The sequence below is a fragment of the Pauljensenia sp. UMB6358 genome (genome assembly GCF_030216865.1).
Classification (GTDB): Bacteria; Actinomycetota; Actinomycetes; order Actinomycetales; family Actinomycetaceae; genus Pauljensenia; species Pauljensenia turicensis_A.
Genome location: NZ_JASOMS010000003.1, coordinates 115,343 through 173,013, shown reverse-complemented (window position 1 = coordinate 173,013; position 57,671 = coordinate 115,343). Strand labels below are relative to the sequence as shown.

At 56.2% G+C, this 57,671-nt stretch carries 54 protein-coding genes (2 of these 54 running past the window's edge); 45 read left to right on the top strand and 9 right to left on the bottom strand.

The features are described from left to right. From dapB to miaB, 13 genes are all read left to right on the top strand, one after another. Positions 1 to 452, top strand: the 3' portion of a protein-coding gene (gene dapB / locus QP381_RS03650; protein ID WP_103633544.1) for a 4-hydroxy-tetrahydrodipicolinate reductase. It extends 301 nt beyond the left edge of the window; 452 of the gene's 753 nt are visible here — the last part of the coding sequence; its start codon lies off the left edge, out of view; it ends in the stop codon at positions 450 to 452. Beyond that, positions 449 to 1,024 (top strand): GNAT family N-acetyltransferase, encoded by a 576-nt coding sequence (locus tag QP381_RS03645; RefSeq protein ID WP_103633545.1) that lies wholly within the window; start codon positions 449 to 451, stop codon positions 1,022 to 1,024. Before dapB ends, QP381_RS03645 begins: the two co-directional genes overlap by 4 nt. Before the next feature lie 60 nt (positions 1,025 to 1,084). Continuing rightward, positions 1,085 to 1,981: a 4-hydroxy-tetrahydrodipicolinate synthase gene (gene dapA / locus QP381_RS03640; protein WP_103633546.1), complete on the top strand. Its 897-nt coding sequence runs from the start codon at positions 1,085 to 1,087 to the stop codon at positions 1,979 to 1,981. A 53-nt stretch (positions 1,982 to 2,034) separates the two neighbouring features. Next, the gene (locus tag QP381_RS03635) at positions 2,035 to 3,726 is read left to right on the top strand and encodes a ribonuclease J (RefSeq protein ID WP_103633547.1); all 1,692 of its coding nucleotides are present in this window, start codon (positions 2,035 to 2,037) and stop codon (positions 3,724 to 3,726) included. Positions 3,727 to 3,841: 115 nt separating this feature from the next. Beyond that, positions 3,842 to 4,792, top strand: coding sequence for a PfkB family carbohydrate kinase (locus QP381_RS03630; protein ID WP_006681717.1), 951 nt, complete (start codon positions 3,842 to 3,844; stop codon positions 4,790 to 4,792). A gap of 125 nt (positions 4,793 to 4,917) precedes the next feature. Then, positions 4,918 to 7,695, top strand: a complete 2,778-nt coding sequence (locus tag QP381_RS03625; protein ID WP_006681716.1) for an FtsK/SpoIIIE family DNA translocase — start codon at positions 4,918 to 4,920, stop codon at positions 7,693 to 7,695. Positions 7,696 to 7,713: 18 nt separating this feature from the next. Then, on the top strand, positions 7,714 to 8,352 hold the full coding sequence (gene pgsA, locus QP381_RS03620) for a CDP-diacylglycerol--glycerol-3-phosphate 3-phosphatidyltransferase (protein ID WP_006681715.1): 639 nt from the start codon (positions 7,714 to 7,716) through the stop codon (positions 8,350 to 8,352). 158 nt (positions 8,353 to 8,510) lie between these two features. Next, positions 8,511 to 8,825, top strand: coding sequence for a helix-turn-helix domain-containing protein (locus tag QP381_RS03615; protein ID WP_006681714.1), 315 nt, complete (start codon positions 8,511 to 8,513; stop codon positions 8,823 to 8,825). A gap of 3 nt (positions 8,826 to 8,828) precedes the next feature. Further along, the gene (locus QP381_RS03610; protein WP_103633548.1) at positions 8,829 to 9,065 is read left to right on the top strand and encodes a DUF3046 domain-containing protein; all 237 of its coding nucleotides are present in this window, start codon (positions 8,829 to 8,831) and stop codon (positions 9,063 to 9,065) included. A gap of 217 nt (positions 9,066 to 9,282) precedes the next feature. Further along, a complete protein-coding gene (gene recA, locus QP381_RS03605) occupies positions 9,283 to 10,377 on the top strand; it encodes a recombinase RecA (protein ID WP_006681712.1) in 1,095 nt (364 codons plus the stop codon). Positions 10,378 to 10,382: 5 nt separating this feature from the next. Continuing rightward, positions 10,383 to 10,985 carry a regulatory protein RecX gene (locus QP381_RS03600; RefSeq protein WP_006681711.1) on the top strand — a complete coding sequence of 201 codons (603 nt, stop codon included), beginning with the start codon at positions 10,383 to 10,385 and terminating at the stop codon, positions 10,983 to 10,985. Between the two features lie 41 nt (positions 10,986 to 11,026). Further along, positions 11,027 to 11,521: a CinA family protein gene (locus QP381_RS03595; RefSeq protein ID WP_006681710.1), complete on the top strand. Its 495-nt coding sequence runs from the start codon at positions 11,027 to 11,029 to the stop codon at positions 11,519 to 11,521. Between the two features lie 10 nt (positions 11,522 to 11,531). Further along, positions 11,532 to 13,076 (top strand): tRNA (N6-isopentenyl adenosine(37)-C2)-methylthiotransferase MiaB, encoded by a 1,545-nt coding sequence (gene miaB / locus QP381_RS03590; RefSeq protein WP_103633631.1) that lies wholly within the window; start codon positions 11,532 to 11,534, stop codon positions 13,074 to 13,076. A 113-nt stretch (positions 13,077 to 13,189) separates the two neighbouring features. On the opposite strand, the gene QP381_RS03585 is transcribed toward miaB, so the two are convergent. Both QP381_RS03585 and QP381_RS03580 read right to left on the bottom strand, forming a co-directional pair. Then, entirely contained in the window at positions 13,190 to 13,744 is a 555-nt protein-coding gene (locus QP381_RS03585; protein ID WP_103633549.1) for a histidine kinase, read from the bottom strand. Further along, the gene (locus QP381_RS03580; RefSeq protein WP_006681707.1) at positions 13,737 to 14,183 is read right to left on the bottom strand and encodes a YbjN domain-containing protein; all 447 of its coding nucleotides are present in this window, start codon (positions 14,181 to 14,183) and stop codon (positions 13,737 to 13,739) included. Before QP381_RS03580 ends, QP381_RS03585 begins: the two co-directional genes overlap by 8 nt. A gap of 149 nt (positions 14,184 to 14,332) precedes the next feature. On the opposite strand from QP381_RS03580, the gene miaA reads away from it, so the two are divergent. Continuing rightward, positions 14,333 to 15,319, top strand: coding sequence for a tRNA (adenosine(37)-N6)-dimethylallyltransferase MiaA (gene miaA / locus QP381_RS03575; RefSeq protein WP_285067868.1), 987 nt, complete (start codon positions 14,333 to 14,335; stop codon positions 15,317 to 15,319). Between the two features lie 10 nt (positions 15,320 to 15,329). After that, entirely contained in the window at positions 15,330 to 16,238 is a 909-nt protein-coding gene (gene dapF / locus QP381_RS03570) for a diaminopimelate epimerase (RefSeq protein WP_285067841.1), read from the top strand. Positions 16,239 to 16,293: 55 nt separating this feature from the next. On the opposite strand, the gene QP381_RS03565 is transcribed toward dapF, so the two are convergent. Continuing rightward, positions 16,294 to 16,911 carry a class I SAM-dependent methyltransferase gene (locus QP381_RS03565; protein ID WP_103633552.1) on the bottom strand — a complete coding sequence of 206 codons (618 nt, stop codon included), beginning with the start codon at positions 16,909 to 16,911 and terminating at the stop codon, positions 16,294 to 16,296. Positions 16,912 to 17,027: 116 nt separating this feature from the next. Between QP381_RS03565 and hflX the strand changes: the two genes are divergently transcribed. The 3 genes from hflX to QP381_RS03550 all read left to right on the top strand — a co-directional run bounded on the left by hflX (position 17,028) and on the right by QP381_RS03550 (position 21,621). Continuing rightward, positions 17,028 to 18,566: a GTPase HflX gene (hflX, locus tag QP381_RS03560; RefSeq protein WP_006681703.1), complete on the top strand. Its 1,539-nt coding sequence runs from the start codon at positions 17,028 to 17,030 to the stop codon at positions 18,564 to 18,566. Next, entirely contained in the window at positions 18,563 to 20,524 is a 1,962-nt protein-coding gene (locus tag QP381_RS03555; RefSeq protein WP_103633553.1) for an ATP-dependent DNA helicase, read from the top strand. The genes hflX and QP381_RS03555 overlap by 4 nt, the downstream gene beginning before the upstream one ends. A gap of 107 nt (positions 20,525 to 20,631) precedes the next feature. Continuing rightward, positions 20,632 to 21,621: an L-lactate dehydrogenase gene (locus tag QP381_RS03550; protein WP_006681701.1), complete on the top strand. Its 990-nt coding sequence runs from the start codon at positions 20,632 to 20,634 to the stop codon at positions 21,619 to 21,621. A gap of 101 nt (positions 21,622 to 21,722) precedes the next feature. Here the strand turns inward: QP381_RS03550 and lexA are convergent, their stop codons facing one another. Continuing rightward, a complete protein-coding gene (gene lexA / locus QP381_RS03545) occupies positions 21,723 to 22,421 on the bottom strand; it encodes a transcriptional repressor LexA (RefSeq protein ID WP_103633554.1) in 699 nt (232 codons plus the stop codon). Positions 22,422 to 22,610: 189 nt separating this feature from the next. Here lexA and QP381_RS03540 point away from each other — a divergent pair, with 189 nt between their 5' ends. Together QP381_RS03540 and nrdR are read left to right on the top strand one after the other, a co-directional pair. After that, a complete protein-coding gene (locus tag QP381_RS03540) occupies positions 22,611 to 23,081 on the top strand; it encodes a LysM peptidoglycan-binding domain-containing protein (RefSeq protein WP_006681699.1) in 471 nt (156 codons plus the stop codon). Positions 23,082 to 23,150: 69 nt separating this feature from the next. Further along, entirely contained in the window at positions 23,151 to 23,696 is a 546-nt protein-coding gene (gene nrdR, locus QP381_RS03535; protein WP_006681698.1) for a transcriptional regulator NrdR, read from the top strand. 27 nt (positions 23,697 to 23,723) lie between these two features. On the opposite strand, the gene QP381_RS03530 is transcribed toward nrdR, so the two are convergent. The 3 genes from QP381_RS03530 to QP381_RS03520 form a co-directional block, all read right to left on the bottom strand. Further along, positions 23,724 to 25,445, bottom strand: coding sequence for an AMP-binding protein (locus QP381_RS03530; protein ID WP_285067837.1), 1,722 nt, complete (start codon positions 25,443 to 25,445; stop codon positions 23,724 to 23,726). An 81-nt stretch (positions 25,446 to 25,526) separates the two neighbouring features. Next, positions 25,527 to 26,732 (bottom strand): phosphoglycerate dehydrogenase, encoded by a 1,206-nt coding sequence (gene serA, locus QP381_RS03525; RefSeq protein WP_040318683.1) that lies wholly within the window; start codon positions 26,730 to 26,732, stop codon positions 25,527 to 25,529. 65 nt (positions 26,733 to 26,797) lie between these two features. After that, positions 26,798 to 29,053 carry a HelD family protein gene (locus tag QP381_RS03520; protein ID WP_285067836.1) on the bottom strand — a complete coding sequence of 752 codons (2,256 nt, stop codon included), beginning with the start codon at positions 29,051 to 29,053 and terminating at the stop codon, positions 26,798 to 26,800. A 258-nt stretch (positions 29,054 to 29,311) separates the two neighbouring features. Between QP381_RS03520 and QP381_RS03515 the strand changes: the two genes are divergently transcribed. Next, positions 29,312 to 30,472, top strand: coding sequence for a PAC2 family protein (locus QP381_RS03515; RefSeq protein ID WP_285067866.1), 1,161 nt, complete (start codon positions 29,312 to 29,314; stop codon positions 30,470 to 30,472). 38 nt (positions 30,473 to 30,510) lie between these two features. Here QP381_RS03515 and QP381_RS03510 read toward each other — a convergent pair whose 3' ends face one another. Next, on the bottom strand, positions 30,511 to 31,338 hold the full coding sequence (locus QP381_RS03510; protein ID WP_103633558.1) for a spermidine synthase: 828 nt from the start codon (positions 31,336 to 31,338) through the stop codon (positions 30,511 to 30,513). 62 nt (positions 31,339 to 31,400) lie between these two features. Here QP381_RS03510 and dinB point away from each other — a divergent pair, with 62 nt between their 5' ends. The 22 genes from dinB (at position 31,401) to dnaE (ending at position 55,535) form a co-directional block, all read left to right on the top strand. After that, a complete protein-coding gene (dinB, locus tag QP381_RS03505) occupies positions 31,401 to 32,651 on the top strand; it encodes a DNA polymerase IV (protein WP_103633559.1) in 1,251 nt (416 codons plus the stop codon). Between the two features lie 35 nt (positions 32,652 to 32,686). Next, complete coding sequence (locus QP381_RS03500; protein WP_006681691.1) at positions 32,687 to 33,085, top strand: DUF3040 domain-containing protein; 399 nt, start codon at positions 32,687 to 32,689, stop codon at positions 33,083 to 33,085. A gap of 490 nt (positions 33,086 to 33,575) precedes the next feature. Beyond that, complete coding sequence (mraZ, locus tag QP381_RS03495; RefSeq protein WP_006681690.1) at positions 33,576 to 34,007, top strand: division/cell wall cluster transcriptional repressor MraZ; 432 nt, start codon at positions 33,576 to 33,578, stop codon at positions 34,005 to 34,007. 115 nt (positions 34,008 to 34,122) lie between these two features. Continuing rightward, complete coding sequence (gene rsmH / locus QP381_RS03490; protein WP_103633560.1) at positions 34,123 to 35,103, top strand: 16S rRNA (cytosine(1402)-N(4))-methyltransferase RsmH; 981 nt, start codon at positions 34,123 to 34,125, stop codon at positions 35,101 to 35,103. Next, positions 35,100 to 35,495, top strand: coding sequence for a hypothetical protein (locus QP381_RS03485; protein WP_006681688.1), 396 nt, complete (start codon positions 35,100 to 35,102; stop codon positions 35,493 to 35,495). Before rsmH ends, QP381_RS03485 begins: the two co-directional genes overlap by 4 nt. Positions 35,496 to 35,506: 11 nt before the next feature. Continuing rightward, the gene (locus QP381_RS03480; protein WP_006681687.1) at positions 35,507 to 37,267 is read left to right on the top strand and encodes a peptidoglycan D,D-transpeptidase FtsI family protein; all 1,761 of its coding nucleotides are present in this window, start codon (positions 35,507 to 35,509) and stop codon (positions 37,265 to 37,267) included. A 40-nt stretch (positions 37,268 to 37,307) separates the two neighbouring features. Then, positions 37,308 to 38,714 (top strand): UDP-N-acetylmuramoyl-tripeptide--D-alanyl-D-alanine ligase, encoded by a 1,407-nt coding sequence (locus QP381_RS03475; RefSeq protein WP_285067833.1) that lies wholly within the window; start codon positions 37,308 to 37,310, stop codon positions 38,712 to 38,714. Continuing rightward, positions 38,711 to 39,796: a phospho-N-acetylmuramoyl-pentapeptide-transferase gene (gene mraY / locus QP381_RS03470; RefSeq protein ID WP_103633561.1), complete on the top strand. Its 1,086-nt coding sequence runs from the start codon at positions 38,711 to 38,713 to the stop codon at positions 39,794 to 39,796. The genes QP381_RS03475 and mraY overlap by 4 nt, the downstream gene beginning before the upstream one ends. Further along, positions 39,793 to 41,217: a UDP-N-acetylmuramoyl-L-alanine--D-glutamate ligase gene (gene murD, locus QP381_RS03465; RefSeq protein WP_103633562.1), complete on the top strand. Its 1,425-nt coding sequence runs from the start codon at positions 39,793 to 39,795 to the stop codon at positions 41,215 to 41,217. Before mraY ends, murD begins: the two co-directional genes overlap by 4 nt. Then, a complete protein-coding gene (locus tag QP381_RS03460; protein WP_006681683.1) occupies positions 41,218 to 42,501 on the top strand; it encodes an FtsW/RodA/SpoVE family cell cycle protein in 1,284 nt (427 codons plus the stop codon). Between the two features lie 5 nt (positions 42,502 to 42,506). Continuing rightward, positions 42,507 to 43,622: a UDP-N-acetylglucosamine--N-acetylmuramyl-(pentapeptide) pyrophosphoryl-undecaprenol N-acetylglucosamine transferase gene (locus tag QP381_RS03455; RefSeq protein WP_285067829.1), complete on the top strand. Its 1,116-nt coding sequence runs from the start codon at positions 42,507 to 42,509 to the stop codon at positions 43,620 to 43,622. A gap of 60 nt (positions 43,623 to 43,682) precedes the next feature. Further along, positions 43,683 to 45,020, top strand: a complete 1,338-nt coding sequence (gene murC / locus QP381_RS03450; protein WP_050998829.1) for a UDP-N-acetylmuramate--L-alanine ligase — start codon at positions 43,683 to 43,685, stop codon at positions 45,018 to 45,020. Next, positions 44,992 to 45,132, top strand: coding sequence for a hypothetical protein (locus tag QP381_RS03445; protein ID WP_165544437.1), 141 nt, complete (start codon positions 44,992 to 44,994; stop codon positions 45,130 to 45,132). Before murC ends, QP381_RS03445 begins: the two co-directional genes overlap by 29 nt. 121 nt (positions 45,133 to 45,253) lie before the next feature. Continuing rightward, a complete protein-coding gene (locus QP381_RS03440) occupies positions 45,254 to 46,066 on the top strand; it encodes a cell division protein FtsQ/DivIB (protein WP_285067825.1) in 813 nt (270 codons plus the stop codon). Between the two features lie 127 nt (positions 46,067 to 46,193). Continuing rightward, positions 46,194 to 47,459: a cell division protein FtsZ gene (gene ftsZ, locus QP381_RS03435; RefSeq protein ID WP_006681679.1), complete on the top strand. Its 1,266-nt coding sequence runs from the start codon at positions 46,194 to 46,196 to the stop codon at positions 47,457 to 47,459. Between the two features lie 3 nt (positions 47,460 to 47,462). After that, positions 47,463 to 48,227: a polyphenol oxidase family protein gene (locus QP381_RS03430; protein ID WP_285067824.1), complete on the top strand. Its 765-nt coding sequence runs from the start codon at positions 47,463 to 47,465 to the stop codon at positions 48,225 to 48,227. A 180-nt stretch (positions 48,228 to 48,407) separates the two neighbouring features. Next, positions 48,408 to 48,878, top strand: a complete 471-nt coding sequence (locus QP381_RS03425) for a cell division protein SepF (protein WP_006681677.1) — start codon at positions 48,408 to 48,410, stop codon at positions 48,876 to 48,878. Positions 48,879 to 48,888: 10 nt separating this feature from the next. Beyond that, positions 48,889 to 49,197: a YggT family protein gene (locus QP381_RS03420; protein ID WP_006681676.1), complete on the top strand. Its 309-nt coding sequence runs from the start codon at positions 48,889 to 48,891 to the stop codon at positions 49,195 to 49,197. A 281-nt stretch (positions 49,198 to 49,478) separates the two neighbouring features. Continuing rightward, entirely contained in the window at positions 49,479 to 50,120 is a 642-nt protein-coding gene (locus QP381_RS03415) for a DivIVA domain-containing protein (protein WP_006681675.1), read from the top strand. Positions 50,121 to 50,293: 173 nt separating this feature from the next. After that, positions 50,294 to 50,842, top strand: a complete 549-nt coding sequence (lspA, locus tag QP381_RS03410; RefSeq protein WP_006681674.1) for a signal peptidase II — start codon at positions 50,294 to 50,296, stop codon at positions 50,840 to 50,842. Continuing rightward, positions 50,835 to 51,752 carry an RluA family pseudouridine synthase gene (locus tag QP381_RS03405; RefSeq protein ID WP_006681673.1) on the top strand — a complete coding sequence of 306 codons (918 nt, stop codon included), beginning with the start codon at positions 50,835 to 50,837 and terminating at the stop codon, positions 51,750 to 51,752. The genes lspA and QP381_RS03405 overlap by 8 nt, the downstream gene beginning before the upstream one ends. Before the next feature lie 231 nt (positions 51,753 to 51,983). Continuing rightward, the gene (dnaE, locus tag QP381_RS03400; protein WP_040318716.1) at positions 51,984 to 55,535 is read left to right on the top strand and encodes a DNA polymerase III subunit alpha; all 3,552 of its coding nucleotides are present in this window, start codon (positions 51,984 to 51,986) and stop codon (positions 55,533 to 55,535) included. A 115-nt stretch (positions 55,536 to 55,650) separates the two neighbouring features. Here the strand turns inward: dnaE and QP381_RS03395 are convergent, their stop codons facing one another. After that, on the bottom strand, positions 55,651 to 55,884 hold the full coding sequence (locus QP381_RS03395; protein ID WP_006681671.1) for an RNA-binding S4 domain-containing protein: 234 nt from the start codon (positions 55,882 to 55,884) through the stop codon (positions 55,651 to 55,653). Positions 55,885 to 56,000: 116 nt separating this feature from the next. On the opposite strand from QP381_RS03395, the gene hisD reads away from it, so the two are divergent. Continuing rightward, positions 56,001 to 57,338, top strand: a complete 1,338-nt coding sequence (hisD, locus tag QP381_RS03390) for a histidinol dehydrogenase (RefSeq protein ID WP_285067821.1) — start codon at positions 56,001 to 56,003, stop codon at positions 57,336 to 57,338. A 4-nt stretch (positions 57,339 to 57,342) separates the two neighbouring features. Next, positions 57,343 to 57,671, top strand: partial view of a histidinol-phosphate transaminase gene (locus tag QP381_RS03385; RefSeq protein ID WP_285067820.1) — the 5' portion only. Its footprint extends 787 nt past the window's final position; only the first 329 of its 1,116 coding nucleotides appear in the window; it begins with the start codon at positions 57,343 to 57,345; its stop codon lies off the right edge, out of view.

Here is a 57,671-nt window from a genome sequence, read left to right as displayed (position 1 = left end):
TCGCACCGAACTTCGCGATGTCTGCCGTGCTGGCGATGAAGTTCGCTGCGCTGGCCGCCCCGTATTTCGAGTCCGCTGAGGTTATTGAAATGCACCATCCGAACAAGGTGGATGCGCCTTCCGGTACTGCGGTTGCCACTGCGAAGGGGATCGCAGCGTCGCGCGGAAAGGCCGGATGTGGTCCCATGCCTGATGCCACCCAGTCGGATCCACTGGGTGCCCGCGGGGGAGCCGTAGACGGCGTGCCTGTCCATGCTGTCCGCCTGCGTGGCCTGACAGCCTCGGAAGAGATCCTGCTGGGCAACCCTGGTGAACAGCTGGTGATCCGCACGGATTCCTTCGACCGTTTCTCTTTCATGCCCGGCGTTTTGTTAGGCGTGCGTGAAGTGAGCAAGCATCCGGGTCTGTCGATCGGCTTGGATACTGTCCTTGACCTGCCGGGGCTTCTATGAGCATCGACCTTGGTATGCCGGGAGCAGGTGCACCTCAGTCTGTTTCGAAGGTGCCCGACCGATCGGTTCGCCCCGCATTGGCTCAGGATGCGCCACAGATTGCGCGTATTCAGGCAGCCTCGCTCAAGAGGCTCTTCGGCGCGAGCGCACAGGTGGGCGAACAGGTTCTTGTGCAACAGTGGGCAACAACATTGACTGCTCCTGCTCCCGCTGGGTGCTTCACTCTTGTTGCCCTCCACGCCAACGTGGTCGCCGGTTATGCTCTGGTTGTTCCCGCCGATGATTTCACCGCCGGTGATGGTAGCGCCATCACGGGCGCCTCGTTAATTGCCGAAATGGACGTGGACGAAAGTTTCCGTCGAAGCGGACATGCCTCTCGCTTGGTGCAGGCGTGCGTCGATGTTTCGCGTGCGACCGCCCTCAGTACGTGGATTGATTCAAGGGACGAGGCCCGGATCCGTTTCTTCACCTCATGCGGGTTTGGGCCGGCAGGGGTGAGGCGCACATTCCCCGACATGCCTGATGTTGTCCAACACCTGTGGTGGACTTCGACGCAGACACCTGACGAGTGATAGGCGTTCACCTAGTGAACTTTGGGCTGTTTCGATGCCTCCGCGTCATATGCTCAACCCATGAGCTACACCCCGCGCCGTCTTTTCGGCTCCCTCGCAACCGCAATGGTGACCCCGTTTCACGCTGACGGGTCAATCGATCTCGACTCCGCGGTCCGTTTGGCAAAGAAGCTCGTTGACGACGGGTCTGACACAGTTTTGCTGTCTGGAACGACTGGCGAATCTCCGACGACCCATCAGCCGGAGAAGGATGAACTGACGGTTGCTGTGAAGGAAGCTGTGGGTGACCGCGCGTTTATTCTCTGCGGTGCGTGCTCGAACGACACCGCGCACGCTGTGCGTATTGGTGAAGGGGCACAGGCGTCGGGGGCTGATGGTCTGCTGGTTGTCTCCCCGTATTACAACCGTCCCTCTCAGGTGGGTCTGCGTGCCCACGTTCGCGCTATTGTGGACGCAACTGATCTTCCCGTCATGCTCTACGACATTCCGGGACGTACCGGCTTGGCGTTCAGTGATGAGACACTGGATGACCTTGCCACCCACCCGCGTATCAAAGCTGTTAAAGATGCCACAGGCAACGTTGAACAGGGCGTCGAACGAATGCACCGAACTCAGCTCGAGTACTACTCGGGTGATGACGGCTTGAACTTCGCTTGGATGACCGGTGGAGCCTCCGGTTTCGTGTCGGTCGTGTCACATGTTGCCTCGTCGCACTACCGGAAGATGATCGACCTGCTGGATGCCGATAAGGTCTGGGAAGCCCGCGAACTTGCCTACTCGCTTCGCCCGCTGGTGGCTGCCATCATGGGCGGGGGACAGGGGGCTGTCATGGCAAAAGCAGCCCTGTACCTGCAGGGCGTCATTGAAACGCCGGTTCTGCGTCTGCCGTTGGTGGGAGCCTCGAATGACGAAATGGAATCCTTGAAGTCTGCGCTGAAAGTGGCCGAACTGCTCTGACTTGGGTCTGAGTGTTCACGGATTTCCCCTGAGGTCGTGGCACACTTAGACCTATGAAGTCCCTGTATGAGAACCTTTCCGAACCCGCACCCCTAGAAGAGGGCGCCATTCGCATCATCCCACTTGGTGGCTTGGGTGAAGTGGGCCGCAACATGAACGTGCTGGAGTTCGACTCCAAACTCCTCGTTGTCGACTGTGGCGTTCTTTTCCCTGAAGAAACCCAGCCGGGTGTTGACCTGATTCTCCCGGACTTCTCTTGGATTGAAGACCGCATGGACGACGTTGTCGGCATGGTCCTCACCCACGGTCACGAAGACCATATCGGCGGTGTTCCGTACCTGTTGAAACTCCGCGAAGACATCCCAATCTACGGTTCGGAACTGACGCTGGCATTTGTCGAACCGAAGCTTCGTGAGCACAAGCTGACCACCGACAACCTGCATGTCGTAGCAGAAGGTGACCGAATCACTATTGATGACTTCGATCTTGAATTCGTCTCCGTGACCCACTCGATCCCCGACGCTCTGGCTGTCTTTGTCCGCACCCCGGCAGGAAAACTGCTGATCACCGGTGATTTCAAGATGGATCAGCTTCCCCTTGACTCTCGCCTGACCGACCTTCGTGCCTTTGCTCGCTTCGGTGAAGAGGGCGTGGACCTGTTCATGGTTGACTCCACGAACGCTGAGGTTCCCGGCTTCATCACTCCCGAACGTGAAATCGGCCCTGTCCTCGATCGAGTATTCGGTGAAGCTCCGGGACAGATCGTCGTTGCATCCTTCGCCTCGCACGTCCACCGCGTCCAGCAGGTTATTCAGGCTGCGGCGCACCACGGGCGGCACGTTTGCCTGGTGGGGCGCTCAATGGAACGCAATATGCGCATCGCTCAGGAAAAGGGCTACCTGACTATTCCCGAGGGCGTTATTGTCGACGCGCGCACCATTGAAATGCTTGAACCCTCCAAGCGTGTCTACATGGCAACTGGCTCGCAGGGTGAACCAATGGCCGCGCTGTCCCGTATGAGCCTTGGAACTCACCGTAGCGTCTCCATTGAGCCCGGCGACATGGTGGTCCTAGCGTCCTCTCTGATTCCTGGAAACGAAAACTCCGTCTACCGCGTCATCAACGACCTCATGCGCCTGGGCGCACGCGTCGTGCACAAGGCGAACGCGAAGGTTCACGTATCCGGCCACGCCGCTGCAGGCGAGCTGATTTACTGCTACAACATCGTGCAACCCACCAACGTCATGCCGATTCACGGCGAGGTCCGCCACCTGGTCGCTAACGGGCAACTTGCCGTGAAGACCGGTATCTCACCCGACAACGTGGTGCTGGCAGAAGACGGCGTCTGCGTCGACTTAAAGGACGGCACGGCACGCGTCAGTGGAGCCGTTCCCTGCGAATACGTGTACGTCGACGGTCGCTCCATCGGCGAAATCTCTGAACACGAGCTTGAAACTAGGCGCACGCTCGGCTCCGAAGGCTTTATCTCCGTCTATGCCGTCGTTGAACACGATTCAGGTATGGTGCTTTCTGCGCCGATCATCCGCGCAATCGGTATGGCAGAAGATGATTCGGTCTTTGAAGAGATTCAGCCGGACGTCGAAGTAGCGCTCGCGGAAGCGGCGGCTCCCGGTGGAGTCGACCCCTACGTTCTCCAGCAGGCAATGCGTCGTGTGATCGGTCGTTGGGTGGCGCGCAAGCTCCGCCGTCGTCCGATGATCGTCCCAGTCGTTGTAGAACAGTAGAAGAGGCACACGTGGGGATCTCTTCACCGCACGAGCGTTTGAGGGTGTCCCTATCGCGTACTCTGGTGTCAGCAACCTCAACGAAGAGCCTCAAACTCAAAGAAGCGTGGAAGAAATGACAGGTCGTTTTATCTCAACCCACTCGGTGGTGCTTGTTCTTCCGATGCACATTTCACATTCACCGGTTCGTGGCGCTTCCATCCATGCCGATGCTTCTAGCTCGCGTCCCGGGGGTGGTTTTACAACCCTATCTGCGGTGGCAGCTCTCGGTATCCCGGCTGCGCTGGCTTCCCCGTTAGGCACTGGACCGAACTCGTTCACTGTTCGTCGTCAGCTTGTTGAAGCTGGAGTTGAGGTTCTTATTCCAGAACTGGTGGGTGACATCGGCGTCGCAATGCAGTTGATCGAACCCGATGGGTCGATGACCTCGATTGTGACGTCCGGTGTTGAGTCAGAGCCGTCGCGTACAGCGTTGGACTCTCTTGTTCTTACCCCTGGCGACTTGATCCATATTGCTGCCTCTGACTTGACGAATCCTCATTCTGCGAAGGTCCTTGCGGGATGGGCTGCAGCCCTGCCGTCATCTGTCACTCTTGTTGTGGCCGTTTCCCCGGCAGTTGAGCAAGTTCCCGTAGAACTATGGCGCCAGCTGTTGCATCGTGCTGACGTCGTGACAATGAATGTCCGTGAATCGAACACCTTGGCGTCGATCCTCGACTCTTTTGAGCCCGGCACGGGAGTGCGTCACCTCATGCGACCCGAAGCTGCGCTGGTCCGTCGCACGGGCGCGTCGGGGTGCGAATTGCAACGCACACAGACTGATGAACCCGTTATGATCCCCGCCTACAAGACGCACGTCGTCGACACCGCTGGTGTCGGTGATACACACATCGCGACAATGTGCGCCACTCTGATCACCGGCAAAGACGTTGCGGAAGCATGTCGTATCGCGAACGCGGCTGCCGCAATTGCGCTCTCTCATGAATCTGCTCTTCCTGTTCCCTCACGCGAACAGATTGATATCGTCATGGAAACGGGAACAGTCGAGAGCCTCGCGGCACTGTAGAGACTGCACGTGCGCCTCTTTCTTCTATTCGCAGACGCGTCACGAGTGTGAGATCCGCGTGAGACTGCGCTTTAACGGCGCGCCGATCACGATTCGCCAGGTCTACGGGTAGCGTTTTGATCATCATGGCTAAAAGCAACCCATCTGCCCGAAATGGCTCGAACGCCAAGTCGCGCCAGCGCACGTCGAATCAGAAGCAGGCTCAACCCGAGATAACGGAGAAGCCGGGGCTCCTTGCCTCGTTCTTCTCAGCAATCGGGCGTGGTATTGCCTCGATGGTTCGCGCGTTCAATGCAGCTGATGTGCAAGTAAAGCGCGACGGCCTTGCGTTTGTGCTTCTTGCGCTAGCGATCGTTGTCGCCCTGCGCGAGTGGTTCCACATTTCCGGCCAGGCTGGGGATGTATTGCACCACGGGGCAGCCGGCCTCGTTGGTCTATTCTCTGTCGTTGTTCCACTGGCACTTGTCGCACAAGCCGTAGAACTCTTCCGCGCGCGCTCCGGAAACCACGCCTTGCCACACCACACTGCGGGTGGCATTGGGTTGACGGTTGCCCTGACCGGTTTGGTGCATATCAGTCAAGGAAATCCGGCATTCGATGACCTAGCAGCTATTGAATCGGCCGGTGGCATTATCGGCTGGTTTATCGCGCGCCCACTGACGCTTCTGCTGTCAGGGTGGGGGGCTGGCGGAATCCTCATTCTTTTGGGCATTTACTCGATCTTGCTGGCAACTCGTACGCGTGTTGCCGATGCTCCGGCTGCTCTCGCCTCCTTCTTCCGTTCGCTGACCCACCGCGGTGGAGATGAAGAAATGAGCGATGAAGAACGTGCACGCGAACGCAGGCGTCGTGCGCGCGAGGATCTTGCTGCGGGCGATGATCCTTTCCTTGAACAATATGATGGTGATGAGTCGTTCCGTTCCCCACAGATCAGCGATGACCCGACGGTTGTCCTTGAGCAAGATGCGAATGCGGAAAAGTTTGTTGATAAGCCGGCGCGCAAGTCTCGGTTTGCGAAGAAGGCTGAGCCTTCCCCCGATCCGCAGGACATGCCAACTCAGGTGATTTCCCTGCCTGATGCGACTGCTGGCATCGATGGGCTGACCGCTAATATAGCGACCTCCGAAGTCGATGTGCGTGGGGGAGCGACAAGTATTCCTGCTCCGCCGATCACCGATCCTCCTGCTCAGCCCGGTTTTCAGCCGAACCTGGACGATGCAATCACGTACACGCTTCCCCAGGCCAGTCTTCTTGTTGCCGGCCCGCCGCACAAGACTCGCTCCGAGGTCAATGATCAGGTTGTCAATGCGCTGATGCAGGTGTTCGCTGACTTCAACGTTGATGCGAGGGTCACCGGTTTTTCACGAGGTCCGACAGTGACGCGCTACGAAGTTGTTCTTGGTGCCGGCGTCAAGGTCGACAAACTGATGAACCTGACGAAGAACATCGCGTATGCGGTGGCTTCAGCTGACGTGCGTATCCTTGCTCCGATTCCTGGAAAGTCAGCGATCGGCATTGAAATTCCGAACGCTGACCGCGAAAACGTGGCGCTGGGTGACGTATTGCGTTCCGGCGCTGCTATGCGTAACCAGCATCCGCTGGTCGTCGGCGTGGGTAAGGACGTCGAAGGCGGGTACGTTGTCACGAACCTCGCAAAGACTCCTCACATGCTGGTCGCTGGCCAGACGGGTTCCGGTAAGTCGAGCTTCGTGAATTCGATGATTACGTCGATCATGATGCGTGCGACGCCCCAGCAGGTGCGCATGATCCTGGTTGATCCCAAGCGCGTGGAACTGACGATTTACGAAGGAATTCCGCACCTGATTTCGCCGATTATCACCGATCCGAAGAAGGCTGCTGAGGCTCTCGAATGGGTCGTGCGCGAAATGGATGCGCGTTACGATGATCTGGCTGAGTATGGCTTCAAGCACATTGACGATTTCAATAAGGCTGTGGCGTCCGGTCAGGTTCAGGCAAAGCCCGGTCTGCAACGCACGCTTCACCCGTACCCGTATTTGCTGGTGGTGGTTGATGAGCTCGCCGACATGATGATGGTCGCTCCGCGCGATGTTGAAGCCTCGATTCAGCGCATCACTCAGCTGGCGCGTGCCGCTGGCATCCACTTGGTGCTGGCGACGCAGCGTCCGTCTGTTGACGTTGTGACCGGCTTGATTAAGGCGAATATCCCCTCGCGTTTGGCGTTTGCTACCTCGTCCCTGACTGACTCTCGCACGATTCTCGACCAGCCGGGTGCTGAGAAGCTGATCGGTCAGGGCGATGCTCTCTACCTTCCTGCCGGCGCTTCGAAGCCGTTGCGCGTCCAGGGCGCGTGGGTCAGCGAGTCGGAGATTCACAAGGTTGTCGCGCACGTGAAGTCGCAGATGCAACCCACGTACCGCGAGGATGTGGTTGCGCCGGCGAAGAAGGTCAAGGTCGCCGAGGATATTGGCGATGACCTCGATGATCTGTTGCAGGCAGCTGAGCTGGTTGTTTCCTCGCAGCTGGGTTCGACGTCGATGCTTCAGCGCAAGTTGCGTGTCGGTTTTGCCAGAGCAGGTCGCCTGATGGACCTGCTCGAGTCGCGTGAAATCGTCGGCCCATCCGAAGGGTCGAAGGCGCGCCAGGTGTTGGTTGCGCCCGAGCAGTTGCCTCAGGTGCTTGCCATGCTACGAGGCGAAGTAGAGACGCTAGACGAAGCAACAGAGGTCGTGCCTTCCATGGGTGACGAGACCGCGTCAACTGGTGATGGCGTTCCCGGCACCGATGTGCGCACTGGTGCGGTCGATGGTGCTATGTCGGCACCGGACCCATATTCAGGACATGATTATGGTGGGAATGCACCACAATGGGTAGATGAAGAGCCCGACGATGATGAGGACGCTTGGCAGCTGACCGGTCGCTAAGCCAAAAAAAGGGGTGCTATGGGAAGTAATGTTTCTCGTGTTGATCATGAACACCATGTTTCTTTATGGAACGTGCCCAATGTTTTGACCGTTTTCCGTCTGGTTCTGGTCCCGGTATTCATTTGGCTGATGTTCCTTGAGGCTTCTGCTGCGCGCTGGTGGGCTGTTGTAGTCTTCATGGTTGCTGCCGCAACAGATCAGCTTGATGGGCATATTGCGCGTTCGCGAAATCTCATCACAGACTTCGGTCGTTTGATGGATCCGATTGCGGATAAGGCGCTTACGCTGGGTGCATTCATCGTGCTCTCGATTGCTGGATTGTTGCCGTGGTGGGTGACGATTCTGATTGCTGTTCGCGAGCTTGGTATTACGGCTTTGCGTGCAGTTTTGTTGCGACGTGACATTGTTGTGTCGGCAAATAAGGGTGGCAAGCTGAAGACGGTTCTGCAGATTTTCGCGATCTGGTTGCTTCTGATTCCGTGGCAGTCTCTGGGTGCTTCGTGGCCCGCATATGCTTCGCTGACCCACGGAATGCTGATCTTCGGTTGGGTTGTCGCAGGCCTGGCATTGGTGATGACTGTCTGGTCTGGTCTGGTTTATGTTGTCGAGGGCGCGAAGCTCTGGAAGGCAAGCTCACCTCAAGTTGAGTCAAAGTGACTCAACTTATTTAATGGTGAGACACACTTCCCCTTTCGCGTCTTATCGTTGAAATTTCGCGGATAATGTCCGCATTTCTTGTGCTATCCAGTCGGCGGGTTGGTCTTATCACGTGGTCTGCGCGCGCATTTTTATATGGTGGGGGATACTCTTTTCTTATGAATGCTTCACTGACTACCGCACCTTTATTGAGGACTGAGCTTGGCGACGTCCTGCGTGGTATCCGTCAGCGTCAAAAGCGCACGCTCAGAGAGGTCTCTGCCGGCGCTCAAGTTTCGCTGGGATATCTGTCAGAGGTAGAGCGCGGTCAGAAGGAAGCGTCGTCAGAGTTGCTTGAAGCTATTTGCGAGGCTCTCGATGTCCCGCTGTGGTTTGTTCTGCGTGAAGTCTCTGACCGCCTTGCCGTTGTAGATGGCGTTGTCGTTCCGGATACTGTTCCGGACGATCTTGTCCCTGTTACCTTGATTAGCTGACGCGTGAAGGTCTCTGAATTCTGGGAGGGCGTTGACGCTGTCTTTGGGGCGACGCTCGGTCGTTCATACGCGTCTGACCTCTATCTCACTTCGCTATGTGGAACGTGCGAAGAGGCTCTTGATCGCGGGGTTGCTCCTCAGGAAGTGTGGGATGCGTTGGTCGACGAAACGGGTGTTGACCCGTCCATGAAGTGGATTCATCGACTGGATCAAAAAGAGCGACGTAGGTCTCGTTCGTAGCTTTCGGCGCGTCGCCCGAAGGTGTAGAACACCTGTTCCATATATCATTTTGTGTAGATGACGCATTTTGCCCTCACTTATCCACAGGTAAGCAGGTGTGCAATGTGGTTTGCCCATGGTCAGGCATATCGTCATTGTGTGTCCTCGGAGAGGGGATCACACTTCAAAGGCCAGAATAATCGTCAGCCGGTGAGGCTCGGATCTGAAGAAGGACATCATGGCAGGTCGCAAGAATGCACCCGTGTCTGCTCCCAAGGGAAATGACCGCAACAAGGCGCTCGAAGTAGCGCTTTCTCAGATTGATAAGCAATTCGGTAAGGGCTCTGTCATGCGCTTGGGCGACGACTCGCGTCCGCCGGTACAGGTGATTCCCACCGGTTCGCTTGCTCTGGATGTTGCTCTCGGCATCGGTGGCTTGCCACGTGGTCGTGTCATCGAAATCTACGGACCCGAATCCTCCGGTAAGACCACCGTTGCTCTCCATGCTGTCGCCAGCGCTCAAAAGGCTGGCGGTAACGCAGCGTTCATTGACGCTGAACATGCTCTTGACCCGGTATATGCAAAGGCGCTGGGTGTTGATACGGACGCTCTGCTGGTTTCTCAGCCCGATACCGGTGAACAGGCCCTTGAAATTGCAGATATGTTGATCCGCTCCGGTGGTATCGACATTATTGTTATTGACTCGGTTGCAGCCCTCGTTCCTAAGGCTGAAATCGAAGGCGAAATGGGCGATTCCCATGTTGGTCTTCAGGCTCGCCTGATGAGCCAAGCACTTCGTAAGATCACGGGTGCGCTTTCTGCCACTGGGACCACGGCCATTTTCATTAACCAGCTACGTGAAAAGATCGGCGTATTCTTTGGTTCTCCCGAAACGACAACGGGTGGCAAGGCTCTGAAGTTCTACGCATCGGTTCGCATTGATGTTCGTCGCATTGAAACCTTGAAGGAAGCGGGAGCCCCGGTCGGTAACCGCACGCGTGCCAAGGTCGTGAAGAACAAGATGGCGCCACCCTTCAAGCAGGCCGAATTCGACATCGTCTACGGCAAGGGCATCTCGCGTGAAGGTTCGATTATCGACATGGGTGTTGAGGCTGGCGTCGTGCGTAAGTCGGGATCCTGGTTTACTTACGGGGACGATCAGCTTGGACAGGGCAAAGAAAACGTCCGTCAGTTCCTGATCGATAACCCTGAACTTGCCACAGAGATCGAAAACAAGATTCTGGCAGCCCTCGGAATCGGTGAACCACTTGAGCCCGAAGATGAAAACCAAGATCTTCCTGACATCGATCCGATGGAAGATGCAGGTTTCTAACACCAATGGTTCGTTATCTGGATCCTGAAGATCATCCGGAGCTCGAACGAACGTGCAAGGCGCGCTCCTCAGTCGGAGAGCGTCTTGCACGCTTAAAAGAGAAGAATGCTGCTCTGACGGGCACTGAAGCGATCGAAGCGGCGCGTGAAGTTGCTCTTCGACAGCTTGATTCTCGGAGTCGTTCGACTGGCGAATTGCGTAGCGCTATCGTCGCAAAAGGTTTCTCAACCGAGACTGCCGACGAAGTGATCGATCGCCTCCAACAGGTTGGGTTGGTTGATGATGCTGCTTTTGCTCGCATGCTTGTTCATGATCGTTTTGAACTTGGTGGGAAGACCGGGCGAGCACTCGTTGAAGAACTACGACGTAAAGGACTGTCGCGCGCTGACATTGAGCAAGCACTTGCTTTGATAAAACCTGATGATGAAGCGAACAAGGCATTCGATCTTGCCATGCGAAAGCGCAGGTCAATGGGCAGTGTCAGTCGCCAAGTTGCCTATCGTCGGCTGGTTGGTATGTTGAGCAGAAAAGGGTATTCGCCTTCGGTTGTCTCAAGTGCCGTCTTGCAGGTGCTTGCTGATGACATCGAAGCTGAAGACAACGAATAGCACACCATGCTTTGTGGCTGTGCGTTGAGTGGAAGAACCTCATGCCTGTAGAAGAAGCAGTTGAACTGATTCAACAATGCTCACTGAATCATGTCACCGTCAGCGTTGCTGAATCACTGACCGGTGGAAAACTGTGCTCCACATTGGTTGATGTGCCGGGAGTATCAGCTGTCCTTCTTGGCGGAGTGTGCACCTATGACACCAAATTAAAAGCTCAGATCCTGGGTGTTGATCCCAGCCTGTTACAGTCATTCGGTCCCGTTGACCGGCGCGTTGCAATTCAAATGGCGCGCGGAGTCTGCGAGCTCACTGGTTCAGACCTTGGCATTGCAACGACGGGGGTTGCTGGTCCCGGACCGCAGGGACTTCATCCTGCCGGAACCGTGCATGTCGCCTGCGTGATGGGCGCTGTTGAGCGCCATCGCCTCTTCCACTTCATGGGGGACAGGGAAGCGGTACGCAACCAGAGTGTTAGTGCAGCTCTCAGCCTTGCCCACGATGTTCTTCACTTCACCCGAACCGATGGGAATGATTAAACTGTCCGCGATGGAAACGAATATAGACGAAGCATCTCAGGTAGCTCTTCCGCGCACCTATGCGATTAAAACGCTGGGATGCCAGATGAACGTTCACGACTCTGAGCGTATGGCTGGCTTGCTGGAAGAAGCTGGACTCATCCCGGTTGACCGTGTTCCTGCAGCTCAGGCACGAGCAACTGATGCCGGTGACATGGGTGCCGACGTTGTTGTTATCAACACCTGCTCGGTTCGCGAGAACGCTGCGACGAAGCTGTATGGCAACCTCGGTCAGCTCGCGTCGGTAAAACGTGAACGTCCGGGCATGCAGATCGCCGTCGGTGGATGTCTTGCGCAACAGATGCGTGACGGCATTATCGATAAGGCTCCATGGGTTGATGCAGTGTTTGGAACACACAATATTGATGTGCTCCCCGCCCTGTTGAAGCGTGCTGAACACAACCGCAAAGCTGCTGTCGAAATCGAAGAATCGTTGAAGGTCTTCCCGTCGACTCTGCCCACTCACCGCGAATCCGCGTACGCTGCGTGGGTTTCAATCTCCGTGGGTTGCAACAACACGTGCACCTTCTGCATCGTTCCTCATCTGCGCGGTAAAGAACGAGATCGTCGTCCAGGAGAGATTCTGTCCGAAGTTCAGGCGGTCGTCTTAGAAGGTGCGATCGAAGTGACGTTGCTGGGACAGAACGTCAATTCATATGGTGTCGGTTTCGGTGAACGAGGCGCATTCGCCTCTCTCCTTCGCTCAGTGGGGCAGATCGAGGGTCTCGAACGCGTACGTTTCACATCACCTCACCCGGCTGCCTTCACGGACGATGTGATTGCGGCGATGGCTGAAACTCCTACCGTGATGCCCAGCCTTCATATGCCACTTCAATCTGGCTCCGATGCGGTGCTTCGTCAGATGCGACGCTCCTATAGGCGCGAAAAGTTCATGGGTATTCTCGAAAGAGTCCGCGCCGCGATTCCCGATGCTGCGATTACGACAGACATCATTGTTGGCTTCCCCGGTGAAACCGAAGAAGACTTCCAACAGACGCTGGACGTTGTCGAACGGGCTCGATTCTCGTCAGCGTTCACGTTCCTCTATTCCCCACGTCCGGGTACGCCAGCTGCCGATCGTGAAGACCAGGTTCCCGATGATGTCGCACTGGAACGCTACAAGCGCCTCGTTGCTCTTCAAGAGCGAATTTGCGCGGAAGATAATGCTGCATTGGAAGGCACCACGGTCGAGGTCCTGATCTCTGAGGGTGATGGTCGTAAAGATGGTGAAACACTGCGCGTTACCGGGCGAGCCCGCGATAATCGCTTGGTGCACGTTGCTTTGCCGGAGGGCATCAGCGAAGCAGATAAGCCACGTCCTGGCGACATGGTGACCGCTACCGTCACTCACGGCGCCCCGCACCACTTGATCGCAGATTCGGCTCTGACAGGTGGTGGTCTATGGACTATGCGCCGTACGCGCGCAGGCGATGCATGGGAGCGTCGCCAAGCTCATGAGGAAGACGAACGCGTGTCGTTGGGTATTCCGACGATCCGCGTGGGACGACCTCACTGAAACTGCTCGGTTCCCTATAGACGCATAGCAGGTGTGCTCCGCTCGATGAGCGATGCACACCTGCTATTTCGTTTCGCGAATCGCGCACCAATCGTGTGCGCACTGATCAAGACTTACGCGTGTGCCAGCAAAGCCGGCATTTCGTTCAATGCTTGCAGTGTCACTCCCAGTCCGCGACGCACCATCGCATGGATCTGACGGTCTGACATTCCCTTGCCAGCGAAGAAACGGGTCGCCAAGATAACGACCTTGCTATCTTCAGTTTCAAGAGCGAACGTGGTCGGCTGAAGATGGTCGACGTTCCACTTATTGGTGAGTTCGTTCAGGCGAGGCATGTCGAGCTTAGCTGCTCTCTCAGCGTCGAGTTCCATGCGTGCTTCGATCTGAATCCACGGCGAATCTGCTGGTTCGCGGTGAATCTGGATGCGAGCACCCTCAACTTCAGTGATAACAACGAATTCGTTTGAGCCGTGGGACAGTCCATCTCCAGCAACAACGTTTTCAATTCGTTCAATGCTGACCTCAGAAACCTCGGTACCCCACTTTTCAGCGGCTTCATCAGCTTCCATGCCCGGTGCCGGCGTAGCGGTCTGGGACAGGTGCTGGATCGGTGACTCGGTCAGTGGAGAGGCGCCGTCACCCATCGAAAATGACTTCCATTCAGGCATTGGAGGCCTCCTTTGTCCACGGGTCAACGTACATCTGGTCAAGACGGTTTTGGACCGCGATGGATGCGAGCACAAACTGCTGGACCTCTTCTGCCAGCTGCTCATGAGTCGCCCCAGCTACCCAGTTGAAGCAGTGGAAGAGGCGGATACCGATCATCCCTTGCTCGCTGGTGTAGGTTGTCGCCTTCGGCACGTATGTTGAAGCGTTCAACGTGCGCATTGTTTCAAGCAGAGCTTGCTGGTGCGACGGGTGGAAGAAGCGGGGGTAGTCGACAACGCCCTGTGCTGGAGACGTGGGCGGGACGATGAATCGGATTGTACGGTTTGGAAGCAGAGCAGCAACTTGATCCTTGGACGAAATGAAGGGGAAAACGCCCATGTCTTCAAGTGCGCGTGCAATGCGGTCGATGGTGACCGGATCTGTTGTTGTCACACTCATACTGCTACCTTACGGGGTTTGGTAGACGGCGGGAAATAGGAAGTGCCATTTAGACTGAACCCATGGCTGACACTCATTCTTTAATCCCAAGCGCTGATGCGCGCTGCACCACGTCTGATGCTCAGGTGGGGGATCGTGAGAGCCAGGCGATGACTCTAGCGAATCCGTCGCAACTGATTGTTGCTGTTGTTGGACCGACAGCGTCGGGCAAGTCTGATTTGGCTCTGGATCTTGCCGAAGAATTGGGCAGACGCTGGGGAGCAAATGGCGGTCAGATCGTGAGTGCTGATGCACTTCAGCTGTATCGGGGCATGGATGTTGGCACGGCGAAGACGCCGCTGGAGGAACGTCGCGGGATTCCTCACTATCAACTCGATGTTCTCGACATCAGTCAGGAAGCGTCGGTTGCCCACTATCAGACGCATGCGCGAGCGGACCTAGAGGCGATCCACGGCGAGGGAAGCGTTGCGATCGTTGCCGGCGGCTCGGGTCTTTATCAACGTGCGTTGCTCGATCATATTGAGTTCCCTGGAACAGATCCGAAAGTACGCTCTGCACTGGAAGAAGAAGCGGAAGGCCCGCTGGGCAGTCGGGGGCTTCATGGCAAACTCGAGGCCCTCGATCCGGTGTCTGCTTCTCGCATTGATCCGCACAATGCTCGTCGTATTATTCGTGCCCTCGAAGTCATTGAACTGACTGGCAAACCCTATTCGTCGCATATGCCGGTCAAAGAGTTCGTGAAGCCGTCTGTGATGATCGCGATCCGCCGTGATCTCGATGAATTGGATCGACGCATTGTTCTTCGCACCCAGATGATGTTTGATGACGGTCTGATTGAAGAGACTCGCGCCCTGATCGATCAGGGCTTGCGCGATGCGAAGACGGCGTCGAAGGCGACGGGGTATGCCCAGGCAATTGCGGTGATCGATGGGCAGATGAGCATCGATGAAGCGAAGGAATCGATCGCTATCGCGACCAGGCAGTTGGCCAGGCGTCAGATCAAGTGGTTGCGCCCTGACCATCGCGTGATCTGGATCGATGCCGAAGACGGAAGCTCGAAGAACGACCTGCTGGACCGGGCACTTACGATTGTCCAAAAAACGGCGGACGACTACGCCGACGCGCAGACCCACTAGCGTTAACGATATGACTGCTCTACGTCCCTCAACTCGTATTGCGAAAGCCCACGGCACTGGGAATTCTTTCGTTGTCTACACAGATGCCGATGACACAAACGATATCGATGCTGTAGAGGTGCGTCGTCTCTGCTCGCCTGCGTTCGGTATCGGCGCTGATGGGCTGATGCGTGCCGTCATGAAGGATGGTCGCTGGTTCATGGACTACCGCAATTCCGACGGGTCGATCGCGGAAATGTGCGGCAACGGTATCCGCGTCTTTGTTGATCATCTGCGCCGCGAAGGCCTGATGACCGATGAGGAAATTGAGGTGGGCACCAGAGGGGGAGTTCGCACTGTCCGCGTTATCGATCAGGGGGGTGAGGCCGAGGTCCTGTACCGCGTTGACATGGGTCCAGCTCGATCCAGTGGAACGGCCGACATTGACGTGACGATCCCGGGCATTGAGCAGACCCTGCGCGGAGTATATGTGGATATGCCGAACCCGCATACGGTTGTCGCGCTTGCGGGCGAAGAGGAACTCCACACCATTATCTTCCCGACCACTGATGCGTCCGAAGCCCCCGAGGTTATGCGCCCCACCTATGCGCCCTCGAATGAGCGCGGCACAAACCTTGAAGCCGTCGTTGACCTGACCGGCCCGGAGGATCAGAGTGGCCACATTCGTCTGCGCGTCCTTGAACGCGGAGTGGGTGAGACCCTTGCGTGTGGCACGGGATGTTGTGCGGCGGCCCTTGCAACGGCTATTCGTCGAGGTGAGGGAGCGCCGGCCTCGTGGATCGTTGACGTGCCGGGAGGTCGCGTGTGGGTTGATCTGGACGATGTCCTGAGCTGGGAGAACGGTCAGCTACATGTCACCGACGCTTCAGTGATTCTGACCGGTCCTGCGACTCGCGTTGCTACATTCGAACTCGTCTGAGCCTGTTTCTCTCGCTCAAAGGTCTGCGTCACCCGTAAAAAGTGGGGGCAGAAGTTCAGGCGCCCGAACGAACCTTGATAATGCGGTAGCCCTTCTTTGACGCGTACTTTTCAGCGTCGTATCCGCGGCCGTTCAGCCATGAAATGAGGGAATCGGCGCCAAGGTTTCGCTGCACAACAAGATAAGCGACACCCGTGGGGCTCAGGCGGTCGAGCCACCGCACCAGCAGAGCATGCAGAGCCTCTTTGCCGATACGGATCGGCGGGTTTGACCATATGACGTCAAAACGAACGTCATCGGTGGCCACGGCTGCAAGGGCCTCGTCTTCGCTCATCGCGCGCACATTGGTGCAACCGTGAGACGTGGCGTTCCGGCGCGTGAGATCAATCGCCCGATTGTTCACATCAACAGCCCAGACGGTAGCTTCAGGCGCTTCCTTTGCCATTGCCAGAGCAATCGGACCCCAACCGCATCCCACATCAAGGAAAGTGCCGGTGGCGGGAAGGCAAGGAGCTTCGGCAAGAAGCTGGCGAGTTCCTAAATCCAGACGGCTGGTCGAAAACACCTTCGATGAGACGGACATGTCGAAGTTATGGCCTCGTACGCTGTAGGTCAGCTTCGATATCTCGTCGGCGCGAGCAGGGCTGGAATGAGAAAAATACTGTTGATTCACGCTCTTTAGCCTAGCGGGTTGACTGCCTGGCAACGAACGCACTAAGAGGGGCGTAGGTCGCACGCCGACCGAATAGGTGCCACACTTAGAGGGCAGACATACGCGGAAGGAACTGAATGGACAATCCCGGATTCTCGGCTGACGACGAATTGGCACAACAGCGCGCGAATGACGTTGTTGCACGCATTCTGGCGCGTCGAGGCACGGCGCTGGAATCCACCGCCGGTCAAGATCACTCCGCAGATGCTGGCGACCTTGAACGAGAGGCGCGTGCCGGTACCCGTCGTATCCAGGGTTATGCCAACGATCGTGAGGAAATCTCCGAAGTCGAATACCGCCAGGTTCGCCTCGAAAAGGTTGTCCTTGTCGGTCTGCGGACGACGCAGACCGAAGAAGAAGTCGAGACTTCGCTACGTGAGCTTGCTGCGCTCGCGCAAACCGCCGGATCTCAGGTCCTCGATGCGGTCGTGCAAAAACGGGTGAAGCCGGATCCTGCCACCTATCTGGGGTCAGGTAAAGCGAAAGAGCTCGCGGGGATCGTGCGCGCCGTTGAAGCCGATACCGTCATTGTTGATGAGGAATTGGCCCCTTCCCAGCGACGCGGACTGGAAGATGTTGTCGACGCAAAGGTCGTTGATCGCACCGCTCTCATCCTCGACATTTTCGCTCAGCACGCGAAGTCGCGTGAAGGTAAGGCGCAGGTCGAGTTGGCTCAGCTCGAATACTTGCTTCCCCGTCTTCGTGGCTGGGGCGATTCGATGTCCCGTCAGGCGGGTGGTCGAGTCGCGGGCGGTGCGGGTATCGGTTCACGAGGTCCGGGCGAAACGAAGATCGAATTGGATCGTCGTCGCATTCGCACGCGCATGGCGAAGCTCCGCGAAGAAATACGAAAGATGGAGCCTGCCCGGCGCACTCAGCGTTTATCGCGTCGTCGCGGAGCTGTCCCTTCCGTCGCTATTGTTGGCTACACGAATGCTGGTAAGTCCACTTTGCTCAACCAACTGACGGGCGCAGGGGTCCTCGTTGAAGACGCTCTGTTCGCCACCCTTGATCCGACGGTGCGTCGGACCCAGACAGCGGATGGTCGCGAATACACGCTGTCAGACACGGTTGGTTTTGTTCGGAATCTTCCCACCCAGCTGGTTGAAGCATTCCGCTCTACCTTGGAAGAAGCGGGCGAAGCCGACCTGCTCGTTCACGTTGTGGATGCCGCGCACCCCGATCCGGTGGGACAAGTTGAGGCTGTCCACCAGGTGTTGGGTGAAATTGAGGGGGCTCTCGGTATCCCCGAAATTATCGTGCTGAACAAAGCCGATCTTGCATCTGCAGAGCAGTTAGCACTGCTTCGCACCTACTTCCCGTCGTCGGTAGCAGTATCCGGATACACGGGCTTTGGAGTCGATGAACTTCGCCATCGCATTGAAGAAGCTCTACCCAGGCCTCGTATTCAGATTGACTGCGTGATCCCATATTCGCGTGGCGACCTGGTCCATCAGATCCACGAGGATGGCGAAGTCGATCACGAAGAATATGTTGCCGAAGGAACGCGCATTCGAGCTCGAGTTGATGAGCACCTTGCAGCGCTCATCCGTGACGTGGCGCTACCGGTCGCTACCGAAGGTGCCCCCTATACTCGCCAGGACAGTGGCGAATGAGTGAGGAAGTAGGACCGGGAAACTCCGAAGCCAGCAAGACCATCGAGGTTCTTGATGCGGTGATCGAATCAATGGGTGGCACGCAACGTGATGGCCAGCGACGAATGGTCACCGATATCAGCGAGGCCCTGAATTCTGACGGTCATATTTTGATCCAGGCGGGCACCGGTACGGGTAAGTCGATTGGCTACCTCGCGCCACTTCTCAGTCACTGCGTTGCAACTGGCGAGCGCGGCCTCGTCACCACCGCGACTTTGGCACTCCAGAGGCAGATTCTGACGAAAGACGCGCCTGCGGTCCAAGACGCAGTTGCGAAAGTGACGGGTATTCGTCCCACTGTCGCTGTGCAAAAGGGCTGGTCAAACTATCTGTGTTTGAACCGTGTCAACGGTGGGTATCCGGACGAGGGCACACTGTTCGACCCGGCACATGCCCCGTCGGCACACTCGTCGACTTCCGCGCTTGGCAAAGAGGTTCTGCGTCTTCGTCAATGGGCGAAGGAAACCGATACTGGTGATCGTGATGATCTGGTCCCCGGTGTTGATGACCGAGCGTGGAGGCATGTCAGCGTCGCCAAACGTGAGTGTTTAGGCAAGACCTGCCCCTACGTTGATGACTGTTTCGCCCAGCAGGCGCGGGAGGCAGCCGGAGAGGCTGACCTGGTGGTCACGAACCATTCTCTATTTGGCATCCATTGCACGTCGCCGAACGATCTGTTTGAAGACATTGGTCCAGTCGTTGTCGACGAAGCCCACGAACTTGCTGAGAGAGTACGAAGCCAGGCGACGATGACGCTATCGCAGGCCATGATTCATCGCGTATCACGCAGGCTTCGAACCAACGCGAAGCTTGAAACTGATGCTCTTGATATGGCTACAGTCGATTTTGTTGCCGCTCTGACCCCGTGCGGGGAAGGGCTGATGGGCTCTCGTCCACAGGCGCTTGTCGGCGCATTAGCGCTGCTCGATAATGTCTCACGCGAACTCGGAACTCAGCTACAGGCGTCATCTGCTGATCAAGCAGACAAGATACTTGCGCGCGGGTCCCTGGACGAATTGCGGGACTTTATCGCCGGATGGAGTGAGGACCCGGCATCGATGGCGACTTTTGTGACGAAAGATGACGCGGGGAATATGTCGCTGAATCTAGCGCCCCTTGACGTTGCGCTTCCCGTTGGGTCCAAAGGGTTCTCAGGTAGGCCGGCAATCTTGACCTCAGCGACTCTGACGTTGGGTGGTTCTTTCGACCAGATGGCACGCGATTGTGGATTCATGGTGTCGAAGCAGCCGTGGACGTCGCGCGATGTGGGCACCCCTTTCGATCCGGCGCGCCAGGGGATTCTCTATATTGCTTCCGGCTTGCCAGATCCTGGGCCGGGTGGGTTGTCTGACGCTGCTACGGATGAATTGGTGGCCCTTGCCCAGGCCTCCGATGGGGGAATGTTGGCGCTGTTCAGTTCGTGGAAGGCAGCGAATCAGGGGTACGAGGCTCTGAAGGATCGGACAGAACTCACCGTGTATCGCCAGGGAGATGAAACCTTGAGCGTGCTGGTTGACCGATTCCGTAGGGAGCGCGATGCGTGTTTGGTTGGCACCTTGTCGTTGTGGCAGGGTGTTGATGTTGTGGGCGACTCGTGTCGACTGGTCGTCATCGACCGCATTCCATTCCCGCACCCCGATAATCCGGTGACGAAGGCTCTGTCCCAGGATGCCGATGCGCGTGGTATTGGAGGGTTTTGGGGTGTTTCTCTTCCTCATGCCGCGCTTCTGATGGCGCAGGGGGCTGGGCGTCTGATTCGATCGGCGTCGGACAGGGGAGTGGTGGCGATCCTTGATCGTCGTGTGGACACGAAGTCCTATGGTGGATACCTGCTGAATTCGTTGCCGAGAATGTGGGTCACACGCGATCAGGAGGTCGTGAAAGGGGCCCTAAGTCGCTTGTCCAAGGTTAATTGTTAACAATATCCTGAAATTGGGTGACGTAGTTACCTTGAAGCAATGCGAAATCGAGATAATGTGATTCAAATTTGAGACTATGAGACCACTCAACGAGGAAGGAAGGCATCGTGCCTGGACGTGTGAATAGCTTGTATCCCCCGAAGTCATCGGGTCGTCCGTCAAAGATCGCTGTCGTGGGGGCTGGGGCCGTTGGCACGGCAGTCGCCTACGCGTGCGCAATGCGCGGTGATGCTCGAACAATCGTTCTTCAGGACATTAACAAGGCCAAGGTTGAAGCCGAAGCTCTCGACATGGCACACGGTATTCAATTCACTCCGTGTGGCAGTGTTGAAGGCTCAGATGATGTTGAAATCGTCCGTGGGTCTGACCTTGTGATTGTGACCGCTGGTGCCAAGCAGAAGCCGGGGCAGTCGCGCCTTGAACTTGCTGGTTCAACTGTTGAACTGATGAAGAAGATTGTTCCGAACCTTCAAAACGTTGCGCCAGACGCAATCTTCATGTTCATCACGAATCCCGTGGATGTTGTTACCTATGTGGCGCTGAAGCTGACCGGTCTACCACGCAATCAGGTATTTGGATCTGGCACTGTGCTTGATACGTCGCGTTTGCGCTACCTGGTGTCGCGTGAAACCGGCGTGGCTACCCAGAATATTCACGCCTACATTGCTGGTGAACATGGTGACTCAGAAGTTGCACTGTGGTCCTCCGCTGAGATTGGTAATGTTCCCCTTGAGCACTGGGGGCCAACCTTGGAGGGTAAACCGTTCGATATTGGATTGCGTAAACGCATTGCTCAGGATGTTGTTGAGTCTGCCTACAAGATCATTGAAGGCAAGGGTGCGACAAACTACGCAATTGGTCTTGCCGCATCGAATATTGCGAGTGCCGTCCTTAGAGACGAAAATCGTGTTCTTACCGTCTCTAGCCTGCTGGAGGACTGGGAAGGCATCTCGGATGTCTGCATGGCTGCGCCGACAATCGTTGGTCGTTCGGGTGCGGGCAGGGTCCTGAATCCGCCGTTGACGCTGAATGAGCGCGATGGTCTGACTGCCTCTGCGACGCGCCTGCGTCAGGTGGCAAGGGACTTGGGCTTCTAAGTTCTGTATCTGTCCAGTGTGGGGAGTGCCCGTTGGGTGCTCCCCACACGTGTGTGCTGTGCGAGCAGGGGTACGAGGCCGGGGCTACGCCCCGGAAGCGACTATGCCAAGGAACGCAGGACGGTGACCACCTTGCCCAAAATGGTGGCTTCATCGCCTGGGATGGGGGCGTAGGATTCGTTGCATGGCAGGAGCCAAATATGGCCGTCTGTCTTTGAGAACACCTTGACCGTAGCTTCGCCGTCGATCATGGCGGCAACGATTTCTCCCTGGGATGCGTTCGATTGGGAACGAACAACGACGAAGTCGCCGTCCAGAATGCCAGCGTCCACCATGGACTCTCCGCTGACCTCCAGCATGAACATTTGCCCGTGGCCGGTAAGTCGAGTGGGTAGCTCGAAAACATCTTCCACGTACTGCTCTGCTGTGATCGGAGCGCCCGCGGCAATACGGCCAACCAGGGGGATTGACGAACTGTCTTCGTCAACGTGTCCGGCTGGCAGGTCAATGGTGACCACGTTCGTGACTGTTTGAGGTGCCGGAGGAGTTGGCGCGTCCACGCCGAGCTCCTGTTTCGCTGTTACGGAGAGTTCAAGGGCGCGCGGTAAGCCGGGGACTCGTTGGAGGTAGCCGGCGCGTTCCAGTGCGTCCAAGTGGTACTTCACGGTTGATGGGGAAGCAAGGTGTGCGCGTTGGGCAATCTCTCTGACAGAGGGAGGAAAACCGTGCGCGCTGACCTCTTCGTGAATGACAAGAAGGATCTCTCGCTGGCGACTAGTCAGCGTTGCTTTGTCTGTCATGAGGTTCTCCGTGAGGTTGCGTGCAATTCGGTTTCTACATGGTTGCTGATGCACTTGTTAGGTCAGATTATCTGATTCTGACGCGAAAATGAAACATTTGTTCGAATAAGTCTCGACTTTTGTTTGAAGACCTGTTATCGTACAAGTGTTCGACGAACATATGTTCGATATGTTGTGAAGGAGATCCTCATGAATGCATGTGCCGGTGCTACTCTTGCCCACGACGCTCATCCACACCTGCACCTTGTTCAGGGGATGGCTGATGGCGCCGATGTGGTCTCGATTGAGTCTGCTCCTTCCGCTCGTCGGCGCAAGGGCGTTCTTCGTCAAGATGATCCTGCAACGCGTCGTCGTCCGGCTTGTCGCCACCAATCGGTCGTGGTTCAATCGACCATGTCGATCGGACATGTCGTTCGTGGCGTGTGTGCGACGCTCGCTCTCAGCGTTGTTGCGGGCCTGGCTGGATTCGCCCTGGCTCCCGATGTCTATTCAGGTCCGACCATTGAACATGCTGTGACCGGTGGGGAATCGGTCTGGTCGCTGGCTCAAGGCGTTGATACCGATCGCAACCTGGAAGATGTTGTGACAGATATTCAGCGTTTGAATGGCATCGAAGGTGGCTTGCAGGTGGGGCAGAAGGTTATCCTTCCGCTGAACTAACACTCAGGTCCCCCCACCTCATGCGCGTTTCTTTTTCGTCTTTCTTATTTGCCGTGTAGCGTTAAAGGCGTGCATTGCCCTTTCTGTCATAACCCAGATTCACGAGTCGTCGATACCCGCATCGCAGATGATGGTGCCTCGATTCGTCGTCGTCGCGCGTGCACATCATGTAAGAGGCGTTTCACCACGCTTGAAACATCCTCGTTCCAAGTCGTGAAGCGCGCCGGTGTCGTCGAGCCTTTCTCGCGCAACAAGGTTGTTTCCGGTGTGAAGAAAGCATGCCAAGGGCGCCCCGTTTCTGACGACGATCTCGCAATCCTGGCGCAACAGGTTGAAGAACAACTCCGCTTAACCGGAGTTTCAAACGTCTCTTCCGATGAAGTTGGAAAAGCGATTCTTCCCTTCCTCCGTGACCTCGACGAAATCGCCTACCTTCGTTTTGCTTCCGTCTATCGAGCCTTTAATACCCTCGAAGACTTCGAAGAAGCCATCCGCATCCTGCGTGAGCGTAATAAAGACAATGCCTCCGCATCCACTTCGGGCTCACACTCTTCATCCAAGACGAAGAAGGCGCTATCGAACCGAGAGATTCTGGATTCTCTACTCGACTCGTGATTAAACGTTTCGGCGTCACCGTGACAGCTAGTCGTTCTTTCGATTCGTAAACTGGCGAATTTTAGTTGTCGCAGAGTCGGCGACCTCCATTACCTGTTCGCGAACACGCTTACGCATGACCTTTCCAAGCTGGGAGCGAGGAAGCTCCGTCATCACCACGAGCTGGCGTGGTAGGGCATAGTGAGCAATAGACTTTTCGGCCCACTGGCGAACATCAGCAAGAGTGATCGAAGCGCCGGCTTCAAGGACAATTGCTGCGACGACATCTTCGCCGGTCGAGCCGGCAGGAATACCGATAACCGCTACGTCGCGAACTCCTGGCATAGAGCGAACAGCGTTCTCAACCTGGCTGGGGTACACGTTAAAACCAGAGGCGTTAATCATTTCCTTACGACGATCGGCCATGTAGATGAAGCCGTCGCGCACCTGGACAAGGTCGCCCGTACGAAGCCAGCCCTCTTCGGTGAAGATCTCAGCTGTTTCCTCCGGCTGCTCCCAGTATCCGGAGAACACCTGGGGGCCTCGTGCAATGAGTTCGCCAATTTCACCGTCTTCGACATCCTTCGTCGGATTATCTTGGTCGACAATGCGGATTTGCGTGGACGGATAGGGAACGCCAAGAGCGCCCGGGCGACGGTTCTTTGCTAGAGGGGAACCTAGGAGGATCGGTGAGGCTTCGGTCATGCCATAGCCTTCAATCATCAACCCGCCAGTCTTTTCTTCCCAGCGTGATGCCAAATCAGCAGACAGTGGCATAGCGCCCGAAAGTGAGAACGTCATCGACGTCAGATCGACATCCATGGTGGCTGCCGTAGCCAGCAAACGTTCGTACATTGGTGGAACACCAAGGAAGAACGTACAGGGAAGACGCTTCTGGCTGGTCAGAATCATGGTTGTGTCGAATTTCGGAAATAGCGCAATTGTGGCACCCAAACGCAAGCCCGACAACAAGCCAATGGTGAAGCCAAACGCATGGAACAGGGGAAGAACGCAGTAGAACACTTCAGCGTTCTCGTGCAGGATCGGCACCCATGCGATCGACTGGGCAATGTTCGCCATCAAATTACGGTGTGTAATGCAGGCAGCCTTCGGAACACCTGTCGTACCGCCCGTATGAATCAGTAGCGCCGGATCGTCAGGACTCGCAGGGCAAGAAGTGGTCCAGCGTGGAGCTTGATCTACAGCCTGGTCCCACGAACGAGCCCATGATGGGGGACGCGTCGACAAAGCGTCACGCTTCGTGCGAGCAGACTTGATCGGAAGCTTCAAAAGCAACTGGCTCGGACCGGGAAGAGCCTTCGTCAGGTTGACAGCAAAAACCGTGGTCGCACGATCAAGGAACGTCAGCTTCGACAGGGTCTTTTCCCATGCAATGACAACGCGTGCGCCGTGGCGGTTAAACTCCTCGTGAATTTCGTGGTCAGGAGCCAAAGGATTGTGCTCAACCACGATTGCGCCAAGGTGCATCGTCGCAAGAATTGCAACAACGTGCTGAGGACAGTTTGGCATCGCTAGGGCAACTCGATCCCCCTGGCGAACTCCTGCATTGGCCAGCACAGTTGCTGCCCTGCGTACGCGCGTCATCAGTTGCGCGTACGTGGTTGGGCGCGAGAAGAAGTCCAGAGCAATCTGATGCGGATAACGTTTCGCTACCTCTTCAACCATCGCAGGAATGGTCTGATCCGGCACCTCAATAGTTTCAGGGACGCCGGGGGCGTATTGGGCTCGAAGCTGGTCAGTAAGAGTCACGTTGTCCTCCGATTCTTTACTACCTACGATACCGTAGGTTAGTTGGGACCAGGCCGAGAAAAGACCACATAAGCGTTTTTCCTACAGGGTCGTCGTAATCAGACGAATAGTGTCCTTCATCGAGCGAATCTTCTCGATCGCATCGATCGGAAGTTCGGAAGAAATGTCGGTCAGCACATAGCCGGTTGATCCTGCAGTTCCCAGAATCTGACCACCAACATTCGCGCCCATCTCGGCAAAGGTGTGGTTGATATTCGCCAGAACACCGGGAGTGTTCTTGTGGATCAGACGAATCCTGTAGCGAGACTCTTGCGAAGCATTCAAGCTGAGGTTCGGCAGGTTGATCGACATGTCGGTTGAGCCGGTGTCCTGGTAGTCACTGATTTTCCCCGCGACGAAACGACCAATATCGTACTGAGCCTCTTCCGTTGAACCACCGATGTGTGGAGTAAGAATAACGTTATCCAGCTTGATCAAAGGTGAATCAAAAGGATCGCCATTCTTCTTCGGTTCTTGGGGAAACACGTCAACGGCAGCGCCGGCCAAGTGACCCGACACCAGCGCATCATGCAGGGCATCAATGTCGACGATAAAACCTCGCGACAAATTGATGAACAGCGCACCGGGCTTCATCATCGCGAACTCACGAGCGCCAAACAGATTGGAATTTGTTTCCTGACCATCAACGTGGATCGACACGATATCCGCTTCGCGCAATACGGATTCCATCGTCGGCATCTGGGTGGCGTTGCCCAGAGACAGGCGCTCGGCCATATCGTAGAAGATAACGTTCAAGCCCATTGCTTCAGCAAGCACGGACAGCTGAGTGCCGATATTGCCGTAGCCAATAATGCCAAGCGTGTGACCGCGAACCTCGTGTGCACCATCAGCGCTCTTGTCCCAAATGCCACGGTGGAGGCGAGAATTCTTCACGGTGACGCGACGCGACAGGTCAATGATTTCGCCGATTGCCAGTTCCACAACGGAACGCGTATTCGAATACGGAGCATTAAAGACCGAGATGCCCAGCTCGGTGGCTGCTTCCAGGTCGATCTGGTTCGTCCCAATGCAGAAAGCGCCAATCGCTTTGATCTGCGGGTTGGCTTCGAGAACGCGTCGCGTCACTTGGGTCTTCGAGCGAAGACCCAAGTACTCCACGCCCTCGAGGGCTTTAATCAGCTCATCTTCGTCCAAGGCACCCGCGTGGCGAGACACATCAATCTCGTTCTTTGCGAAAACCTCGTCAGCAACCTTATGGGGATTCTCAAGCAACAGTGCGCGTGTCATGCCACCATAGTGCCAGAAAAACACCAAGCGATTGCACAAGTGTTCGTGCTACGGATAGAACCGTCTTACCACTGATCCATTCCCCTGGGAAGATCGCTCGAAGTGATAGCAACCAAATCATGCGTCGCACGAGTCAAGGCGACGAACAGGTCACCAACACCTTCAGCAAAGATCTCGCCGGGCTCAACCACGATAACGGTGTCGAACTCAAGCCCCTTGGAACTCGAGGCACTGAGCAAAGCAATCCGCGAATCAAGTGCGCTCTCACCTGTGGAATCGGCATTCCATGCGTGGCCTCGTGAATCTGAAACCAGAATCGCGACCCTGCCGCTTCCTTCACCCGAAGTGGCATCAAGTCGCTCACACGCCTGCGATGCCGCCTGAATTGCTGCCGCCCACGCCGGCGAATCCTCGCGTGCGACCATATCCGTATCTGCTTCAACAGTCACGACGCGGTAGCAGTCCTCAACGTCGCGGACCGCGCTCATCGGGTGAATAACAGGCTTACCTGCGCGTGCCATCACGGCCTCAGCGATGGCGGTCAATGTCGCCGGAGTACGGTAGGACACCGTCAGAACAAACTCATCGCTGTAGGCTCTGCTTGCCGGCCCCAAGGCTTCAACCCACGTCTTCGGACGCTTCGATCCGCGTCGCTGATCCAAATCACCAACAATCGTGAACGACCGCGACGGACAACGACGCAACAAACTACGCCACGCCATCGGGGAGAGATCCTGAGCTTCGTCAACGACAATATGGCCGTATGCCCACTTGCGATCGTTGGCTGCCTGCTCAGCAAGGGGAGTCCACATTCGCTGAGACAATGTGGACTCGGCAAGCTGCTCAGCATTCACGATGCCTCCGCCAAGCCCCTGGCCTTCGATCGCAGCTCGTGCGCGTTCAATTGCAGCACTTTCTGATTCTGAGGATTCGATGCGCGATGTGGGCATCGGTCCAAGCAATTCTTCGAGCTCGTCTAACAGGGGAATATCGGCATCGGTCCACTCAGCACTATGACGCTCAACGAGTGGCAACAGGCGGGGTGAAACGGGGCGGCCTGCTCGATCGTTAATATGCGCCAACAGTTGGGGACGCGCATAGAGGCGACGAAGAAGAGTCTTGGCGGACGTTGGCATCCACGCAAGATTGATCGCGCGACGCGCATCAATGGAGTCGCGGATTTCGCTGATCCACTCTGTTTTATCCTCGTTGGAATCAAGCACTCCACCGGCCGACGAGGCGTCGGAGGCTAGGCGCTCTGCCAGAACCTCCATCAGCTCCAGAGCAAAACCTTCGCGCGCCTGATTGTGAGTGCGACGCGTATGCCGTGCATGGCGGATCGCTTTCGACACGTCATCCGGCGTCAGTGTCACCGTGCGACTCCACACCTGCAACGTGGTCGGTGCCGATAATTCGCGTGGCAACATTTTGACCGCTTGCTTCAGTAGCTGCGTCCAGCCAATATGACCTTTCGCTTGGGCAACGCCCAGTGGCTCCGTTCCACGTGCGTCTACGCCGGGCAACAGGTCGCCCATGGTCGTCGAAACGACGCCAGTTTCACCCAGTGAGGGAAGTACCTGTTCGATGTATCGCAAGAAAATGCGCGACGGCCCGACCAAAAGAACACCAGAACGCTCTAAGCGCTCACGTTCGGCATACAGCAGGTAGGCAATGCGGTGCAGGGCGACAGCTGTTTTACCGGTTCCCGGACCGCCTTGGACGACGATCGCGCCGTCGCGAGGAGCGCGAATGATTGCATCCTGTTCGGACTGAATTGTCGCGACAATATCACCCATGCGACCATCGCGAGCCTTATCAAGGGCGCTCATCAACGCGCCTTCGCCTTGAAGATCCATACCTTCAGCTCGCGACGAATCCAGCAGTTCATCCTCAAGCGCGACGACGGTGCGCCCGTGAGTTGTAATGTGGCGCCTTCGCACGACACCCTTTGGGTCGACGGCAGTCGCTTGATAGAAGGGCATCGCCACGGGAGCTCGCCAGTCGATCAGGAGGTGCTCGCCGTCGGCGGTCGATAGGGCAACGCGACCAATGTGGTGGTGGTCGCCGTCAGCCATGTCGAGGCGACCGAATACAAGGCGGTCTTCAACGGCCTCGAGGCGTGCTGCCATATCACCAAGGTGAGCCGAGAGTGCCTCGCGTTCTGTCCAGGCCTGAGGATTTCCTGCGCCGTGGATTGCGTGCGTTCGCGCCTGCTGGTCACGGTACTTTTTTCGAAGCTCATCCACCCTTGCATACGCGGCGTCGACATGGCGTTGCTCCGGTATGGACGCCGGCGAAGCAGAAGTCGATGAGTCAGTCATGCGCGTACTTTCGAGGAATGGACAAGATAGCGACCATCTATTGTGCCTGAAAAACTGCGACCAGGTGCAACTGTCCGCGATCTGCGACGCAGGGGAGATAGATTCACGAGGCCGACTATTCGCCCAAGGCGAATATCAGTGGGCCCGTCGGGCGCTCCGGCCTGTTTCCGAGTAGCGTTGATAGTACGAATTGTTCGTCGAGTTGAATTGACGAGCATGGCATTGGACAGAACAGAAATGAAAGGGCATGTGAACGTAATGAAACCGAATGATGCCCTTCTTTTCGAGCGAGGGCCGGCCAGTGAAACTCATTCGCGCATCCTAGTGATGCACTTCTACGGAAGCATGGATGCTGGCGGAGCCGGTCGTATGGCAGTTGCTGAAATGCTTCGCGCCCTGCCGAACGAACGTGTTGCGACTTTTGATTCCGATCAGTTCTTGGACTACCGCTCTCATCGTCCGATCATGACGGTCCGTGATTGGGTCAGCGAAGAAATGGTGACTCATGAAATCGCAATCGACAGAGTTCGCGATGACTTGGGGAACCCGATTTTGCTTCTGCACGGTCCTGAACCGGATGCAAAGTGGGAGGCATTTGCGCGCATTGTTGCTGACTTTGTGAAGGAAGCTGGTGTTGAGATCAGCGTGTCCTTCCATGGCATTCCTTCGAGTGTTCCACATACTCGTGCAACCCCGGTTCACGTGCAGGCCACGGATGCTTCTTTGATTCCGCCTCAGCCGAAGATGGCGGGGTCACTGCAGTTCCCTGCACCGGCAAGTTCCTTCGTTCAGCGTCGTCTTGCTGAACGCGGTGTGAATGGTATTGCTCTTCTTGCTGCGGTTCCGTTCTACATGGCAGAGTCTGGGTACCCGGCGGGCTCCTCTGCGCTGTTATCCAGCCTGTCTGATTTTGCTGATCTGTCGTTGCCGGTTGGTAACTTGGAGTTAGGAGCAGCTCAGGATCAGGGCACGATTGAGCAATTGATCGAAGCAAATCCAGAGATCATGGCGACTATTACGTCCCTTGAAGAGCATTATGACGCGTGGAGTCCTGGCGAATCTTCCTTTTCCTTGAACTCTTTTGGTACTCAGACTCCGCTGGGTCATACTCCTCAACAGGACAAGGACATTGGTGATGTCATTGAGCGCTACTTGGCGAACTTGTCGCAGAGTGAAACAGTATCTGACGATCAGTCGAGCGTCGACGACCAGAGCGTAGAAATGGCGGAAGAAGATCCCCTGACCGCGGCGCTCAAGCGTGTTCACCTGCGTGCAACAGATCCAGAGGCCGTTCGTGCCATGACTCCTCGTCACCGTGCCGATAGCGGGGATGACGCATCGCTGCATGTCGAAGAGCACACCACGGATGAAACCGATCCAAACGAAGAGGCGGATAGCGGAGAAACAGGCGCCATCTGAATTAGGCCTTTGCTCCACGTTTGAGTGTCTTTTCGGCTTCAGCTCGCGCCAGTTTCCTTATATCCGATGTCGGCGTCGCGCAGTGCGGGTGTGCCTGCACGCCACTTCGTCAGATTCGCACCGTGCGTCACCCGAGCGGGTAGAGGAAGGCGCCTCAGTGCGCGGTCAAGGTCTTCAACCGGATAGTCAGCTCCGACATACCCGATGACGATAATGTTGCCACGCCTACCGCTTCGCCCCACCTTCGGATCCTGGATGCTCATCACCTGGCCGAAAACCTCGGAAATAGCGGCAATCTCAGCGCGAGCATCACTGTCGCCACCGTGAGCGCTGTTGAGGATATAGAGTCCGCCGTCCTTCAACTTTTCCCGCGCAATCTTCGCGCACTCGAGAGTCGCAAGATGCGCTGGAACCTGGCCGTTAGCGAAGGTGTCGCGCACGATGACGTTGAATGTGGAATCGCGGAACGAGCTCATCACTTCCCGCCCGTCTCCAATACGTATCGATAGTGCCGGAGATTTCGGCAGATCAAACACACGTCGCGCCAAATCGGGAAGATCCGGATCGATCTCGACAGCGGTCTGCTTCGACTTCGGACGAAGGTAAGACCAGGCGAGTGGCAGAGTACATCCCGCGCCACCAAGGTGGAGCGCGCGGACTGGGGCGGCCTCGTCAATCACGCAATCGAGAGCGCACGTCGCATGCTGCATGTACTCAAACTCGAGGCTGGTCGGATCGTCCACATTCGTGCACGATGACTCGATACCGTTCAAATACAGCGTCGCAAGCGCACCATCCCAACGGATCTCAACCCTCCCAGAGGGGATCTCAAAGAATTCGCTTCCGCGCGCAGTTTTTCGGCTCACGCGTCACACTGTAGTCAGTGAACGAAAGCAGAGTCGACCGCGCTCGCACTGAAGGAGGAGCAATGTCGAACGCTCCCCGCGACGGGCGTGCCCGAAAGTTCTGGGGTGACGACGATTCCCAGACTCCCATCCTGCACGTCGACATGGACTCGTTTTTCGCCCAAGTAGAGATCGCGGAAAATCCAGATTTACGAGGCCGGCCAATCATCGTCGGGCATCTCGGCGGACGAGGGGTCGTCACCAGCGCCACGTACGAGGTCCGCGCTCGCGGTGTGCGAGCCGGAATGCCGAGTGCTCGCGCACATGCGCTGTGCCCGGAAGCGACTTTTGTGTTCTCTGGTAGGGGCGTGTATTCCGAATACTCACACAAAGTGATGGCGATCCTGTCGGAAATCACTCCCGTCTTACAGCAAGTGAGTATTGATGAGGCATTCCTTGATGTGTCAGGGTCGCGTCGGCGCCTCGGGTCACCAACCGAGATTGGAAATCTGATTCGATCCCGCATCCATGCCGAAGTCGGTTTACCCGCATCGGTTGGAATCGCAGCCACAAAGTCGGTGGCAAAAATTGCCTCGTCAAACGCAAAACCTGACGGGCTACTGCTGATTCCTCGCGATCAAACGGTCCCATTCCTGCACGGGCTCCCCGTTGGAGCACTCTGGGGAGTGGGCGGAAAAACGGGGGAGAGGCTTGCTCTCGCTGGCGTTGACACAATCGGTGATCTCGCGAACCTGGACATGACGTTCCTGACGCGACTTGTGGGCCTTGCAAGCGCGCGCCACCTGCACAATCTTGCCTGGGGCATCGACCCGCGTCCCGTTCGCGGTGGTCGCGAAGTAAAGTCCATGAGTACCGAACGAACGTTTGAGTCTGATATTCACGATAGGAGTGAGCTGGAGGCCTTCCTGCTACAGGCGTCTCACGAATGTGCGGCGCGTTTGCGCAGAGCCGACATGGTCGCATGGGGGATCGGGCTGAAACTGAGGGACGCCTCGTTCCACACGATCGCTCGATCTGTGAAGCTACACGCTCCGACAGATGTGGGACGACAAATCTACGCGGCTGCAAGCGAGCTCTTCGCAAAAGAGGTGATGCCGGCATCTGGGATTCGTTTGGCGGGCGTGAAGGTTGAAGTCCTTCAACCGCGATCGGCTGGCGTTGCGATAGCTCTTGACGATGATGGAAAACCGTTGGCTTCGGAGCGAGCAATGGACCAGATTCAGGGGAAATTTGGCAGGGATGCTCTACGGCCAGCAACTTTGTTACCGCAGGTCAGCGGGCACGAATCGCAATCTGCGCCCCCAACCCGTTAGACTCGTCACTAACGGATAGCGGAAAAGGATGCGTCGTGGCTCTATCTGACTATGAAAAACAAGTACTAGAAGAGATGGAACAGGAGTTCCGTCGTGACGAGCCACGTCTTGCCCGTCAAATGGAGCAGGAAGAAGAAGCTCCAGCTTTGCGGCTTTCAATCCGACGCATCGCTCTTGGAATTTTCGTTTTTATCGCAGGTCTGAGTGTCCTGGTTGGCGCAGTTTCCCTTGGATACTCAGGTATTTCCATCGTGATGGGCGTGATCGGTTTTGCCATCATGGTTGGTGGCGTCTGGTATGCGATCTCTTCGCCCGAAAAGAAAGCCGCTCCGCTTACACCTGAAGAACAGCGACGAAACCTCGGTTCGTGGTCGCGTTTTATCGAGGACCAAGAACAGCGGTGGGAAGAACGAAAGCGTCGTCGCGATTTTTAAAGAGATCGTCTTCCACCTCGCCTCGAAAAACGTAAAGAAAAGCCCATGTCCTACGGTCATGGGCTTTTCTGTTGTGTCATCTCTTCGTGTCTTCTAGATGTCGGTGCCTGGCTGAGTCTTTTCTGTTCCCGGGTGCACTTGGTGCGACGAATGTGGGTCTAAAAGCTCGGTTTTGTCGCGTTGGGTGCGGTGGGTGATGTGGTGGTGCGATTGGGGATGAGGATCCTGCCTTTTCTAGCCGAGGAGCTTGTGATGTGGCAGGTCTCGTCCTCTCACTCTCAGATGCAGGAGTAGCGGGCGGAGAGGGGCTCGTGCAGGAATAATCGGCTAGAACTAAAAATGTGCCCCACTTTTCACCACTAGATATTTTCTCGCAGAAAATCAGACTTTTTAAGAAGAGAAAGTGTTCGAAGCTGCCTCTAAATGGTACTAAAAGTAATAGGTGTGGGGTAAAGTGGTGGAAGTGGGAACCAAGGAAAGGTGGTGAGACATGTTCACTGGTACGTTCGAGCCGAAACTCGACGACAAGGGACGTGTTTTTCTGCCTGCAAAAATCCGTGAAGACATGGGTGAGCAACTTGTTCTCACAAAGGGACAGGACCGTTGCATTTACGTCTACCCGGTTGAAACCTTCAATGAGCGCGCGCAGTCGATCATTTCTGCGCCGACCTCGTCGAAGCAGGTTCGAAACTGGCGACGCGTTTTTATGGCGAGTGCGTTCCAAGAAGCTCCAGATCGACAGGGTCGTATATCCCTCCCTGCAGAACTGCGTAGCTACGCCGGACTCGGCCGTCAGCTCACCGTCATCGGTGTAGGTGATCACGCTGAAATCTGGAATTCCGAAGCGTGGGAGGAAGTCCTCACCGTCGAAGACGACGCGTTCTCGGATACGAACGAAGAGATCTTCCCAGGAATGTTCTAGTTCGTCCCTTTTGGTCTCCACCCGAGGCCCCGACTTCACTTCCCCGATGTCGGAGATCGGTGGGGGACCAAGAGGGATGAAAAGCACTCACATCATCTGCAGGAAAGGGGGCGACATGGAGCTCACCAAGCAAACGTCCGAGCGTCATATTCCCGTCCTCCTGGACGAATGCATGGGCATGATGTCTCCTGCCCTCACTGACGATGGTGCTGTTCTCGTTGATTGCACCCTGGGAATGGGAGGTCACTCCGAAGCTGCCCTCAAGCGATTCCCGAACATTCACCTGATCGGTATCGATCGTGATCCTCAAGCAATTTCGCTTGCTTCCGAGCGTCTTGCGCCGTTCGCAGATCGTTTCACCGCGGTTCACACGACCTACGACCACGTCGACGAGGTCGTTGCGACATATGCTCCGGCAGGAAAAGCTGATGCGATCCTGATGGACCTAGGGGTTTCCAGCTTTCAGCTCGACGAAGCGGAACGTGGTTTCTCCTACTCTGCTGACGCTCCGCTCGATATGCGAATGGATCCGACTAGGGGGCAGAGCGCTGCCGAACTTCTGGTCAGTGCAACTGCTCAAGAGATCGCACAGATCTTGCGCGTATACGGTGAAGAACGCTTTGCCTCTCGAATTGCGCGTCGCATCGTGGAAACGCGTGAAACGCAACCTCTGACCCGCACGGGGCAGCTTGCTGACATCGTTCGCGCATCCATTCCTGCTGCTGCGCGTCGTAGAGGCGGAAACCCTTCGAAGCGCACTTTCCAGGCCCTTCGCATCGCAGTGAACGACGAACTCAATATTCTCGAACGTGCTTTGCCTGCGTGCTTTGCCAGCCTGCGCATCGGTGGCCGTTTGGTTGTTGAGTCCTACCAGTCGCTTGAAGACCGCATCGTCAAGGACCTGTTCCGACGTGCGTCTACGGTGGATGTTCCCCAAGGTCTTCCAGTTATTCCAGATTCGATGGCACCGAGCGTCGAACTCCTCACTCGCAAAGTGCACCAAGCTGATGAAGCCGAACGCGCACATAACCCTCGATCCGCATCTGTGCGTCTGCGTGGCGCCCAGCTTGTTCGTGAATGGAAGGAACTCTCATGAGCAGTGCTGCAGCTTCCCGGCGCCCGGTTTCCCGTCCGGAACGTCACGAGTTTGAACTAAGAAGGGAGTTCCGAGTTGTCGAGGGGAGCAAGCCCACCCGCTCGCTTCTGATGTTGGGAATCGTCTCTATCGTCGTGATCATTGCGACGGTTCTTGCTTCGATGGTTCTTCACACTCGCATGGCTCAAACGGCGTTCGAAATCCGTACTCAGCAGATTGAGCTGAATGAGCTTGAAGCTCAGGCGTGGTCGATGCAAGCCCAAATTGAAAAGGCAGCATCGGCTTCCGAACTTGAGAAAGCTGCCACCGCTCAGGGAATGGTGAAAGGTGGTCGGACTGGCTTCATTAATCTTGGAGCTGGCACCATTGAAGGCGGAACGGCCGGACACTGACAGGAGATCGTATGACTCAGCGTTTTGGGCGATCTCTTGCCATCCTCATCATTTTCTTCTTCGGCCTGATGGCCTGTGCGATCCGCTTAGTCGATTTACAGATCATCAAGGCGCCCATGCTTGCAACCGAAGGCGAGGCCGTTCGTACGTCGCAGACGGGCATTGCCGCTAAACGAGGCTCAATTACCGACGCGACGGGCACGATCCTCGCGGACTCGATTCTGACCTACGACATTGCCGTTAATCAGATCAACTTGCGTTCTTATGTTCACTCAGAAACGACGAAGGAAAACGGGGTTGAAAAGACGAAGGTTGTGGGACGAGGCCCGGTCGAGGCCGCCCGCCAGCTGGCTCCGCTTCTGCACATGAGTGAAGCTGAGCTTGGCGGCTTGTTTTTGGGTGACTCGACCTACACGTATGTGAAGCGCAATGTTGATGCGGTGACGTATCGAGAGATTCGTGCTCTGGATATTTACGGCATTGAGTGGGAAGCCACCTACGAACGGACGTTCCCCAATGGGAATGTTGCTGCTCCGGTGATTGGTACGGTCAATGCTGAAGGCGTTGGCTCGTCGGGCATGGAATCGCAGTTCAATACGTTGCTGACGGGCACGCCTGGCTCGCAGCAGTATGAGATTGCTCCGAATGGTGCGATTATTCCTGGCGCGAAGAAGACAACGGTTGAGCCTGTTGACGGTGGTTCCCTGCAACTGACGTTGCATGCTGACTTGCAGCATCTTGTTCAGGACATGCTGGATGCTCGCGTGGAGCATCACAAGGCCGAATGGGGCACCGTTGTCGTTGAAGATGTGACGACCGGTGAAATTTTGGTGATGGCGGACTCTGAGTCGACTATCCCAGATAACGCGAATCCTCAGCCTGTGGCTTCGGTGCAGTATACGGTCGAACCTGGTTCGGTGGGCAAGGTGGTGACGTTCGCGGCCGCGTTGGATGCGGGGACGATCACTCCCACGTCGGTCTTTAATGTGCCCTATTCTTTGGATCTTCCCGATGCGGGTGGTCCGATTACAGACTTCCACGAGCACGATGGTGAAACTCTCACTGCGACGGGTATTTTGGCTGAATCGTCGAATACTGGCACCGTTCTGGTTGGTCAGACTCTGTCGAATGAACAGCGCTACGACATGATGAAAGCCGTTGGCTTTGGTGACCTGACGGGCGTGGAGCTTGCTGGCGAAACGACAGGTATTCTTCGTCCTCCAAGCGAGTGGGCGGGCCGTGATCAGTATGTGTCGATGTTCGGCCAGTCCTATTCGGTTTCACCGCTCCAAGAGACCTCGTTCATGGCCACAATCGCGAACGGTGGAGTCCACATTCCTCCCCGATTGGTCAAGTCGTGGACGAACGCTGACGGGACCGTTGAAACCCCCGAAGAGCCCAAGCCAACGCAGGCCATGAAAGCTGATACGGCGCAGAATCTGATGCTGATGATGGAGTCCGTCGTTGAAGATCATCTGGGTACTGCAGGGGCTGCGAAGGTTGATGGGTATCGCGTCGGTGTGAAAACCGGTACGGCAGATATCGTCGTCAACGGTCAGCATGGCATTGTGTCGACGACCGCCGGCCTGCTTCCCGTTGAAGCGCCTCGGCTTGCTATCTCTGTTGTTCTTTACAATCCTAAAGTTGCCTACATTTCCTCTGATTCCTCGGCGCCACTGTTCGGTGAGGTCGCGCAAGCGTCAGTGCGTAATCTAGGTATTCCAGCTTCGACGACGCCGGCAACGCTGTTCCCGACGACGCCGACTAACTGAGACGATGAAGTGAAGTCGTATGAATCGTAGAGGAAATAGCATGTACAGGTTAGCTGGGTGGATTGCTGAAGCAGTTGCAGGAACCCTGAACGGTGCTGACCGTCAGGTTGTGATGAACCGTGTTGTTACAGATTCGCGCTTGGCGTCAGCTGGTTCAGCGTATGTCGCACGAATCGGCGAGGCCACCGACGGGCATGACTACGTCAAACAGGCCGTTGACAATGGTGCGGTTGCACTGATCGTTGAACACCTCGTTGATGTTCCCTCGTCCATTGCGCAGATTATTGTCGAGGATTCGACCTACGCTTTGGGTCGCCTTGCCCATGCTCACCTTGAAGACTTGCGTGAGCGTTTTGGGCTGGATGTTATCGCGATGACCGGCTCGGCTGGGAAGACGACAACGAAGGATCTGCTTTTCCAGATTATGAGTACTGATGCTCCCAGCGTTGCCCCTCAGCTCTCGTTCAACAACGAGGTTGGACTTCCTCTGACGGTTCTTCAAGCTGATGAAACAACCCGCCATCTGGTTCTTGAAATGGGTGCGTCTGGCATCGGACACATCAAGTATTTGACAGATATTGCGTCGCCGGATGTTGCCATTGAACTGATGGTTGGTCACGCTCACCTGGGTGGCTTCGGGGGAGTCGACGGGATTGAAAAGGCGAAGGGGGAGCTGATTACAGGTTCGCGCCCCGGTGCTCCGGTGGTCTTGAACTACGACGATCCGCGCGTCATGAATATGACGAAACTGTCGACAGGTCCGATTACGACGTTCTCGCCATCAGGCAAAGAGGGAGCCGATTTCCGTGCTCTCGACGTGGACGTTGACCACCTTGGCCACGCACACTTCACGCTTGAAGCCCCCGGTGGTCGTGGCCTCGTGAATCTGAATATCGTTGGCGTGCACCACGTGGCGAACGCACTGGCCGCCATCGCTGGCGCGGTACAGCTTGGTCTTGAACTCGATCAAGCGATTCGTGCGATCAACGAGGCTCGGGCGCTGTCTCCGCACCGAATGGATGTCGTTGAATTAAGCATTGACAGTATGAAAGTCACGATGATTGACGATGCCTACAATGCGAACCTCGATTCCATGAGAGCCGCTTTCGCTACGCTCACTTCGATCGGTGAGGGGCATACGAAGATCGCTGTTCTTTCCGAAATGCTTGAACTCGGCGACGAGTCTGCTGACATTCACCGCCAGGTTGGTCTGATGGCGAAAGATGCCGGAGTCGAGTCGCTGATTCTGTTGGGTCAAGACGGTCCCTATTACGTCGAGGGTGCTGGTGACACCATCGATGCGGAACACGTCGGTAGTGTTGATGAGGCTGTCACGGCTGTTTGTGCGAAACTGAAAGACGATTGTGTGATTCTTGTGAAGGGATCCTTGTTCTCATATTCGTGGAAGGTAGCGGACCAACTCCGCGAGAAGGGAGTCCAGCGATGATTGGCCTTATTGTCGCCTTCGTCATTGCACTGGTGATTTCCCTGTTGGGAACCCCTTTGCTGATCCGATTCCTGATCGCTCACCAGTACGGGCAGTTCATCCGTCAGGACGGACCGACCCAGCACTTGACGAAGCGCGGTACACCCACAATGGGTGGTCTGGTTTTCATTCTGGCAACCATTATCGCGTGGGTGATTGGGGCGTCGATCGCAGGATCCGGACCCTCGTGGTCCGGATGGACTCTGGTTGTTCTCTTCGCAGGTCTTGGCTTTATTGGCCTTTTGGATGACGGCATCAAGATCATGCGTCAGCGCTCCCTTGGTCTGCATCCGACCGGGAAAATTATCGGTCAGATCACGGTTGCCGCAGTTTTCGCGTGGATGTCACTGACCCGCCCCAATGCCTATGGGACAACGCCGGGTACGCTTCACCTGTCCTTCATTCACCTGTCACCCATCACGCTCGGGTTTGCTGGCCTCGGATTGGGGGTTGTCCTGTATTTGATCTGGACGAACCTGATTGTGACCGCCTGGTCAAACGCGGTGAATCTAACCGACGGCCTCGATGGCCTTGCCACGGGCTGTTCCATTTTCGTTTTCGGCGCATACACGTTTATCGCCTACTTCCAGAAGATTCAATCCTGCTTCCCGCAGGGGCAGGCGACAACTCTCTGCTATCCGACGCGTGATCCTCTGGACCTTGCAGTTTTCTGCGCCGCGATCATCGGTTCGCTTGCTGGCTTCCTCTGGTGGAACGCTTCGCCCGCTCAGATCTTCATGGGGGATACGGGCGCGCTGGCACTCGGTGGTGCGGTCGCTGGCCTGTCGATTCTGACGAACACCGAGTTCATCGCAATCGTGATTGGTGGACTCTTCGTTGTCATCGTGATGTCCGACGTCATCCAGATTTCGGTCTTTAAGGCAACGCATAAGCGTGTCTTCCGCATGGCACCGTTGCACCACCACTTCGAGTTAAAAGGCTGGCAGGAAATCACGATCGTGATTCGCTTCTGGCTGATTGCCGCGTTGTTTGCAGTGGCCGGTGCGGGCATTTTCTACGCTGACTGGGTGACAACGCTGTGAGTGATCGTTACGCCGTCATCGGCCTGGGCAAATCGGGCAAAGCAGCAGCAAAAGCTCTGTTGAAGCGCGGGTACGAGGTTCTTGCTTTCGACCAGCGTTCCGGTACTCCCACAGACGAATTAGGTATTGACGTTCATGTTGTTCCCGATGCTGGGGATCTCGCCTGCGCCGTTATTGACGCTGGTGTTGACACGATCATCGTGTCTCCAGGAATTCCTGCGCACGCCCCTATCTTTGAACGCGCTCAAGCTGCCGGGATCCCGATCTGGGGTGAAGTTGAATTGGCGTGGCGTCTTCAAGAGCAAGGCCCTCATGCTGGTCGCCCCTGGCTGACTGTGACGGGCACGAACGGCAAGACAACGACTGTGGGCATGCTTGCGTCAATTCTTCGGGCCAACGGTGACGACGTTCTTGAGGTTGGCAATATTGGCACCCCCATCACCGAAGCAATCGACTCAGATGCCAGCGTCTTCGCTGTTGAACTCTCCAGCTTCCAACTCCATACCTCCTACACGATTTCGCCTTTGGCGTCCTTGTGCTTGAATGTGGATGCTGACCACCTGGATTGGCATGGAAGCGAAGAAGCATATGTTGCCGATAAGGCGCGCGTATACGAGAACACTCAGGTTGCCTGCATCTACCCGGCCAATGACCGAGTGGTTGAAGCGATGGTTGAAAACGCAGACGTTGTGGAAGGGGCGCGTGCCATTGGGATCACGCTGGGCTCGCCTTCGGTGTCGCAACTGGGCATCGTTGAAGGTGCGCTTGTTGACCGCGCCTACGTTGAAAACCGGCACCGTGAAGCTGCCCACCTGGGTGATTTGAGCGATTTGAGCACGGTCTATGGGGAGAGTCTTTCCCCGGCTGTTGTGATGGATGCTCTTGGCGCGGCAGCACTTGGACGCGCATACGGTGTGCGTCCGCATGCGGTTCGTGATGGCCTGCGCGTTTTTTCTCCAGCAGGACATCGCAGAGCTGTTGTCGGGCAAGTCGCTGATGTCACGTGGATCGATGATTCGAAAGCGACGAACGCCCACGCTGCCAAAGCATCCCTCTATGGGCTTCCTCCTCACTCGGTTGTCTGGATCGTTGGCGGGGACGCAAAGGGACAGGACTTTACCGACCTTATTCGCGACGTTGAGCCGGTTCTGCGCGGTGCGGTGATCATCGGCGAAGACCGTTCGGACCTACTCAAGGCTTTCCGTGCGAGCGCACCCAATGTTCCGGTCGTTGACGTCGGTGGCCATGAGGATTGGATGTTCTCCGTCGTCAATGAGGCTGTCGCTCTTTCACGCCCCGGTGATTTTGTTGTTCTTGCTCCGGCCTGTGCGTCATGGGATCAGTTTGATAACTACGGTCAGCGTGGCGACGTGTTTGTGAACGCTGTTGAACGTTTGCGTGACCAGTGGAGTGCCAAGTAGATGGCGAAGATCAAGAGCGCCATTGATAGTGTGATCCGTCGTCTTCCGCGTTTTGTTTTTGGTGCGGATGATGAACACTATGAGATTCAACCACTGACGACGTACTACATGATTATCGTCCCCACGGTGGTTCTGACTATTTTTGGTTTGATGATGGGCTTTTCAGCTCAATCGGTGACATCAATCGCCAAGGGCGCCAACCCGTACATGGCGTATTTGCGTCCCAGTGTCATCATTGTCATCGCCCTGATCATTGCCTTCGTTGTTCATAAGATCCCTCGCCATATTTTTGTCCGTTTTGCTCCCCATGCTTTCGGGCTGGGATTGATTGTTCAGGCGATGGTCATTACCCCTCTTGGCCGTTCTGAAGGCGGCAACGCGAACTGGGTGTATTTTCCCGGTATTCCCGTCCTTGTTCAGCCGTCAGAGTTCTTGAAACTCGCTTTGATCGTCTTTCTTGCTTTCATTTTGACCGGACCGAATAGGGATTTTTCAAACTGGCGTCAGATGAGTGTTCTTGCGGGGCTACCCGTGGTTGTCACGCTGATCGACGTCATGCTGGGTCATGACTTGGGTACGTCAATGATTGTGACGGCCGCCGCCATGGGAGCATTGTGGATTGCTGGTTTGCCGAAGCGCTGGTTCGGATACGCGTTCGTCCTAGCTGTTCCGCTTTTGGTGTTCTTGGTCATTCAGAACCCGACGCGTCTTCGTCGAATCTTGGTTGTTCTTCCGGGTTTTGCTCCCAAGCGTGATTTGTCTGCCCCCGAACAGATTGATCATTCGCTGTGGGCTTTTGGCTCCGGTGGTGTTTCTGGACTGGGTCCGGGGGCCTCGCGTGAGAAATGGAATTATCTGCAGGCGGCACACACGGACTTTATTTTCGCCATCGTTGGTGAGGAGTTCGGGTTGATGGGTACGTTGGCAGTGCTTACGGCTCTTGCTTTGTTGGTGTGGGGAATGTTCCGACTGGTTCGTTCAACGTCCGACCCGTTTGTCGCTATCGTTGCTGCCGGTGTGGCAACGTGGATCGGCTTCCAGGCTCTCGTGAATATTGCCTCGGTTACTCAGCTCGGCCCGGTTATTGGTGTCCCACTGCCTCTTGTGTCCTATGGTGGATCATCGTTCCTGTTCACCGCGCTGGCCATCGGCGTTGTCGCGTCCTTTGCGCGTAGTGATGCTGGTATGACTATGTGGAGATATTCTGATCCTGCTACTCGTCGTCGTGATCCTCGGGTTACTCCGAAGCTTCGACGAGCAGGTGGATCCAAAGCTCGAAAGTAGGCAACATGTTGGGCAAAGTCGTTTTGGCTGGTGGCGGTACCGCTGGGCACGTGAATCCGCTGTTGGCCACGGCGACGGTTCTTGCCAAACGTGGATATGACGTCGAGGTCCTTGGAACAGCTCAGGGCTTGGAATCAGATTTGGTTCCCGTTGCAGGGTTTCCTTTTCATGTGATTGAAAAGGTTCCTTTCCCACGCCGACTTTCCCCTTCGATTCTCACTTTCCCATTCCGCTGGCGTAAAGCAGTGAATCAGTGTCGTCTGGCGATTCGTGATGCTGATGTGGTTGTCGGCTTTGGCGGATATGTTTCAACTCCCGCGTACTGGGGCGCACGAGGCGCCGGCGTCCCGATTGTCATTCATGAACAGAATGCCAGGCCCGGATTGGCAAATAAGGTGGGGGCGCGCTACGCCAATGTTCTTGCGTTGACGTTTGCGAATACTCCGTTGAAGGCACGCAGGGGCATCACGCAAGTAACGGGTCTTCCTTTGCGTCCTGCTATCGAAGAGCTTGCGTTGGCGTGCCAAGATGCCGACGGTGTCCGTGTTGCGCGCGAGCGTGGGGCGAAGAACTTGGGCGTAGACCCTAAGAAGACGACCCTTCTTGTTACCGGCGGATCTCTTGGAGCTCTCCACCTGAACGATGCCATGATTGATGCGCTTGACGACTTGCCTGACAATGTGCAGGTGATTCACTTGACCGGCAAAGGAAAAGACGCCCCTGTGCGGAGCAAGGTTGACGAGTGTTCGGTGGGCGATCGCTACCTGGTTCTGGATTATCTGACGACCATGGAAGATGCTCTTGCCTGTGCAGACTTGGTTGTCTGTCGTTCGGGTGCAGGAACGGTTGCCGAGATGACGGCTCTGTCGTTGCCGTGCGTGTATGTTCCGCTGGCTATCGGTAATGGCGAACAGAAGCTGAATGCGCATGACCATGTTGCCTCTGGCGGAGCGCTCTTGGTTGATGATGCGTCATTCAACGCAGATACGGTGCGACAGAAGGTTTTCCCGCTACTGACTTCACCGGAACTGTCCGCTATGGCGACAGCATCGGCAGGATTAGCAAAGATCGATGCTGCCTCGCGTTTAGCTGACCTGGTTGTTTCACAGATCGCGCGCTAGGGGGAGAACGTGGAACCTATCGAAGGACACTTCCATTTCATCGGTATCGGTGGAGCGGGAATGAGTGTTGTTGCTGAACTGCTTGCTGCGCGTGGCGCGCGGGTGACTGGTTCAGATTGTGCCGATTCGGATGTTCTTGCGCGTTTGAATGAAAAGGGAATTCGCGCATTCGTCGGCCACGATGCCACTCATGTTGATGATGATGCGACGGTTGTTGTGTCAACTGCGATTCGTGAGTCGAACCCAGAGCTGACCAGGGCGCGTGAATTGGGGTTGGATGTCATTCATCGTTCGCAGGCGTTGGCGCTTGCTGCCAGTGGAATGCGTTTTGTTGGCGTTGCCGGCGCCCACGGGAAGACGACTACGTCTGGGATGATTGCGGTTGGTCTGCGTGGGGCTGGTCTGGATCCGTCGGTCGCGGTGGGTGGAATTGTTCCGCAGTTTGGTTCCGGTGCGCATTTGGGCACGTCGGACGTGTTTGTTGCCGAAGCTGACGAGTCTGATGGCTCGTTCTTGAACTACACTCCGTCGATCGAAGTTGTCACGAACGTTGAGCCCGATCACTTGGATCGCTATGGGACGCGCGAAGCGTTCGAAGCTGTTTTCGTTGACTACGCAAAGTGTCTGGTTCCGGGTGGTCTTTTGGTGTGTTGCGCTGAAGACGCGGGGACTGCCCGCCTGAGCGAGTCGGCGCGTGAGCTGGGTATTCGCGTGGTGACCTACGGGCGCTCCGATAAGTCCGTGGTGGATGCTGACGTGACGATTTGTGATGTAGAGACGACGCCTTCTTCATGTCGTGCACGAGTCAGCTACGGCGATATCAGCGCGGAGCTTTCCTTGGGTGTTCCGGGCGTGCATAACATTCTTAATGCTGTTGGCGCGTGGATTGCCGGCGTGGAGCTTGGCGTTGAACCTGGCCTGATGGCTTCGTCGCTTGCTGGTTTTACGGGGACAGCTCGCCGTTTTGAGCTCCGTGGAACTGTGGGGGACAGGCGCGTTTTTGATGATTATGCGCATCATCCGACAGAGGTTTCTGCCGCGATCGAACAGGCGCGATTGGTTGCCGATGGCGCTGATGTGACCGTGGTTTTCCAACCTCACCTGTATTCGCGTACGCGCTTATTCGCGGATCGTTTCGCCAAGGCGTTGTCGGGCGCGGATCATGTGGTTCTTGCGGATATTTATGCTGCTCGCGAGGATGATGATCCCGCCGTGACTTCCGCTCTGATTGCGGATCAGATTAAGGGCGCTGAGTGTGTCCACGATATGCACGAGGCCGCCCGAATCGGAGCGCGTCAGGCTGGTTCGCGGGGCGTTCTGATCACGATGGGTGCTGGTTCAATCACCCAGTGTGCAGATGATGTTATCGATGAGTGGCAACGCATGGATGCCTCGTGAAGCCACCTCAGCCGCGTCGAACGCCACCCGGATCGACTTCTACGCAACACCAGACGACGTCCACTTCTCGCTTGTCGTCAAAGGGATCTGCTACCCAAAAGTCTTCTTCTGAAAAACCTCCATCACGTCCGGTTGTTGCCCGACCAAAGCGACCGCATAGGGATACTCCAGAGTCTGGGCAACCCCCAGAGCGTCAACAGGCAGCACACAAGCGAGGGGCAAGGAAATCTTCGTTGCGTTCTGCTCGTGTCACACTTGCCCGGCCGGTGGGGCAGCAGGATGCCGCTGTTCTCTTAGGTGGTGAAAAGCGCAACGAGCGTTCTGAGTTTGATCTGCGTCGCCAAGAGCGAGCTCGGGCGCGTCGGATTCTCTGCATCAAGACGATGGCAATGATTGCTGCGGGACTAGCGTTTATCGGTGGTTTGGTGTGGGTATTGCTGTTTTCGCCTCTGCTTGCTTTGAGCGCGTCATCGGTGCACGTTGAAGGCGCAGATGAAACCTTGATCACCGCGGAATCAGTTCTTTCGTCAACTGCGCCGTACGTGGGCACCCCGTTACCTAGGGTTCCGACTGCGGCGATCGCTGAATCCATCGAATCGAATGTTGTTGTCGCTTCAGCTGAAGTGGAGCGACAGTGGCCGACGGGTTTGGCAATTACAATTACTTTGCGAACTCCTGCGATGATCGAGGGAAGTGCGGGCGCGTTCCGCCAGGTTGACGATGAGGGAGTGAGTTTCGCTGATGCTCCTACGTTGATCGAGGGGCTTCCATTGGTGAGCCTCCCGGAGACTGATGAAGAACGAGCCGAAGCGGCCTCGGATGTTCTTTCCTTGTGGTCAAACCTGTCTGAGGCAACAAAAGCGCAGGTTTCGGGTGTGAGTGCCGATGGTAAAACTCTGTCGTTTACGCTGACCAACGGTGCCCAAGTGAAGTGGGGAACTCCTGATGATGGGGCGCTGAAAGCACAGGTTTTGGACGTGCTGTTGGCTCAAAGGAGCGTCCGTGTGTATGACGTTTCATCGCCGACTCATCCTGTCACGTCATAGTCGATTGTTCGTTCAGCGTGTCGCCTTGAAGAAGGTCTACTCAATCCCTAGCTTTCTTCCGAACGAGAGCAGGGTGAAGTTGAACCTTCAACCTGAAGTTGAGGGTTTGATATAGAAAGAGTGACCAATGGACGAACCTCAGAAGAACAAGGCCATAATCAAGGTCGTTGGCGTCGGCGGTGGTGGCGGAAATGCTGTCGATCGCATGATCGAAGCTGGCATGGGTGGTGTTGAGTTCATCGTTGTGAACACGGACGCTCAGGATCTTCTTCTGTCGAACGCTGATATCAAGATCGACATCGGTCGCGAAATTACCCACGGCTTAGGTGCAGGTGCTGACCCTGAGGTCGGACGTAAAGCAGCCGATGACAATGTTGACCTGATCGCTCAGGCTCTCGAAGGCGCTGACATGGTGTTCGTTACCGCAGGTGAAGGCGGTGGTACAGGCACCGGCGCAGCCCCAGTTGTTGCGCGTATTGCTCGCGAACAGGATGCGCTGACCGTGGCTGTCGTCACCCGCCCGTTCTCTTTCGAGGGCAACCGTCGTGCATCCATGGCAAATAAGGGCGTCGAAGCGCTTCGTGAAGCCGTCGACGCTCTGATCGTCATCCCGAACGATCGTCTACTTGAGATTCAGGATGAAGATTTCCCGATCACCAAGGCGTTCGAAGCGGCAGATCAGGTTCTGCACTCCGGTGTTCAGGGCATTACCGATCTGATTACCATCAACGGCATGGTCAACGTCGACTTCAACGATGTGAAGTCGGTGATGAAGGATGCCGGCTCGGCCCTCATGGGTATTGGCCAGGCAACCGGCACAGATCGCGCAGTCGACGCAGTCGAGCGCGCAATCTCCTCGTCGCTCCTCGAATCGACAATCGATGGTGCGCGTGGCGTCCTCCTGTTCTTCCAGGGCGGCTCGAACCTGTCCCTGCAGGAAACCGCACGCGCATCGAAGCTTGTTCAGGAATACGTCCACCCCGAAGCCAACATCATCTTCGGTGCGGTCATCGACGAGACACTGGGCGACCAGATCATCGTCACCGTCATCGCCGCTGGCTTTGACGAGCAGGATCCGCAGACCGACATCGCGTCGCGTCCCAGCGTTATCGGAACCCAAACTCCCGCGCAGTCCACGACACCTGTTGCTACCCCGGCTCCCGTAGCTGCTCCGCAGGAAACTCGCGCGCTCGGTGAGGTTCCGTCCGCTCGCCCAGCCCATCGTGCACCTGTCCAGGTGCCGACCCGTACGGCAACGATTCCAGTTGCTACCCAGCAGCCGGTGCAAGAAGCTCCCTCCGTCGCAGAGGAACCCTCTTTGGAAGTTCCTCGTATCTTTGATGAGGAATCTGAAAGCGCAGCGGATCTGGATATTCCGGACTTCCTGCGCTGAGCGATGCTCACCCAGCTCAACGGTGCCTCGATCCATCTCGTCCAGGCGGATCGAGGCACCGACTCGTTAAGGAACAATGTTGCGCACCACGTGGGTGACGACTTTCAGCTGGTGAAGGAGCGAAGGCAGCTTCTTGCCAGCGAGTTTGAGCGCCCGATCCTCTGGATGAATCAAACCCACTCTCATGTGATCGGCCTCGTCGTCATGACAGCAGACGGGCACCCAACGTTGAATCTCGATACCCACGCGTCGACGCTGAACCTCAGCGACCCGATGGACACTATTGAAGCCGATGGCGTCATCATCGATGCGCGAGGCTGGCAGGACGCTCCCGGGATTGCAGTCATGACAGCGGACTGCCTACCGATTGTCCTGTCAACGGCGGGCGGAACGATCGTGGCAGCCGTGCACGCCGGAAGAAAAGGCTTGTTCGACGGCATCATTACTCGAGCAGTGACTCTCATGCGTCGTCTTGCTCCAAGCCATGACATTGAGGTGTATATTGCTCCCGCAATCTGCGGTGACTGCTATGAAGTGCCCGCCCAAATGCGTGACGAGTGCGCCGTAGAGCGCCCTGAAAGTGCCTCGCGTACATCGTGGGGAACGCCCGCTCTTGATCTTCCGCGCGCAGCTCAAGCAGAACTGCGAGCGCTTGGGTGTACCCGCATTGAAATTGACCCGCGATGCACTCTCGAAGACCCCACGTTGCACTCCTATCGGCGTGACCGTGAGTGCGGTAGGAATGCCACAATCATTTTCCCGGCGTAGGGCATGTGTTGACCGATGCAGGCAGTGGCATGTCGCGCGGTGATAAAGGCTCTTGAGTCCCTTGCGGCAGGGGCGTAATCGGAATTATCCACTCTGTTTTTTCGACATACCGGCAAGGTTGCGCCGTAACGGACAGCGCGGGCATTAACGTTGCAGAGCCGACACAATCAGGAGGACACAATGGCGGATGGTTTCGGAGCTCGAGCTCGTAAGTTCATGGGCTGGTACCCGGCTGACGAAGTCGAGGATGAAGCCCAGGATTTTGATCTCTACGAAGATGAAACTACGTACGAGACTGAAATTCCGCAGAAAGAGATTTCCTCCGTCGTCACCCCTCTGCACCGTGAGGACCTTGAAGTGAAGACAACGTCTGACCTTTCGCGCATCGTCACCGTCCACCCGACCGCATACTCGGATGCTAAGACGATCGGCGAAGCCTTCCGCAACGGAACGCCCGTCATTATGAACGTCACTGATATGCGCGAAGAAGAAGCACGCCGTCTGATTGACTTCGCAGCCGGCCTGACCTTCGCTCTTCGCGGTGGTTTTGAGCGCGTGACCAACCGCGTCTTCCTGCTGTCGCCCGCAACCGTAGAGGTCACCGGCGATGTGATTGGAAGCCGTCGCGGAACCCTCTTCAACCAGGGCTGATTAGCTTTCGATGACAGCACTTGTATACGCCGGCTGGGCGATTTACTGGCTTGCGAGCATCTACCTGCTGTTCGCGTTCATTCGACTGGTCTTTGATTGGCTTGAGTTTCTTCTGCCGAACTTTAGACCGCGCGGAATCCTGCTTGTTATCGCGAATTTCGTGTACGTGCTGACAGATCCGCCGATTCGATTCCTGCGTCGAAGAATTCCGCCACTGCGCATCGGTGCCGGTTTGTCGCTGGATCTTGGATTCTTGATTGTTTTTGTCGCGCTGATCGTGTTGCAACGAGTAGGAATTTCTCTGGCAACAATTGGCTGACTTCGTGGGTTAAAGGTCGCTGATGTTGCTGGTCAAACGCTGTTATTTGACCGCAATGGTTGTTTTGAACCGTTGGAGAGGTGCCTGACTGGCCAAATCTCGCACGCATAGATTGTGAGTAATGTGTCATGTCATGTGTTCATTGTTGCGTGTGTGACTATTGAGTCAGATATGATAATCCATGATGTGTCGATGGACAGTTGTCCGGCGACTGTCCTGATGCGCAACCGACGTCAATCGCTTGGGATCGCATCGACCCGACGATATTGAGAGGCGAACACATGGCTCTGCTGACTACAGAGGACGTTCTTAACAAGAAGTTCCAGTACGTAAAGTTCCGCGAAGGTTACGACCAGGTTGAGGTTGACGAATTCCTTGACGAAGTCGTTTCGACGATCTACACCCTGAACGTCGAGAATCAGGATCTGAAGGAAAAGCTTGAAGCGGCCGAGCGTCGTATCGCCGAGCTCTCCTCCGGTGCTGAAATTGTCGAGGCTCCGGTTGCCCCGGCAGTCGAGGTCGTAGAAGAGGCTCCTGCTCCGGTTGAACAGACCGTTGAGGAGGCTCCGGTTGCAACCGTCGTCGAGACCCCTGCCGAAACCGTAGCGCCCGTCGACACCGAGTCGGCTGCTTTTGCTACCAACATGCTTACACTTGCTCAGCGCGTCCACGACGAATACGTGCGCGACGGCAAGGAAGAATCCGAGCGTATCATCGCCGAAGCTCACGCCAAGGCCGACGAGATCGTTGCAGACGCTCAGAACCAGCACGAAACCATCCTTGCGAAGCTTGACGAAGAACGCACTCGCCTTGAGGGCACCATTAACGAGTTGCGTTCCTTCGAGTCGGATTACCGCTCGTCGATCCGTGGTCACCTCGAGACCCTGCTCTCCCAGGTCAACCCGGACACCCAGCAGGACTGATCTTTTCATCAGATCTGATCTTCACATCGGTTAAATGGCGGTGGTACCTCTCAGGACCACCGCCATTACCATGTGAAAAGCTAAGAACCATCATCCTTGGCTAGCAGATAGGGCCTCGGGGCGCCTTCACTACGATAAGGCAAACACAAAGAACCCAGAAAGGAGAACCTGACATGAATACCTCCCAGTCAAAGTCTCGCTATGTTATCGCGGGAGCGATTGCGATTGTCGCAGTGGTCCTCGATCAGGTGACGAAGTTCTGGGCGTTGTCAGCATTAGCTGATGACACTCACCCGATTCCGATTATCGGCTCGCTGCTTTCTTTCCAATTGCTTCATAATTCGGGTGCCGCGTTTTCTTTGGGAGAAACGTCCACGTGGGTTTTCACCGTCCTCTCGGTTGTCATCATCGGCATCCTGATTGTTGGACTGAGTCGCTCTGTGCGTGTGAGCGCGGCGGCCTGCCTTGGTCTTCTGGGTGGCGGAGCGATCGGTAACTTGATCGATCGTCTGATCCAGCCCCCGGGCATCGGCGTTGGACACGTCGTTGACTTCATCAACTACAACGGCTTTTTCGTTGGCAATGTGGCTGATATTTGGATTGTGATTGGCGCGATTTGGTTGGCGTGGGAGTTTTCCCGTGATGGAGCGTTCTCCGGTGAAGACAACGCAGATGATGCACCTGTCGTGAATTCATTGAGTGACGAGGCCGCGCATGAGTGATACGCGTTTGCTTCCTGTTCCTGACGCGCTGGTAGAAGAACGCGTTGACGTGGCTCTTGCTCGCATGCTCGGGATGTCGCGTGCGCAGTGTGCGGGGCTTGTTGAAGATGGAAACGTCCTGATTAACGGCGTGGTTCCTTCAAAGTCGACCAAGCTCGGTGCGATGGATCTGATTGAAGTCACTATCCCAGCGCCCGATACAACCCCACCACCGGTCACCGGCATGGACATTCTTTACGACGATGATGACGTGGTTGTCGTTGATAAGCCCGTGGGCGTTGCTGCGCATACGGGGCCAGGCTGGAGTGGCCCGACGGTTCTTGGAAACTTGGAAGCGGCCGGTTATCGCATTACCTCGTACGGTCCCCCCGAGCGCCAGGGGATTGTGCACCGTCTCGATGTGGGAACATCGGGGGCGATGATGGTGGCGAAGTCAGAGCTCGCCTATTCGGTGATGAAGCGCGCGTTCAAAGAACGAACCGTGACGAAGATTTATCACGCGGTCGTTGCCGGTCATATGGATCCGCCGTCGGGCACGATTGATGCTCCTATTGGTCGCCACCCGTCGCGGGAGTGGCGCATGGCCGTCATCGATGGTGGGAAGCATGCGGTGACGCACTATGACACGTTGGAACTGATGGCGGGGGCGTCTCTGCTGGAAATCCATTTGGAGACCGGGCGAACCCACCAGATTCGTGTTCACACCGCGGCAGTGGGGCATCCGTGTGTCGGAGACGTTTTCTATGGGGCTGATCCAAAGAAGGCCAAAGAATTGGGCCTCGTGCGCCAGTGGTTGCATGCCGTTGAACTGACGTTTAACCACCCGCGTACCGGTCTGCCCACAACTGTTCGCTCACCCTATCCCGCTGATCTGCAAGCGGCTTTGGAATCGTTGAGGATCGCCGACTGATACCGCAATCATCGTAGCGGGCACCGGCAAACCACGCCGGCATGTTGTGTACTGAAAGCATATCCATGCACCCCTCACGAGTGTGCAATCTTTGGTCGCCTGATGAAGAAGGCAGGTGCGTCAATACGCCGAAAACTGCTGGTCGAGCTTGTGAATCTGCGTGATTTCAAGGAAAGCTCTCACGCTCCTTCCGGGGTGCTTAATCACCCGATGACGGCTACCATCAAGACCATGGCTGATTCCTTCGTTCACTTGCACAACCACTCCGAGTACTCGATGCTTGACGGCGCAGCAAAGACGAAGGCGATGGCTGAAGAAGCGGCTCGTTTGGGTCAGCCCGCTATTGGCTTGACCGATCACGGCTACCTGTTTGGCGCATACGACTTCTACTCGAACTGTAAGAAGGCCGGGGTCAAGCCGATTATTGGTTTGGAAGCCTATGTGACTCCCGGTACGTCGCGTTTTGACCGTCAAAAAGTGCGATGGGGAGAACCCTGGCAAAAGAGCGATGACGTGTCGGGTTCGGGTTCATACAACCACCTGACGCTGCTCGCCTATTCAACCGAGGGCATGCATAACCTGTTTCGCCTCGGTTCCTACGCCTCAACTGAAGGACAGTTTGGTAAGTATCCTCGCGCGGATAAGGAACTACTCTCTCAGTTCCACGAGGGCTTGATTGTGTTTACCGGGTGTCCTTCGGGTGCTGTTCAGACGCGTATGCGCCTTGGCCAATGGGACGAGGCAGTTCGTGAAGCAGCCGAGCTCCGCGATATTTTTGGCGCAGAAAACTTCTACGTTGAGCTCATGGACCACGGCATCGAAATGGAACGTCGCACCCAGCTCCAGCTACTGGAATTGGCGAAGTTGATGGATGCTCCGCTTGTCGTGACGAATGACGCCCACTATGTGAAGAAGGAAGACCGTCAGATCCAAGACGCTCTTCTTTGCATCAACTCCGGTTCGCGTATTTCTGACCCCGATCGATTCAAGTTTGATGGCGACGGCTACTACATTCGTCCCAGTGAAGAAATGCGCGAGCTGTGGAAGGAACTCCCACAGGCGTGCAACTCGACTCTGGAAATCGCTGAACGTTGCGAGGTGTACTTCACAACCACCGATGACGGCGCAAACTACATGCCCGACTTCCCGGTGCCCGAAGGCGAAGACAAGACCTCGTGGTTCATCAAAGAGGTTGAAAAGGGCCTCAACTATCGTTTCCCGAACGGTATTCCCGACGATGTCCGTAAGCAGGCGAAATACGAAGAAGATGTCATTATTTCGATGGGCTTCCCCGGTTACTTCCTGACGGTGGCAGACTACATTAACTGGGCGAAGAGCCAAGGTATTCGCGTTGGACCTGGTCGTGGTTCGGGCGCAGGATCAATGGTTGCCTACGCCATGAAGATTACAGAGCTGAATCCTCTTGAACACGGTCTGATCTTCGAACGCTTCTTGAACCCAGAACGTATCTCGATGCCCGACTTCGACGTCGACTTCGACGAACGTAGGCGAGATGAGGTCATTCAGTACGTCAAGGCCAAGTATGGCGAGGATCGCATTTCGCAGGTTGTCACCTACGGCACGATTAAGACAAAGCAGGCCCTGAAAGACTCTGCCCGTATCTTGGGTAAGGACTTCAAGGTGGGCGAGCAACTGACGAAGGCTCTACCGCCGTCCATCATGGGCAAGGACATTAGCGTTCACGGCATCTTTGACAAGGATGACAAGCGTTACGCCGAAGCTGTCGAGTTCCGTAAGTACTACGAAGAAAACCCGGAGACTCACGAGGTCGTTCAGTACGCGCTCGGTCTTGAAGGTTTGACCCGCCAGTGGGGCGTTCACGCATGTGCGGTCATCATGAGTTCGCATACGCTGACCGACATTATTCCGATTATGAAGCGTCCCCAGGATGGCGCGATCATCACTCAGTTCGACTATCCGACGTGTGAAACACTCGGCCTGCTGAAGATGGACTTCCTGGGTCTTCGTAACCTGACGGTCGTCTCGGACGCGCTGGAAAACATTGTGCTGAACGGCAAGGAAGAACCGGATCTGGAACACCTGGAGTTCAACGATCCAAAGACATACGAACTCCTGTCTGCCGGTGAAACACTGGGCGTTTTCCAGCTTGATGGTGGCGGTATGCGCGACCTTCTGAAGCTGATGAAGCCCGACAACTTCGAAGATATTTCCGCTGTCGGCGCCCTGTATCGTCCAGGTCCGATGGGCGCGAATTCGCACACGAACTACGCGCTACGTAAGAACGGGAAGCAGGAAATTACGCCGATTCACCCCGAATTGGCTGAGGCACTGGAATCGATTCTGGGTACGACCTACGGCTTGATCGTGTATCAGGAACAGGTCATGCAGATCGCGCAGAAGCTGGCGGGCTACTCACTTGGCCAAGCAGATATTCTGCGTAAGGCAATGGGTAAGAAGAAGCCCGAGGTTCTGGCAAAGCAGTTCGAGGCATTCCAGCAGGGAATGCTGGACAACGGCTATTCGAAGGAATCAATCCAGGCTCTCTGGGATGTCGTTGTTCCCTTCTCCGCCTACGCATTCAACAAGGCACACTCGGCCGCATACGGTTTGGTGTCCTACTGGACCGCGTTTTTGAAGGCGAACTACAAGACCGAGTACATGGCGGCTCTGCTGACGTCCACGAAGGACAACAAGGACAAACGTGCGCTCTACTTGGCTGAAGCCCGACACATGGATATCACGGTTCTTCCCCCCGATGTCAATGCGTCGCAGGGTAACTTTGCGCCAGACGGTGAAGCGATTCGTTTCGGTCTGAACGCGATCCAGAACGTGGGAGCGAACGTGGTTGAAGCCATCGTTGAGACCCGAAAAGAAAAGGGCCCGTTTACTTCCTTCCAGGACTTCTTGGACAAGGTGCCTCAGGTTGTGTGCAACAAGCGCACGATTCAGTCGCTGATCCGTGCAGGTGCGTTTGACTCGATGGGCTACACGCGTCGTGCAATGCTGTCGTGTTGTGACGAGGCCGTTGAAGCAATCACCGATGTGAAGCGTAACGAAGCGATTGGTCAGTTCGACCTGTTTGGTGCGTTGGGTATGGATGCCGGCGCTGATAGCGGTTCACATGCCCTGGGAGTCACTATTCCGGATATCCCTGAATTCGACCGCAAGTTCAAGCTGTCTCAAGAACGCGAGATGCTTGGCTTGTACGTGTCGGATCATCCGCTTCGTGGCATTGAAGGAGCGCTGGCTCGCTATCAGGATCACGAGATTGCGCAGGTCGTCGGATCTGAGGATTCAATGTCGAATCAGACGGTGCGTATCGCGGGTCTGATTTCAAATGTTCAGACGAAGGTGACGAAACAGGGTAGTGTGTGGGCCGTTGCGACCCTCGAGGACTTGTCGGGGTCGGTTGAAGTTCTTTTCTTCCCGCGTTCTTACGAGACGATTTCAACGCATCTTGCCCAGGACATTGTGGTTCAGATTGAGGGTCGCGTGAATGTCCGCGATGAGGGCATGTCGATTTATGGCCAGTCGATGACGATTTTGGACTTGCGTGAGGACGGCGATACTCCGCTGGAGCTTCAGCTTCCTGCAACGCGGTGTACGGCGGAATTGCTGGGCGAGTTGAAAGATGTCCTTCAAGCGTTCCCAGGTGATTCTCCTGTTCGTTTACATATCCGCGAGCGCACGGGCACGACGATCGTTGAGTTGGATCAGCGTTTGCGCGTGTCGCCGACGGGACCGTTCTTCTCACATGTGAAGGCTATCGTGGGCATCGACGGAGTCCTGAGCACGCACTGAGCTACTTTCGGGGGGCTCGTGCTAAAAGGACGAGGCCGCCCAGCGTTGTTGGTCGTTTCTCGTGTGTCGGGGTCGAATGATGGGATGGCGTGGCCTTGGTTGTTGCGCCTCAGGCTTAGTCGATCTGTGCGACGATGGCGCCATCTGATCCCATGGGGGAGTTAACCTCTACGACGTCACCGTCTGTGAGCTGACGACCTCGCCTGGTTTCAACTGTGTGGTTGACGTATACGTCGCCACCCTGGATGAGCTCGCGTGCGAGTCCCCCGTCTTCGGCAAGGTTGGCGAGTTTGAGGAACTGTCCGAGTCTGATGACTCCGCTGACTTCGATGGTGGGGAAGTCTGACATGGACGTTTCCTTTCTGGCGTTTACGGGCTGCGGGTGAGTTGTCCGCATTGTGTGCTTCTATGTTCGCGCGTTGGGCGCCGAAGAACCAAATGTGTGTGCCCGCCTATGCTTGGGGTATGGATACTCTGATGCAACGACTGGATCTTCGTGGAACTGTTCTTGAAACGACAGATCTTGCTCATGCGTTGCCTCGTGCTGCGCTGGATACGTCGAAGGCCGCAGATCAGGTTGCTCCGATCTTGAAGCGTGTTCGTGAAGAGGGCGCGCCCGCGCTGTACGACTTGGCTGAAAAGTTTGACCGTGTTCGCCCGGCTTCGCTTCGTGTTCCGGCTCAGGCAATTGCTGATGCTTTAGCGAATCTTGACCCGAAGATTCGCGAGGCGCTTGAGATGTCGATTGCGCACAACCGTATGGGGCATACTCAACAGTTGCCCGCGCCTGCTCAGGTGCAGATTATTCCGGGCGGAACCGTGTCCCAGCGTTGGATTCCAGTTGAACGTGTGGGCCTGTATGTTCCCGGTGGCTTGGCTGTCTACCCGTCGTCCGTCGTGATGAACGTGGCGTGTGCGCAGGTTGCGGGCGTGGAGTCTATTGCGTTGGCGTCTCCTCCTCAGTCAGAGTTCGGCGGTCTTCCTCACCCGACAATTTTGGCGGCGTGCGCGTTACTGGGCGTTGATGAGGTCTGGGCGATTGGTGGAGCTCAGGCGATTGGATCCTTTGCCTACGGTGTGACCGATGGTGATGACGTCTTGAAGCCCGTCGACGTGGTGACCGGACCGGGCAACATTTTCGTTGCCGCAGCCAAGCGCCTTGTTCAGGGAACCGTCGGCATTGACGCCGAAGCGGGAACAACCGAGATCGCAATCCTCGCCGATTCCAGTGCTCACCCGGCATTCGTTGCCGCCGACCTGATCAGTCAGGCGGAACATGACCCGGCTGCAGCATCGGTCCTCGTGACCTCCAGCGAGGAACTGGCTGACGAAGTGGAAGCTGAAATCAAGGTGCAGGCGCAGGCGACAACGCACACCGAGCGTATTCTTACCGCCCTGTCAGGCCCACAGTCCGGTATTGTCCTCGTCGATGATGTGGAAGACGGACTGACTGTCGTGAACGCGTACAGCGCAGAGCACCTGGAAGTCCAGACCCTGAACTCCCGCGATGATGCACTGAAGGTGAAGAACGCGGGTGCCATCTTTGTTGGGTCGTACACGCCGGTTCCACTCGGCGACTACATTGCCGGCTCGAATCATGTGCTGCCCACCGGTGGCACAGCGCGCTTCGCATCGGGATTGAATGTCATGCAGTACCTGCGTTCCCAGCAGGTCGTGGAATACACGGCCGAAGCACTGGATCAGTTGAGCGACAAGCTGAACACGCTTGCGATCGCGGAAAATCTGCCGGCACACGGTCAAGCCGCCCTGATCCGCCGCACAGCTGCCAAAGACGGAGAGTGACACCATGACGATTCTTCCGATTCGATCCGATCTTAAAGGACTCTCGCCCTACGGTGCTCCGCAGCTCAACGTTCCGGTGTGCCTGAACGTCAACGAGAACCCGTATTCGCCCTCCGAAAACGTGATTGCCGATATCGCTGAGTCCGTTGCCAAGGCGGCTGCGGGTCTCAACCGCTACCCGGATCGTGACTTCATGGAACTACGTGGCGCGCTCGCGGACTACCTAGAAAAAGAATCCGGTGTTCGTCGGCGTCCGGAACTGATGTGGGCAGCGAACGGCTCAAATGAAGTGATGGTGCAGATTCTGGAAGCATTCGGTGGCCCTGGCCGGAC

Bases quoted from the DNA above. Each gene is read 5' to 3' on its own strand.
- ftsZ (WP_006681679.1), top strand. From the start codon at position 46,194: ATGGACGAACCTCAGAAGAACAAGGCCATAATCAAGGTCGTTGGCGTC.
- hisD (WP_285067821.1), top strand. From the start codon at position 56,001: ATGGATACTCTGATGCAACGACTGGATCTTCGTGGAACTGTTCTTGAA.
- dapA (WP_103633546.1), top strand. From the start codon at position 1,085: ATGAGCTACACCCCGCGCCGTCTTTTCGGCTCCCTCGCAACCGCAATG.
- QP381_RS03520 (WP_285067836.1), bottom strand. From the start codon at position 29,053: ATGACTGACTCATCGACTTCTGCTTCGCCGGCGTCCATACCGGAGCAA.
- dinB (WP_103633559.1), top strand. From the start codon at position 31,401: ATGTCGAACGCTCCCCGCGACGGGCGTGCCCGAAAGTTCTGGGGTGAC.
- QP381_RS03630 (WP_006681717.1), top strand. From the start codon at position 3,842: ATGACAGGTCGTTTTATCTCAACCCACTCGGTGGTGCTTGTTCTTCCG.
- QP381_RS03540 (WP_006681699.1), top strand. From the start codon at position 22,611: ATGAATGCATGTGCCGGTGCTACTCTTGCCCACGACGCTCATCCACAC.
- lspA (WP_006681674.1), top strand. From the start codon at position 50,294: ATGAATACCTCCCAGTCAAAGTCTCGCTATGTTATCGCGGGAGCGATT.
- QP381_RS03420 (WP_006681676.1), top strand. From the start codon at position 48,889: ATGACAGCACTTGTATACGCCGGCTGGGCGATTTACTGGCTTGCGAGC.
- lexA (WP_103633554.1), bottom strand. From the start codon at position 22,421: ATGACAGACAAAGCAACGCTGACTAGTCGCCAGCGAGAGATCCTTCTT.
- serA (WP_040318683.1), bottom strand. From the start codon at position 26,732: ATGACACGCGCACTGTTGCTTGAGAATCCCCATAAGGTTGCTGACGAG.
- hflX (WP_006681703.1), top strand. From the start codon at position 17,028: ATGGACAATCCCGGATTCTCGGCTGACGACGAATTGGCACAACAGCGC.
- rsmH (WP_103633560.1), top strand. From the start codon at position 34,123: ATGGAGCTCACCAAGCAAACGTCCGAGCGTCATATTCCCGTCCTCCTG.
- QP381_RS03475 (WP_285067833.1), top strand. From the start codon at position 37,308: ATGTACAGGTTAGCTGGGTGGATTGCTGAAGCAGTTGCAGGAACCCTG.
- QP381_RS03430 (WP_285067824.1), top strand. From the start codon at position 47,463: ATGCTCACCCAGCTCAACGGTGCCTCGATCCATCTCGTCCAGGCGGAT.
- QP381_RS03455 (WP_285067829.1), top strand. From the start codon at position 42,507: ATGTTGGGCAAAGTCGTTTTGGCTGGTGGCGGTACCGCTGGGCACGTG.
- QP381_RS03395 (WP_006681671.1), bottom strand. From the start codon at position 55,884: ATGTCAGACTTCCCCACCATCGAAGTCAGCGGAGTCATCAGACTCGGA.
- mraZ (WP_006681690.1), top strand. From the start codon at position 33,576: ATGTTCACTGGTACGTTCGAGCCGAAACTCGACGACAAGGGACGTGTT.
- QP381_RS03480 (WP_006681687.1), top strand. From the start codon at position 35,507: ATGACTCAGCGTTTTGGGCGATCTCTTGCCATCCTCATCATTTTCTTC.
- mraY (WP_103633561.1), top strand. From the start codon at position 38,711: ATGATTGGCCTTATTGTCGCCTTCGTCATTGCACTGGTGATTTCCCTG.
- QP381_RS03625 (WP_006681716.1), top strand. From the start codon at position 4,918: ATGGCTAAAAGCAACCCATCTGCCCGAAATGGCTCGAACGCCAAGTCG.
- QP381_RS03645 (WP_103633545.1), top strand. From the start codon at position 449: ATGAGCATCGACCTTGGTATGCCGGGAGCAGGTGCACCTCAGTCTGTT.
- QP381_RS03405 (WP_006681673.1), top strand. From the start codon at position 50,835: ATGAGTGATACGCGTTTGCTTCCTGTTCCTGACGCGCTGGTAGAAGAA.
- recA (WP_006681712.1), top strand. From the start codon at position 9,283: ATGGCAGGTCGCAAGAATGCACCCGTGTCTGCTCCCAAGGGAAATGAC.
- QP381_RS03615 (WP_006681714.1), top strand. From the start codon at position 8,511: ATGAATGCTTCACTGACTACCGCACCTTTATTGAGGACTGAGCTTGGC.
- murC (WP_050998829.1), top strand. From the start codon at position 43,683: ATGAGTGTTGTTGCTGAACTGCTTGCTGCGCGTGGCGCGCGGGTGACT.
- QP381_RS03595 (WP_006681710.1), top strand. From the start codon at position 11,027: ATGCCTGTAGAAGAAGCAGTTGAACTGATTCAACAATGCTCACTGAAT.
- QP381_RS03580 (WP_006681707.1), bottom strand. From the start codon at position 14,183: ATGAGTGTGACAACAACAGATCCGGTCACCATCGACCGCATTGCACGC.
- pgsA (WP_006681715.1), top strand. From the start codon at position 7,714: ATGGGAAGTAATGTTTCTCGTGTTGATCATGAACACCATGTTTCTTTA.
- QP381_RS03415 (WP_006681675.1), top strand. From the start codon at position 49,479: ATGGCTCTGCTGACTACAGAGGACGTTCTTAACAAGAAGTTCCAGTAC.
- QP381_RS03555 (WP_103633553.1), top strand. From the start codon at position 18,563: ATGAGTGAGGAAGTAGGACCGGGAAACTCCGAAGCCAGCAAGACCATC.
- QP381_RS03445 (WP_165544437.1), top strand. From the start codon at position 44,992: ATGAGTGGCAACGCATGGATGCCTCGTGAAGCCACCTCAGCCGCGTCG.
- QP381_RS03515 (WP_285067866.1), top strand. From the start codon at position 29,312: ATGAAACCGAATGATGCCCTTCTTTTCGAGCGAGGGCCGGCCAGTGAA.
- miaB (WP_103633631.1), top strand. From the start codon at position 11,532: ATGGAAACGAATATAGACGAAGCATCTCAGGTAGCTCTTCCGCGCACC.
- QP381_RS03425 (WP_006681677.1), top strand. From the start codon at position 48,408: ATGGCGGATGGTTTCGGAGCTCGAGCTCGTAAGTTCATGGGCTGGTAC.
- dnaE (WP_040318716.1), top strand. From the start codon at position 51,984: ATGGCTGATTCCTTCGTTCACTTGCACAACCACTCCGAGTACTCGATG.
- dapF (WP_285067841.1), top strand. From the start codon at position 15,330: ATGACTGCTCTACGTCCCTCAACTCGTATTGCGAAAGCCCACGGCACT.
- QP381_RS03485 (WP_006681688.1), top strand. From the start codon at position 35,100: ATGAGCAGTGCTGCAGCTTCCCGGCGCCCGGTTTCCCGTCCGGAACGT.
- miaA (WP_285067868.1), top strand. From the start codon at position 14,333: ATGACTCTAGCGAATCCGTCGCAACTGATTGTTGCTGTTGTTGGACCG.
- QP381_RS03460 (WP_006681683.1), top strand. From the start codon at position 41,218: ATGGCGAAGATCAAGAGCGCCATTGATAGTGTGATCCGTCGTCTTCCG.
- QP381_RS03600 (WP_006681711.1), top strand. From the start codon at position 10,383: ATGGTTCGTTATCTGGATCCTGAAGATCATCCGGAGCTCGAACGAACG.
- QP381_RS03635 (WP_103633547.1), top strand. From the start codon at position 2,035: ATGAAGTCCCTGTATGAGAACCTTTCCGAACCCGCACCCCTAGAAGAG.
- QP381_RS03585 (WP_103633549.1), bottom strand. From the start codon at position 13,744: ATGCCTGAATGGAAGTCATTTTCGATGGGTGACGGCGCCTCTCCACTG.